This window comes from Bradyrhizobium sp. YR681 (genome assembly GCF_000282615.1).
GTDB lineage: Bacteria > Pseudomonadota > Alphaproteobacteria > Rhizobiales > Xanthobacteraceae > Bradyrhizobium.
In genome coordinates this window covers 1-57671 of sequence record NZ_AKIY01000178.1, presented here as the reverse complement: position 1 = coordinate 57671, position 57671 = coordinate 1, and the positions used below count along the sequence as shown (strand labels likewise).

General features: G+C 60.7%; 48 protein-coding genes, 1 tRNA gene and 2 pseudogenes (1 of these 51 running past the window's edge). 27 read left to right on the top strand and 24 right to left on the bottom strand.

Annotation, left to right across the window (positions count from 1 at the left end):
- Positions 1–388: the 3' portion of a helix-turn-helix transcriptional regulator gene (locus tag PMI42_RS13605; protein WP_008134946.1), read on the top strand. It extends 755 nt beyond the left edge of the window; only the last 388 of its 1143 coding nucleotides appear in the window; the start codon falls outside the window, past its left edge; it ends in the stop codon at positions 386–388.
- Between the two features lie 79 nt (positions 389–467).
- Here the strand turns inward: PMI42_RS13605 and PMI42_RS13600 are convergent, their stop codons facing one another.
- The 5 genes from PMI42_RS13600 to PMI42_RS39140 all read right to left on the bottom strand — a co-directional run bounded on the left by PMI42_RS13600 (position 468) and on the right by PMI42_RS39140 (position 7812).
- On the bottom strand, positions 468–3170 hold the full coding sequence (locus tag PMI42_RS13600) for a hypothetical protein (protein WP_008134945.1): 2703 nt from the start codon (positions 3168–3170) through the stop codon (positions 468–470).
- Positions 3171–3323: 153 nt separating this feature from the next.
- On the bottom strand, positions 3324–4643 hold the full coding sequence (locus PMI42_RS13595; protein WP_008134942.1) for an aminotransferase class V-fold PLP-dependent enzyme: 1320 nt from the start codon (positions 4641–4643) through the stop codon (positions 3324–3326).
- Between the two features lie 171 nt (positions 4644–4814).
- Positions 4815–5804 (bottom strand): Bug family tripartite tricarboxylate transporter substrate binding protein, encoded by a 990-nt coding sequence (locus PMI42_RS13590; protein ID WP_008134941.1) that lies wholly within the window; start codon positions 5802–5804, stop codon positions 4815–4817.
- Positions 5801–7207 carry a 3-carboxy-cis,cis-muconate cycloisomerase gene (gene pcaB, locus PMI42_RS13585; RefSeq protein ID WP_008134940.1) on the bottom strand — a complete coding sequence of 469 codons (1407 nt, stop codon included), beginning with the start codon at positions 7205–7207 and terminating at the stop codon, positions 5801–5803. Before pcaB ends, PMI42_RS13590 begins: the two co-directional genes overlap by 4 nt.
- 329 nt (positions 7208–7536) lie before the next feature.
- Positions 7537–7812, bottom strand: a complete 276-nt coding sequence (locus PMI42_RS39140) for a hypothetical protein (protein ID WP_193376337.1) — start codon at positions 7810–7812, stop codon at positions 7537–7539.
- 750 nt (positions 7813–8562) lie between these two features.
- Between PMI42_RS39140 and PMI42_RS13575 the strand changes: the two genes are divergently transcribed.
- The 5 genes from PMI42_RS13575 to PMI42_RS13560 all read left to right on the top strand — a co-directional run bounded on the left by PMI42_RS13575 (position 8563) and on the right by PMI42_RS13560 (position 14346).
- Positions 8563–9477 carry a HamA C-terminal domain-containing protein gene (locus tag PMI42_RS13575; protein WP_008134938.1) on the top strand — a complete coding sequence of 305 codons (915 nt, stop codon included), beginning with the start codon at positions 8563–8565 and terminating at the stop codon, positions 9475–9477.
- Entirely contained in the window at positions 9474–12080 is a 2607-nt protein-coding gene (locus tag PMI42_RS13570; protein ID WP_008134937.1) for a DEAD/DEAH box helicase, read from the top strand. Before PMI42_RS13575 ends, PMI42_RS13570 begins: the two co-directional genes overlap by 4 nt.
- A gap of 19 nt (positions 12081–12099) precedes the next feature.
- Positions 12100–12393: a DCL family protein gene (locus PMI42_RS13565; protein WP_008134936.1), complete on the top strand. Its 294-nt coding sequence runs from the start codon at positions 12100–12102 to the stop codon at positions 12391–12393.
- 252 nt (positions 12394–12645) lie between these two features.
- Complete coding sequence (locus PMI42_RS40595) at positions 12646–12831, top strand: DUF1612 domain-containing protein (protein ID WP_249762020.1); 186 nt, start codon at positions 12646–12648, stop codon at positions 12829–12831.
- 294 nt (positions 12832–13125) lie between these two features.
- Entirely contained in the window at positions 13126–14346 is a 1221-nt protein-coding gene (locus tag PMI42_RS13560) for an abortive infection family protein (protein ID WP_008134935.1), read from the top strand.
- A gap of 42 nt (positions 14347–14388) precedes the next feature.
- On the opposite strand, the gene PMI42_RS13555 is transcribed toward PMI42_RS13560, so the two are convergent.
- The 7 genes from PMI42_RS13555 to PMI42_RS13530 all read right to left on the bottom strand — a co-directional run bounded on the left by PMI42_RS13555 (position 14389) and on the right by PMI42_RS13530 (position 22450).
- Complete coding sequence (locus PMI42_RS13555; RefSeq protein ID WP_240535238.1) at positions 14389–15468, bottom strand: DUF3800 domain-containing protein; 1080 nt, start codon at positions 15466–15468, stop codon at positions 14389–14391.
- A 97-nt stretch (positions 15469–15565) separates the two neighbouring features.
- On the bottom strand, positions 15566–16033 hold the full coding sequence (locus PMI42_RS13550) for a hypothetical protein (RefSeq protein WP_008134933.1): 468 nt from the start codon (positions 16031–16033) through the stop codon (positions 15566–15568).
- A gap of 121 nt (positions 16034–16154) precedes the next feature.
- Positions 16155–17747 (bottom strand): phosphotransferase, encoded by a 1593-nt coding sequence (locus tag PMI42_RS13545; RefSeq protein WP_008134931.1) that lies wholly within the window; start codon positions 17745–17747, stop codon positions 16155–16157.
- On the bottom strand, positions 17744–19909 hold the full coding sequence (locus PMI42_RS13540) for a hypothetical protein (RefSeq protein WP_035965581.1): 2166 nt from the start codon (positions 19907–19909) through the stop codon (positions 17744–17746). The genes PMI42_RS13545 and PMI42_RS13540 overlap by 4 nt, the downstream gene beginning before the upstream one ends.
- 541 nt (positions 19910–20450) lie before the next feature.
- A complete protein-coding gene (locus PMI42_RS39135) occupies positions 20451–20777 on the bottom strand; it encodes a hypothetical protein (RefSeq protein ID WP_157195748.1) in 327 nt (108 codons plus the stop codon).
- Between the two features lie 25 nt (positions 20778–20802).
- Positions 20803–21294, bottom strand: coding sequence for a hypothetical protein (locus PMI42_RS13535; RefSeq protein WP_008134927.1), 492 nt, complete (start codon positions 21292–21294; stop codon positions 20803–20805).
- A gap of 28 nt (positions 21295–21322) precedes the next feature.
- Positions 21323–22450, bottom strand: coding sequence for a nucleotidyltransferase family protein (locus PMI42_RS13530; protein WP_008134926.1), 1128 nt, complete (start codon positions 22448–22450; stop codon positions 21323–21325).
- 82 nt (positions 22451–22532) lie between these two features.
- On the opposite strand from PMI42_RS13530, the gene PMI42_RS13525 reads away from it, so the two are divergent.
- The gene (locus PMI42_RS13525; RefSeq protein WP_008134924.1) at positions 22533–23141 is read left to right on the top strand and encodes a flavoprotein; all 609 of its coding nucleotides are present in this window, start codon (positions 22533–22535) and stop codon (positions 23139–23141) included.
- A gap of 35 nt (positions 23142–23176) precedes the next feature.
- Here PMI42_RS13525 and PMI42_RS13520 read toward each other — a convergent pair whose 3' ends face one another.
- Genes PMI42_RS13520 through PMI42_RS13510 form a run of 3 tightly spaced genes read right to left on the bottom strand, consistent with a single transcriptional unit; the run spans position 23177 to position 25524 of the window.
- On the bottom strand, positions 23177–24247 hold the full coding sequence (locus tag PMI42_RS13520; protein WP_008134922.1) for a phosphotransferase family protein: 1071 nt from the start codon (positions 24245–24247) through the stop codon (positions 23177–23179).
- A complete protein-coding gene (locus PMI42_RS13515; RefSeq protein ID WP_008134920.1) occupies positions 24240–24680 on the bottom strand; it encodes an HIT family protein in 441 nt (146 codons plus the stop codon). Before PMI42_RS13515 ends, PMI42_RS13520 begins: the two co-directional genes overlap by 8 nt.
- 31 nt (positions 24681–24711) lie before the next feature.
- Positions 24712–25524 (bottom strand): iron-containing redox enzyme family protein, encoded by an 813-nt coding sequence (locus PMI42_RS13510; protein WP_008134919.1) that lies wholly within the window; start codon positions 25522–25524, stop codon positions 24712–24714.
- Positions 25525–25706: 182 nt separating this feature from the next.
- On the opposite strand from PMI42_RS13510, the gene PMI42_RS13505 reads away from it, so the two are divergent.
- Genes PMI42_RS13505 through PMI42_RS13485 form a run of 5 tightly spaced genes read left to right on the top strand, consistent with a single transcriptional unit; the run spans position 25707 to position 30758 of the window.
- Entirely contained in the window at positions 25707–26657 is a 951-nt protein-coding gene (locus PMI42_RS13505; protein WP_157195747.1) for a U32 family peptidase, read from the top strand.
- 2 nt (positions 26658–26659) lie between these two features.
- The gene (locus PMI42_RS13500) at positions 26660–27460 is read left to right on the top strand and encodes a hypothetical protein (RefSeq protein ID WP_008134915.1); all 801 of its coding nucleotides are present in this window, start codon (positions 26660–26662) and stop codon (positions 27458–27460) included.
- Complete coding sequence (locus tag PMI42_RS13495; protein WP_008134914.1) at positions 27457–28452, top strand: NAD(P)-dependent oxidoreductase; 996 nt, start codon at positions 27457–27459, stop codon at positions 28450–28452. Before PMI42_RS13500 ends, PMI42_RS13495 begins: the two co-directional genes overlap by 4 nt.
- Before the next feature lie 32 nt (positions 28453–28484).
- Positions 28485–29639 (top strand): pyridoxal phosphate-dependent aminotransferase, encoded by a 1155-nt coding sequence (locus tag PMI42_RS13490; protein WP_008134911.1) that lies wholly within the window; start codon positions 28485–28487, stop codon positions 29637–29639.
- 6 nt (positions 29640–29645) lie between these two features.
- Positions 29646–30758 carry a nucleoside-diphosphate kinase gene (locus PMI42_RS13485; RefSeq protein WP_008134910.1) on the top strand — a complete coding sequence of 371 codons (1113 nt, stop codon included), beginning with the start codon at positions 29646–29648 and terminating at the stop codon, positions 30756–30758.
- Here the strand turns inward: PMI42_RS13485 and eno are convergent.
- Together eno and PMI42_RS39130 are read right to left on the bottom strand one after the other, a co-directional pair.
- Positions 30755–32068 carry a phosphopyruvate hydratase gene (gene eno / locus PMI42_RS13480; protein ID WP_035965575.1) on the bottom strand — a complete coding sequence of 438 codons (1314 nt, stop codon included), beginning with the start codon at positions 32066–32068 and terminating at the stop codon, positions 30755–30757. The genes PMI42_RS13485 and eno overlap by 4 nt on opposite strands.
- A gap of 37 nt (positions 32069–32105) precedes the next feature.
- Complete coding sequence (locus PMI42_RS39130; RefSeq protein WP_008134905.1) at positions 32106–33056, bottom strand: NHL repeat-containing protein; 951 nt, start codon at positions 33054–33056, stop codon at positions 32106–32108.
- 218 nt (positions 33057–33274) lie between these two features.
- Here PMI42_RS39130 and PMI42_RS13475 point away from each other — a divergent pair, with 218 nt between their 5' ends.
- Genes PMI42_RS13475 through PMI42_RS13460 form a run of 4 tightly spaced genes read left to right on the top strand, consistent with a single transcriptional unit; the run spans position 33275 to position 36132 of the window.
- The gene (locus PMI42_RS13475) at positions 33275–33601 is read left to right on the top strand and encodes a hypothetical protein (RefSeq protein WP_157195746.1); all 327 of its coding nucleotides are present in this window, start codon (positions 33275–33277) and stop codon (positions 33599–33601) included.
- A gap of 9 nt (positions 33602–33610) precedes the next feature.
- Positions 33611–34084, top strand: a complete 474-nt coding sequence (locus PMI42_RS13470; protein WP_035965573.1) for an NlpC/P60 family protein — start codon at positions 33611–33613, stop codon at positions 34082–34084.
- Complete coding sequence (locus PMI42_RS40760; protein WP_008134901.1) at positions 34085–34951, top strand: radical SAM protein; 867 nt, start codon at positions 34085–34087, stop codon at positions 34949–34951.
- A gap of 8 nt (positions 34952–34959) precedes the next feature.
- Positions 34960–36132, top strand: coding sequence for an aminotransferase class III-fold pyridoxal phosphate-dependent enzyme (locus tag PMI42_RS13460; protein ID WP_157195745.1), 1173 nt, complete (start codon positions 34960–34962; stop codon positions 36130–36132).
- Positions 36133–36165: 33 nt separating this feature from the next.
- Here the strand turns inward: PMI42_RS13460 and PMI42_RS13455 are convergent, their stop codons facing one another.
- The 4 genes from PMI42_RS13455 to PMI42_RS13440 form a co-directional block, all read right to left on the bottom strand.
- Positions 36166–36930, bottom strand: coding sequence for a glycosyltransferase family 2 protein (locus PMI42_RS13455; protein WP_035965572.1), 765 nt, complete (start codon positions 36928–36930; stop codon positions 36166–36168).
- A gap of 1466 nt (positions 36931–38396) precedes the next feature.
- A complete protein-coding gene (locus PMI42_RS13450) occupies positions 38397–39593 on the bottom strand; it encodes a hypothetical protein (RefSeq protein ID WP_008134896.1) in 1197 nt (398 codons plus the stop codon).
- 355 nt (positions 39594–39948) lie between these two features.
- Positions 39949–40263, bottom strand: a complete 315-nt coding sequence (locus PMI42_RS13445; RefSeq protein ID WP_008134894.1) for a DUF736 domain-containing protein — start codon at positions 40261–40263, stop codon at positions 39949–39951.
- Positions 40264–40962: 699 nt separating this feature from the next.
- Positions 40963–42978 (bottom strand): ParB/RepB/Spo0J family partition protein, encoded by a 2016-nt coding sequence (locus PMI42_RS13440; RefSeq protein WP_008134893.1) that lies wholly within the window; start codon positions 42976–42978, stop codon positions 40963–40965.
- Positions 42979–44239: 1261 nt separating this feature from the next.
- Between PMI42_RS13440 and PMI42_RS13435 the strand changes: the two genes are divergently transcribed.
- The 11 genes and pseudogenes from PMI42_RS13435 to PMI42_RS40750 all read left to right on the top strand — a co-directional run.
- Complete coding sequence (locus tag PMI42_RS13435) at positions 44240–45721, top strand: DUF3987 domain-containing protein (RefSeq protein ID WP_008134892.1); 1482 nt, start codon at positions 44240–44242, stop codon at positions 45719–45721.
- 320 nt (positions 45722–46041) lie between these two features.
- Positions 46042–46470: a hypothetical protein gene (locus PMI42_RS13430; protein WP_035965570.1), complete on the top strand. Its 429-nt coding sequence runs from the start codon at positions 46042–46044 to the stop codon at positions 46468–46470.
- Positions 46467–48008: a hypothetical protein gene (locus tag PMI42_RS13425; RefSeq protein ID WP_008134891.1), complete on the top strand. Its 1542-nt coding sequence runs from the start codon at positions 46467–46469 to the stop codon at positions 48006–48008. Before PMI42_RS13430 ends, PMI42_RS13425 begins: the two co-directional genes overlap by 4 nt.
- A 322-nt stretch (positions 48009–48330) precedes the next feature.
- A complete protein-coding gene (locus tag PMI42_RS13420) occupies positions 48331–49227 on the top strand; it encodes a hypothetical protein (RefSeq protein WP_008134888.1) in 897 nt (298 codons plus the stop codon).
- Complete coding sequence (locus PMI42_RS39125) at positions 49220–49894, top strand: hypothetical protein (RefSeq protein ID WP_008134887.1); 675 nt, start codon at positions 49220–49222, stop codon at positions 49892–49894. The genes PMI42_RS13420 and PMI42_RS39125 overlap by 8 nt, the downstream gene beginning before the upstream one ends.
- 8 nt (positions 49895–49902) lie before the next feature.
- Positions 49903–51612 (top strand): type IV secretion system DNA-binding domain-containing protein, encoded by a 1710-nt coding sequence (locus PMI42_RS13410; RefSeq protein ID WP_008134885.1) that lies wholly within the window; start codon positions 49903–49905, stop codon positions 51610–51612.
- Between the two features lie 109 nt (positions 51613–51721).
- Positions 51722–54049, top strand: a complete 2328-nt coding sequence (mobF, locus tag PMI42_RS13405; protein ID WP_008134883.1) for a MobF family relaxase — start codon at positions 51722–51724, stop codon at positions 54047–54049.
- Positions 54028–54369 (top strand): annotated as a pseudogene (locus PMI42_RS40755) (hypothetical protein); the annotation flags it as partial. The gene mobF and the pseudogene PMI42_RS40755, both read left to right, overlap by 22 nt.
- Entirely contained in the window at positions 54359–54571 is a 213-nt protein-coding gene (locus PMI42_RS13395) for a hypothetical protein (protein ID WP_008134880.1), read from the top strand. The pseudogene PMI42_RS40755 and the gene PMI42_RS13395, both read left to right, overlap by 11 nt.
- Positions 54568–54993 carry a hypothetical protein gene (locus tag PMI42_RS13390; RefSeq protein WP_008134878.1) on the top strand — a complete coding sequence of 142 codons (426 nt, stop codon included), beginning with the start codon at positions 54568–54570 and terminating at the stop codon, positions 54991–54993. Before PMI42_RS13395 ends, PMI42_RS13390 begins: the two co-directional genes overlap by 4 nt.
- A gap of 159 nt (positions 54994–55152) precedes the next feature.
- Positions 55153–56139 (top strand): annotated as a pseudogene (locus PMI42_RS40750) (recombinase family protein); the annotation flags it as partial.
- 561 nt (positions 56140–56700) lie between these two features.
- Here the strand turns inward: PMI42_RS40750 and PMI42_RS13380 are convergent.
- The 3 genes from PMI42_RS13380 to PMI42_RS13370 form a co-directional block, all read right to left on the bottom strand.
- A tRNA-Phe gene (locus PMI42_RS13380) sits at positions 56701–56776 on the bottom strand.
- Positions 56777–56959: 183 nt separating this feature from the next.
- Positions 56960–57142 (bottom strand): DNA gyrase inhibitor YacG, encoded by a 183-nt coding sequence (gene yacG / locus PMI42_RS13375; RefSeq protein WP_008134877.1) that lies wholly within the window; start codon positions 57140–57142, stop codon positions 56960–56962.
- 144 nt (positions 57143–57286) lie between these two features.
- Positions 57287–57671 (bottom strand): Maf family protein (locus tag PMI42_RS13370; protein WP_008134876.1); only part of this gene is annotated, 385 nt, incomplete at its 5' end.

The window sequence follows — 57671 nt, the reverse complement described above, 5'->3', positions numbered from 1 at the left end:
CGAGGCGACGCTCGGCCAGAAAGGCATCGGCATCCCGATCCCCCGCCCGAGCGGCGATCCCTTTGTCATCCATGTTCTGCCGCTGCGACGCAGCCACATGCGATCCGGCCTGATCCAGCGCGCCGCCGCCGCTCTGTTCGTGGCGTCAGCCTCCGGACCGCCGCGATTGCCGCACGATGCGCTCAACCAGCTCTACGATCTGACGCCGGCCGAGATCCGCATCTTCGAGCTCATCTGCGAGGGGCAGACGCGGACCACGATCTCGGAACTGCTCGGCGTCTCCGTCAGCACCGTAAAAACCCATCTGGTTCATGTCTTTGAAAAGACCGGCTGCCGGCGCCAGGTCGATCTGGTGAGGCTGGCAAAGTCGCTGACGTTCCCGGTGTGAGCGGCGCTTGATGAGCCGATAGCTCTGCGGTTCGCGTCCGCGCCATGCGCCGCCTCTGCTCGCAGCGACTGAGCCGTGGCTAGCTGAATCTCCCCTTCGGATCCGTGTACTGATACGTGTAGGTGCCGTTGTTCAAATCGTCATAGGTCTGAACTTCCAGCACCACATAGACGATCTTCCAGGCGCCCGAGCCGGGATCGAGATTGGTCGGGAGCGACACGTTGGGGTTCACCGTCGCAGCGTTCGTGTTGCCGTATTTGAGCAGCTCCTGCACCCAGTAGCCCGGGCTCAGGCCGGACGCATCGCCCGGCCGTGGATCGGGCAGCAGGAACAGCACGAAGCGGTAGGACGCGATCACGCTGCTTTCCCAGGCCGGATTGATCGCCGCCTTCGCGCTGTCCGGTAGCGTGCCCCAGTTCGGCGGCCCCCATGGCGGGCTCGTGCCGAACGGCTGCAGCGAAACGCCCCATTGCTGGGTCGTCGTGTCGGTCGTGGTGTTCGAATAGCCGCCCGTCCCCCCGATCATGATGGTGCCCGAGGTCTCGACGCCGCCGAGCAGCGGCAACCCTTCCTTGTCGTCCCAGTAGCAACCGGCCGCGAGCGAGGCCTCGACATTCCAGGAGCCGCTGTTCATGGAGCTCTTCAGCGCCGTGAAGCCACCGCCGGTGACCCCGCTGAGCGACCAGGAGAAAGCGAGATATTTCTGCGACGGCCCACCCGAATTCTCCCCGAAGTCGAACGCGGCCGGCCAGATCACGGTGTCGAAATAGTCGGGGATCGCATTGCCCGTCAGCGCCGCCATCGTGGCGTTGATGCCGCAGGGCGTGCCGTCCGCGCGCGTCCCGTCAATCGTGTAGGTCATGAGATCTCCGGGCGTGACCAGGAACGGCACGTACGGGGACTGGTTGGACTGACCGACATAGGCGCTGATCGCCGCGAAGATCGGCGCCTGCGGGGCCGAGATCGCGGCGTTCTGCGTGCCGTCGCTGATCATGTTGCCGTTCGCGTCGAAGAATTTCAAATTGGTGATCGAGATCGAGGGCGGCGCGGCGAACACCGAACCGTACTGGACGATGCCCAGCCCGATTATCGACGTGTGATCGACGCTCGCGTCGCTGCTCTGCTGCCACGGCAGCGTGAATGTGGCCGAGGTCGAGCTCGACCAATTCCTCGTATAGCCGCCGGACACCGACGCGCTCCAGGCGATGCCCGCTTCACCGCCGTCGCCGAGCGATTCGTCTCCGGCCGAAATGCCGATCTTGCCGTTGGCGGTGAAGCTCGCGCCCACGTTCCAGCTCTGCTGGCCCTGGACCGCGATGCCCTCCGACGTTCCGTAGATCACCGAGCCGAGATCGTTGACGGTGCTTTCGAACTGCCAGCCGATGATGTTCGCATCGGGGAGCGGGATCGGTCCGTCGATGATGCCGGTGACGGCGACGGCAGGCCCGTCATTCGCGGTGCTCAGCGACATGTTGGCATAGTTCGAGATCACTTCGGCGGTGCCGAACTGCTGCAGCTGCGCCACCGTGGTCTCGCCATAGAACAGCAATTGCAGCAGCGGATAGGAGGTGGTCGTCATCTCCCCGGTGCCGTCCGAGTTCTGGGTCGGCTCGGTCTGCGATGCATTGCCGGTGTCGACGATGAACATCATGCTTGGTGGCGTGCTGGTGTCGGCCGAGGAGGCCGGCAGCATGGTCTGGCCCGCATAGGCGAGCGGCCCGTAGGTCGCGAACGTCTCGAGCAGCAGCGCCTTGCTCTCGTTCTTCACGTTGGTGACCGACGATCCGCAGGCGATGATGCGGCCTGCGGGATCGGGCAGGATCGTGAGCTGGGATTTGGTGGCGGCCGGGCTCGACCAGGCGAGCGTGGGCTGCCCGGCGGCCGGCGAGCCGGTGGCGTCGAGCGGGCATGTCACCGCGACCTGAAACTGCTGCTGGTCGTCCCCTTTCGCGTCGGCCGTAGTGACGGTCATGAACATCACGAGATCCAGCGACAGATCGTTGCTGCTGACGCCGGCGCCGCTGACCTGCGGTGTGACCGCGATGCTGATCAGGCTGTCGAGACTCACCCCCGAACGTCCGGCGACCGGAGGGAGCATCGCGCCGACCTCGGCTGCGGTCAGCCCCAACTGGCTGACCATGCGTCCGGGCCAGGTTCCAAACACGCCCGCGTTGGTGGAAAGGGTCTTGTCCGGCTGCTGGTCGGCCACGTAGTACAGCGAGACCGTCGCCCAATCGGTGAGCTTGCCGGGCTGGTCCGGGATCGGCTGCATCCAGCCCACCAGGAACGCTTGCGATCCCAGCGAGACCGCGGTGACGCATGAGCCTTCCGGCAGGTTGATGCTGAGGCCGTTCTCGTCGCAGAGCACGAACGTGCTGAGCCAGTTCGCGGTCGGCGCGCTGGAGCTTCCTGGCGGCGGCGGCGTGACGTCGTTGAGCGACGTCACCAGGACGCCGGAGCTGGAATCCTCCCACAATTTCGATTGATTCCAGAACAGATAAAGCGCCGGGATCTCGCCGGACTGGATGGCAAGCGCGCACCCACCCGTGGTCTGCGGCGCAAAGCCGTTCTTCAGCGTGAGCCGGCTGTTCGACCATGATTCCTTGTTGCCAAGGCCGGAGGCCGTGAAGCCCGCGCCGGTGTTGTACAGCGATTGCTGCATGTTGGAATTGCCGTCGGCGCCGACGACGAAGATGTTCGCTCCGAACAGCGCGACCGCATTGCCCTGCGGCCGCGCGCCGAGGCCAAGCTGAATTTCCGGATTTTGTGCAGGCGTAGCCATTCACGACCTCCTCGACGGCAGCCCATCCTGCCGCGGAGGAGATTACAGTCTAAGGTTGCGACAATTGAAAGTCGCATTCCGGTGAGCCGCGCTGCGGCGGCCATGCCGATTGCGAGCGTGTGCGATCTGGCTGATCGCACGCCCCGCGCCGATTCAGCCCGCCTTTGTGCCCGTGATGGCGCTGAGCGCCTCGACCAGCCGGTCGAGATCGGCCTCATCGGTGTAGAGCGCCGGCGTCACGCGGATGCATTGGCCCTTGGCGACGCCGGCCCGGCGAACCGTCAGGACCTTGTAGGTGTCCCTCAGTTTCACCAGGGTGGCGTCGTTGTCGGCCTTGCTGGTCTTGCCGGCAAGGCGGAAGGACGTGATCGCACCATAGAGGCCGGGTTCATCCGGCGTCAGGATCTCGAGATCCCTGAAGCCCCTGCTGCGGCTGACCCAGTAGTCGCGCAGATAGCGCAGGCGCGCCTGCTTCGCCGCAGCACCGATCTGTTGATGCAGTTCGACCGCCGCGGGCACCGTCAGCACCGTCGCGAAATTGACCGTGCCGGTGTGAACCCGCGAGCGGATGTCGGTCTCTGCAAAATCCTCGTCGCCCAAATCGCGATCGATGTCGGCGAGGCGGTCTTTCCTGATGTAGAGGAAGCCCACGCCGACCGGCGCGCCGATCCATTTGTGCAAATTGAAGCCGATGAAATCGACCTCGAGCTCACCCACCTTGAAATCCATCTGCCCCCAGGAATGAGCGGCGTCGAGGATGACATCGATACCCTTGGCCTTGGCCATGCGGGCAATCTCGGTGACGGGCATGACGAGGCCGGTGCGATGGCTGACATGGGTGAGGAGGAGAAGCCTGGTCTTCGGATTGGCCTCGAGCGCGCGGGCGTAGGCGTCGAGCACGGCCTGGCGGGTGGCCGGCTCCGGCACGTCGAACTTGACCACGTCGACGCCGCGGCGCGCCTTGAGCGCGTTCATCGCGTACTGCATCGAATCGTAGTCGAGATCGGCGTAGAGCACGCTGTCGCCGGGCTTCAGCCTGTTGTAGCCGCTGATCAGCAGCTGCAGCGCTTCAGTCGCGCCGCGGGTGAGCGCGATTTCCTGCGGCGCAGCTCCAACCGCCTCGGCCACCTTGGCCCGCACAGCCTCGAAATCCGCACCTGCGCGCTGCCGCGCGTAATAGGTGTTCTGATAGTTGACCATGTCGGACAGGCGGATGAACTCGCGCCTGACAGGCTCGGCCATGATGCCCCAGAAGCCGTTCTCCAGATTGACGACATCGGGCGTCACGGCATAGAGCCCCTTCACAGCCGTCCAATAGGCCTTGTCGGTGGCGATCGCGGCCACAGGTCCGGTCGGCTGTGCCGGCAAGCCCTCGGCCGCAAAAGCCGGCGCCGCCAGCGGCGCGACGGCGGCGGCAGCTAAGCCCTTCAGGATCGACCGGCGGTCGGAAGAAATCGTCTTGATCAGATGCATGTCCGTCCTCTGCGATGCGCGGCGAAAGGAGCAGCGATCGATGGAACACCAATGACAGGGCGATGACAATCTGATGATGGCGGGCAATGCCCGGGCAGGGAACGCGATCGAGTGCTTGCCGTTGGCAGGCGCTGAGGCAAGCGACCTGACGAAGATCGGGATCGGCCGCGCCTATTGATCGAGCCGGATCTGCGCGGTTTTGACGATGTCCTGCCAGCGCGCGATCTCTTCGGTCATCCGCTGCCTGAGCGGTGCGGGGCCGCGCTGATCCGGCGGCGGCAAAATCAAGCCTGCCTTCTCAAGCCTTCCGCGCACGCCGTCGTCGTCGAGCGCCGCGCGAAGCGCATCGGTGAACCGGTCGCGAATGGCGTCCGGCACGCCTTTCGGCAGGTAGAATGCGAACCAGCTCGACGCGACGAACCTTGCGAGCCCCGCTTCCGTCGCCGTCGGCGTATCCGGCAATTGCGGAACGCGGCCGGGCGCCGACACGGCCAGAAACCGCAAATGGTTGTCGGCCAGGAAGGGAAGAACGTCGCCCAGCAATGCGCAGCTGAAATCGCTGCGGCCTGCGATCAGGTCGGTCATCGCCAGCGCCGATCCGCGATAGGGGACCCCGACCGGCTTGAACCCGACCACGTCGGTGAACAGCAGGCAGCTGATGTGGCTGATCGAACCGATGCCGGCATGGGCCAAAGTGAGGTCCGGGCCGCGCGCCTTGGCGATCGCGATGAACGACGCCATGCTGTCCGCACCGAGGTCCTGACGGGCGACGACGAGGATCGGCGTTTCCGCGACCAGGCCGATCGGCGTGAAGTCGACCAGCGGATCGTAGCGAAGGTTCGGATACAGCGCGACCGATGCCGCATGCGTGCCGACGTGACCGCTGACCAGCGTATAGCCGTCGGGCGCGCTTTTGGCGACGCGCGTCGAGCCGGTCGTGCCGCCCGCCCCGGCGACATTCTCGACAATGATCGGCTGCCCGAATTGCCGTGACATGTGCTCGGATACGATCCGGCTCATCACGTCATTCGGACCGCCCGCGGCGAACGGGACCACCAGCGTGATCGGCCGTGACGGAAACGGGGCGTCGGCCTTCGCCGCGCACAGCATGGTCAGCACCGCAGCTGCGGCAACGAGTGGGCGAATGCGTTGTGGCCTCATGGGGTCGCGCTCCGTTTTGCCTCTGGCAATGGGCGGCGCGGCCGATCGGTGGATGCCGCGAGGACGCGGTCGACCTCGCGACCGGACAGGCCGACGTAGCGGGCCGGATCCGCGGCTTCTTCGATCTCGTGCGGCGCGAGGTGGACCGTCACGGCCGGATCGCGCGCAAGGCTCTGGGCCAGGGTGAGGCCCGACGCGATGGCGTGCGTGCAGGCCGCGCCCACCATCTCGTGCGCATGATGGCGCCCGACATGCGGCGCGAGCGCCATCATGACCGCTTCGGCCGCGATCAGTCCCTGCGTCCGGCCGAGATTGGCCTGCATCGCATCGGGTCTGACGACGAGCCCGGTGCAGAGCCGGATGGCGTTGTCCATGGCCCGGGCGATCAGCATGAAGGCTTCCGGCAGCAGCAGCCATTCGGCCTGCCACGGTCCCGTCGCCCGTTCATGATCATGGACCGAAGCATCGAGCATGGCGCTTGCGAGACGGCGCAGCGCCGATCCGGTGCTGAGAAGCTGCTCGCAGATGATCGGATTTCGCTTGTGCGGCATGGTGCTCGAGCCGCCATGGCCCTGGCCGCCCGGCTCCAGCACTTCACCGACCTCGGTCTGCGCCATCAGCACGACATCGGTTGCGATCTTGCTCAGGCTGGTGGAGATCAGTCCGAGCAAACAAACCGTCTCGGCCAGGGCGTCGCGTGCGGCGTGCCATGCAACAAGCGGCTCGGCGAGCCCGAGTTCGCGGGCGAGCGCAGCGCGGATGCGGTCGCCGTCGTCGCCGAGCGAGGCGAACGTGCCGACGGCGCCGCCGAACTGAACCTGGAGCACTCTTGGCCTGAGTTCGGCGAGACGTTCCCTGTGGCGCAGCAGGCCCGACAGCCAGACGGACACCTTGAAGCCGAAGGTGATCGGAATGGCATGTTGAAGCTTGGTCCTGCCGACCATCGGTGTGTCGCGATGGGTTCGCGCCAGCTCCGTGATCACCGATATCAGGCTCTCCAGATCGCGCTCGACGAGTTCGAGCGCGTCGCGAATCTGCAGCACGAGCGCGGTGTCCATGATGTCCTGGCTCGTGGCGCCCCAATGGACGAATTCGCCATGGGGCGTGCCCGTGAGCCGGATCAGCTGCTCGACCAGATTCACCACCGGCAGTCCGGCGCGCAGCGTGCCCGCGGCCAGCTCGTCGAGATCGAGCCGTTCGGCACGGGCCGCGGACGCGATGGCCGCCGCGGCCTCGGCCGGAATCACACCGAGTTGCGCTTGAACCCTGGCCAGCGCAGCCTCGACCAGCAGCATCGAGGCCAGCGAATTGCTCTCGGCGAAAATGGCGCGCATCGGCGCGGTGCTGAAAATGTCGGCAAGGTGGCGGCTGCTGAAGACCGTCGCGGGCTCGAAACTCAGCATGTCGATGCCGCAACCATCGATCGCCGCGCGGTCGTGCCGCTTCCGGCCGCAAGCGTCCCGCCGTCGCGGCCGCGTTCTGATAATCCGGAGAGCAGTCGCCGCTTAAAAATTAGCCGCATCGGTTGGTATCCGCCTCTCCGGCGTCACGCTCCATTGCGCAACCGTATGGCCGGTATCGATCAAGCCTAGGTCAGCTCTCCGTCTTTCAAAAATGCAATGTTGAGATAAGTGCGTTCTGAATCGAAGAACGCGACCGTCGAGGGCCCTTGGACGGCTTCCGTCGCAACACTCTTGGCGGCTTGGATATGCGGCGACGCTGTGCCCGCTATCTACGGCCAGATGATCGGCATGAACTTCAGTTCTCTTTGGACCAGCTCCGCCTGCAATCGCTGCGCCCGCTCCTTGGCTGCGTTGCCGACCAACCGATACCTGCCGCCCATCGCTCGATCGGCTTCGACCTGATGGCGAATACTTTCATACAGCCGGAGCACGCTCTGATCGCTCAGATGCTCAAAGCTCTTGCCGGGGGGAAGCAGAGCGGAATGAGACGCATTGCTCGCTCGGATATCCGAAAGTGGCCCGTCGATCGATTTCTTCTCGTCCATGACACCTTGGTCGGTTGCGCACGGCAACACGGGCCTCCGCCCCGAGTTCCTAGCGACGTCGCCAGCGTGCCACTCGGCCATGGGTCTCGTCCGTACAGTATTGACCACAACTGCCCTGAGGCGTGCGGCAGCGAGGAACGGCCATCCAGCTGAGCGATTGGGACAGTGGTCTGTGGCGCGATACGCGTTTCGCGGCATCCACCCGGAACGGCCCATCGTCGAACGCGCGTTCGGCGGTGGGTCGGTTTTCGCGTTCAGGACGAGGAGCAGCGAATAGCTGGCTGCTCGTCTTGCCGCGAGGGCCGAGGAATTGCGCGGTGCTTTGGCGCGATCTGCTGGAAAGGACCGTCGTACGGCTGGAATGGTGCGCCATTCAGAATAAAATTACGAACTCCTATATTATTGACATATCAATATAATTTCCAGCCTATTGACCCGTGAAGGCTTCTCACCGTCCCGGGATGCATCACGCAGCTAGTTGTTTGAATTACCGTGGAGCTGGAAGGCGGCCGGTTCGGTCCGGGCTAAGCCCTTCCAATCCTGAGGTTTTTTGTGCACTCGTATAAATTGCCCCTTCACGACCGAACCAACCAATGCGATATCGGACGGGTCTATTGCCGTAAGCTCGATGGGACCACAGCGTCCTGTGCCGCCTAACCTCGCTTAAACTTTGAGGCCGCGACAACGAACACCACGGAACGAGGAGAGGAGGCGTTTCTGTCAAGCATCACCGCAGCCGATCTGGCAGCTGTGCTCTCCGGCGACCCCGAAGCTCTGGATGTTCATCTGTCGCTCGTTGACCGAGACGTCGTCATCGACGGATACCAGGTCAAAATTCACTGTCACTGCCTCACTGTCGACGGCAACGGGCGGGTACAGCCGCATCGTCTCGCGGAATTCATGCGCAATGCAGTTGCCGATTACGCGATCCCGCGTTCGCAACTCGCCAAGGCAAAGGCACGCGACACCAAATTCAATAGCACCGAGGCCGTCACGGCGCTCGTCGAACAGGCCCGCCGTTCGTTCACAGACCTTGCTAAGACTGGCGAAGGCGGTGAGATGCTGCTCTTCTTGCTGGCGGAGCGGTTTCTCAAACTGCCTCAGGTCCTATGCAAGATGGATCTGAAAACTGACTCGCGCATGCACTATCACGGTGCCGACGGTGTCTATGCCAGCGTCACCCCTGAAGGGATGCTGAAGCTTTATTGGGGCGAATCTAAAATCTACAAAGATGCGGCCACCGCCATCAAAGACTGTCTGGCGTCGGTTGCGCCTTTCCTGATCGAGCCGGAGCACGAAGACGCTGGACGGGAGCGCGACCTCATTCTCTTGAGCGACAAGGCTGATTTGAGCGATCCGGCGTTGACCGAGGCGCTCAAACGCTACTTCGATAAGATGTCGCCAATGTCCAAACGCGTTAAATATTGCGCTGTCGCCCTCGTGGGCTTTGATGCTGCCTTCTATCCTGGCGGCAGAGCTCAAGCTATTGCGGACGAAATGAAAGAAGCGGCGCGGATCGAACTCAAGAAATGGAGCTCAACGATCGGAACGCGCCTGAAGAAAGAAAAACTGGAGCAGGTTGAAGTCGAGCTATTTTGCCTTCCACTGCCGTCCGCCGAAGACTTCCGGGCCGCGTTCCTAAAGGCGATGGGGCAGACCGTATGAGCCTGAACGATTTGCAAGGCTGGCTCGTTGCTGAAGGTCTGCGCGAGGCCCTCGATCAGTTGACCCTACATACTGTCGTGGCTGAACTGGACAATATTGTACCGCCCACCGACAAGGCAGCCTCATTCGACTGGCCTCGGCTTTTGTTGGCAGGAAGCATACTCGCGCAGTCGGATCAGCGGACCTATCAAGACGCAGCGCTTCGTATCGCCACTGCGGCAATCACGCTCTCCGACAATGAGGCCATCAAAGATTCCGGCGCGGTTCTCTTAGGAAAGTTATCAAATTTTCGTGCAGTTTCGCTCGCGACCGAACGCGGGTTGCTCACTGCCGACGTTGAGGGACGGCTCGGGATGGCGTTGCGTATCGAAGCGCAGCACCGCCAGATGGATCAGTCGATTCTAGTCCAATCCAGTGGGCGATGGATTCAGGTCAATGACTTCCAACAGCGTTTCTGGAGCCAGGCTGACAATTACCAATGGCTTTCGGCATCCGCTCCGACAGCATCCGGTAAGACGTTCTTGGTCTTACAATGGCTGATCGACCAAATCCGATCGACCGAGATGCATGTCGCTGTCTATTTGGCGCCGACAAGGGCGCTCGTTGCTGAGATCGAAGCAAATCTGGTCTCACTGCTCGGAGCCCGCAGCGGCATAGAAGTCTCGTCGCTTCCGATACGGGAAAAGCACGACAAAGCCCACGAAGGCGGTTCACGCGCTATCTTTGTATTGACGCAGGAGCGCATGCACCTGCTGGCTAACGCCATTGGCGGCGCCTTCAAGGTCGACCTGCTCGTTGTCGACGAGGCACATAAGATCGGGGACAATCAACGCGGCGTCATCCTTCAGGATGCCATAGAGCGCGCCAGTCGTTCCAATCGCACGCTTAAGCTCGTCTTCATCAGTCCTGCCACCCAAAACCCGCAGGAGCTTCTTGCAGACGCTCCGGAAGGAGCTCACACCGCGTCGTTTGAAAGTGACGTTCCAACCGTGCTTCAAAATCTCATCGTGGCCGAGCAGGTGCCGCGTAAGCCAAAACTATGGAAATTGTCGGCACGCCAACACGCGTCCTTGTTGCCGCTTGGTGTGGTCCAGCTCGGCAGCAGCCCGGGCTCGCTAAAGAAAAGGCTGGCATTCATCGCCGCTGCAGCTGGAGAGCGCGGCGGGACACTTGTCTACGCAAATCGCGCCTCCGATTCCGAAGACATCGCCGATCTCATCAGTCAGCTGATACCGGAAGTGCCATCTGACCCTGAATTGCTTGAGCTTGCAGATTTGGCACGCAAAGGCGTTCACCCACGCTACAGGCTCGCGCCGCTGGTCGAGCGCGGCGTAGCCTTTCACTACGGCAATATGCCGTCACTCATCCGCTCGGAGGTTGAGCGGCTGTTCCGCTCAGGCAAGATTCGATTCCTTGTCTGCACCTCGACGCTCATCGAAGGCGTCAATCTGTCTTGCCGAACCATTGTGCTGCGCGGCCCAAGAAAGGGCGTCGGACATCCGATGGAAGCGCACGATTTCTGGAACCTTGCCGGCCGTGCTGGCCGATGGGGTGATGAATTCCAGGGAAACATCATCTGCATTGATCCTCAGGACGCACAGGCTTGGCCTGATGGCGTTCCCGAGCGGGCTCGGTTCCCCATCAAGCGCGAAAGCGACGCCGTGATCGAGCAAGGAGAGAGCCTTGCGGATTATCTGGACCGCCGAGCAACAACTGATTTAGCCGAGTTCGAGGATCCCAACCAATTCGAGCAGGTCGCCTCATATCTGCTCGCTACATTTTTACGGCAGGGATCAATCGCACAATCCAGCCTCGCCAAGCGCCACAATCCGGCGATCATCGAGCGGCTTGAAGCGAGCCTTGCCAATATCGCCGCGCAGATCGCGGTAGGTGCAGATATTGCGGCCCGACATCCGGGCGTTAGCGCCTTGGGCATGCAGCGCCTCCTCGAGGCATTCCGCAATTACAAAGGTGATGTCGAAAATCTATTGCCGGCCGCCGTCGATAGCCAGGATAGCTATGATCGCTTCGTGACGATCATGCGTCGGATCAACCAGTATTTGTTTCCGGCGTTCACGCCAGACGGGATCATTCCACTTCACGCTCTGATCGTCGTGCAATGGCTAAAGGGCTTCTCTCTGTCTCGAATGATCGAGCGGAATATCGACTACCACCGTAGGAACGGCCGATCATTCAAGCTGCCGGTTCTGATCCGCAGCACGATGGAGATGGTCGAACAAATCGCGCGGTTTCGGGCGCCGAAGTATTTGTCCGCCTATGTCGACGTACTCAATATGCATCTAGCTGCAATAGGACGGGAAGACCTGATCGATGGTGATGTCGATATAGGAACGCAGCTCGAATTCGGCGTTTCTTCACGGACCTTACTGTCGCTGATCGAGCTCGGATTGTCGCGCGTGAGTGCGGTCGCGCTATACGAAAAGATCGCGCGAGATGACCTCAACAAGGAAGATTGCATTGCTTGGGTAAGAGAACGCGACGCGCAGTTTGAGGGCATGGACATTCCGGCCATCATCGTTCGCGAGATTCGCGCCAAACTGCTGCCTGAGGCCAGCGCAGGGGCCGCCGCGTCAACATCCTGATATTGATTCGGAGACGTTTATGGTCAAAAAGCCGGTTACAATTGGCCCTCTTCACTTCAGCAAGAAGGGGGATGCCGCCGCGTTTTTGAAGGCGATGCTTCATAAGTATGATGTTGGAGACAAAGTCAGCACGGGAGATGCCGAGGTCCTTCTTGCCGCACTGGCGCTCCACCCGAATGCCACTGCAAAGATGGGGCTTGGCATCACTCATTTCAGCGTCAGGAGTGCGAACTTCGGCTCAAAATGCTTCTGGGTCAATCGCGTCGATGGAAGCAGCGAAAAGTTTTCATACAAGGCCTGTATCCGCGGTTAAGCGATAAAGACCCTCCGCTGGAGACGATCCACGACCTGCCCAGTACTTTACGGCCCGTCCCTATGCGACCGGCAGTTTGGATCTTCATCGCAGTAGTTCGCGGCTTTGCTCTGATTGGTGGGAAAATGGTGCGCCATTCAGAATAAAATTAAGAACTCTTATATCATTGAAATTACTATATAATACGGCCGTCGGTCCCCGCAGCCGCAATCGCTGCCGAAACCTGGGCTAAGGATCGAACCTTTGCGACGCATGCCGTTGCTCGGTCGGCTGCTTGGTGCGGCCGTGCTGCGCGAGCGCCGCAAGACGCGTCGCTACCTCCCGTGTCTGCACGCCGGCCTTAAAACGATCCCCCGCGAGAGGCGCCGGCTGCACGATCACGCGACCCAACGGCCGTATAGCTCGAATCGATCACGGCAGCGGCCGAAGCCGGCTTAGAAGACCATGACCGCTGGTTGACTGCGCGCCCTCCTCGAGCGCAAGCTCAACGGGCGCCGCTCAACGTCTCGGTTGCCGGCCCTGCTCGATTACGTGCTGACGCGTCCGATTGTATCGGCGACAATGAGCGCCGAGACACTGGAGATCACCCCACGCCGCAAAAGGAACTCGTCAGCAAGCGCGGATTGCGTGAGGCGACTGGATGGGGATGATACCGAGGCTGGGGAATTTTTTAAGACCGCCGATTCGAAACGAAAAATGCCCCGCCCTATGCCCGCATCCTTGCCGCCCGCAATGATCAAGGAACTCCGACAACTGTTGGCGTCCGCGATCGCTGACGCCAAGGCCTATGACGTTCCCGCGCTGTGCCGCCGCCTCAACCTCGCCGATGGCGACGATCAGGAGGCGTTCGCCAGCAAGTTCAAATACGCCACAAAGCGTCTGATGGAGGTCTCGGCCGAACACGTGGTCGCAAGCGCACGCCAACTTGTCGCCGACGAGAGCCACTATCATCTTAGCGAACAACTGGCCAAGATTGATGAAATCGGGCAGCCAGCGGTCACGATGCTGACCCGGCGCCGGCTAATCGCGCTCTTCGACGGTCGTCCCCTAGCGCGAGAGATTGACGACATTGAGCTGATCCGCAGCATATGGCCGATCGCGTCGCTGCGCGCGCCGCACCCGAGCACCGAGACCTCTCTTGAGGACTATCTGCATCGGCACATCATCCGGAACGATGATCTGCCCCAGCGCGACGTGCTAGAGACGCTGGGCCTGCTGACCTGCTCTCGGGCGCAGCTGTTCAAATTCCTCGCCGCGGTCACGGCGCCAGATGCGTTTTCAGGAACCGAGCAGGTTGAGCTGGCCGAGAAGATCGATGGGTTTTTGCGGCACGATGGCTACACGTTGGCCTTGGCGGGACGGATTTCCGGAAGCCCCTTTTATGCGGTACGCCCGGTGCCAAAGGGCTCCCCCGCGGATGAGAGTATTTCGGCAACGCTGGAGATGTTCGATCCGACGCAAGTTCATGCGCGATGGAGCATGGCCTTGGATCGACGCACTTCGGAGCCGGCCGGCGCGATCACACTGGCTCGCACGCTGCTGGAGGATGTGAGCAAATGGATCCTCAATCAGGCAGGAGAAACCTGGCAGGAGGCCGACGATCTGCCCGTACTCTATCGCAAGCTGTCAAAGATTTTGAAGCTTGCGCCCGACGATCATACTGAGCAGGTGTTCAAACAGATCCTGGGAAGCTGCCAGTCGGTGGTCGAGTCCCTCGGAGCGCTCCGGAATAAATTGGGCGATGCGCACAGCCCTGGGCCGAAGCGCGCGCGCCCGCAAGCCCGCCACGCCGAGCTGGCCGTCAATCTGGCCGGTGCCATGGCAACCTTCCTTGTTGCGACTTGGGAGGCGCGCCAGGCTACTGCACCTGGAAAGTCGGCCGCGCAACCGCTGCAGGGCGTCAGCCTCGTGGATGAACCCCGCTCGACTAAAAAGAACGACACGCGTTCTTGAACGCGGTGCCTCGGCAAGGTCGGACCGACTCATGAAGGGCGCTTACACCTTGCTTGGCCCTGCGAAGTTTGCAGAGAAATAGTCGATCAACTCGGACGCCTGGGTCCCTTGCCGAAAACGGCGTTGTTCCTCGAAGTCGAGTGATGGAACCATATGAATAAATTGGTTGTCGGCGTAGAGCGACATCAGAGCATCTGGGTCCAAACCGCCGGATTTCAGCCCGGTCATAGTGTTTGCCGCCTCAATCGCGGCGCCGATCATAACGTCGGCCAGTTGGACCGCAGGACTTGTCTTGGAGTCGATCTGGGTAACTTCCGTGAGCTTCAGCGGGAATTTTAGGAACGCAATCTCCGTCTGGCGAAACTCGACATTCTGCTCATGATCGATGAAGCGCTGAAGGAGCTCGTGGTAAGTCAGCAGATTTTTCGATTGATCGTGTTCAACCCGGTACGCACCCTCGGCCATCACTTCCATTCGATTGATGAGCGACTGCAAGACAACAAGGGCAGCGTCGGTGTTCACGCCAGGCGTCGCAATTGCCGCCAGACACTCTGGCGCGGCATATTTAGCAAGGGGTCCTAAGGCCTCCGGCAGCTCTTGCCATCGGGTCGCGCGCACGGCATCGACCAGGGCCATCAAAGCTTCTGGTGTCTTCGCCTTGGCGGCGTGCTGGAACGCTGCCAGCATGGCGTCGAACGCAGCTTCTCCGAAGATTGTTGGCCCCGCCATCGTGAGCAGTGATGCCATCGCATAGTTCTGCCCATCCTTATAAAAATCGACACCGCGCTCGTAGTAGAAGGGCTCAACGGCATAATCCACGAACATAAGCACCAATAGAAAGCGCTTATCGCAGACGTAAGTCGCCGCTTTAAAATGCGACAGTACATCCCGTTGCAGAGCGAGCAGCGGCTGGTGATTGGCCGGTCGACGCGAGAGCGTGCGGTACTTGAGTTCTGACGCCTGCAGCCTCGGAAGGTGCTGCTTTATCAGCCGAGCGGCGTCATCGTCGCTGATCGCAATGGCAGATGCGCCCTGGAAGCGCTGATCGAGGTTGAGAAGATCGAACCCCGTGTATCCGCTTTCGTCGATGCGAAAGCACTCAATATCCGAGCTTGTTGACACTGTTCTGCGTCTTTCGTTGTCGCGCCGCTCAATCCTCTCGCAGATCCGCGACGCCAGGATCGCGCACGAAACGCCAGCGCGGGATGACAGAGGGGACTCAGATTGCCTTCTCGGCTTTCAACAGGTCGCGCACCCGCTCGCCGAGCGGCGTTACCACGTAAACTGTTCCGCGATATGAGCCGTCGGGAAAATACGTTTTCTTCGGGGCTGCTAGGCGGTGCACTGCCTGATCATGAAAGAAGACCGATTTCAGCGCTTTCGAGATCGCACCTATGGCATTGCGGAGCGCGGGATCGGGCTCACCGCGTTGGTCGCCGAACGTGTCATGTCCGCCGAGCAGCTTGCGCAAAGCCTCTTTGCGAAACGGTTGGCTCGGCTTCGGACGAACAGCGGCGGCGACAGACTGCGCGAGCTCGGTGAGCTCGTCGGTTTGGACAACCGGCAAGGAAACCGGGTCGAAGAGTTTGATGTTCTCCGGCGCAACGAAAGGGGCCAAAGCGTCAAGAACCCCTCTGATGCTCTGATCGGTATTTCGGCCAAAAGCATTGCCATCCGAAATCCTCATTGGTCTTTCCTAATGAGAAAACTAACGAGGATGGCGCCCTTTTCAAGACCTCAAGCGAGAAATCACCCGGTCCTTTGCAGATGCAGAAACAAAGGCGATTAGAGGGGCCGGCATGAAGTGGCTAGCCTTCCGCACAACGCGCCGAAGCGAGCGTAGCCGCCGCAAGAACTTTCCTTTGGTCAGGACGCCAGCCTGCAGAGACCCCCAGAAGCTTCAGCGAATGCAATCCGACCGCGACAAAGTAATTTAGGGCCAAGGGCCTGCTAAACCGTGCGACTGCTGCCTTTCGCAGCCCCCGGATCGGCTCGACATATTCCGGTGCCCCGGCAATGACCTGATCGGGGTCTCGGAACAGTTTCATCTCGACTTCGACGAGATCCATCAGCTTGAAGTCCGGAAACGCTGTTTTTCTAAATTCAAGTCGGATCGATGATTCGAGTGATACGAAGTCTTTGTAACAGTGGTCGAGACCAGAGTACTCAAAGTCGATCATCGCAAGGTTTCGACCAGAACCATCAATGAAGATATTATTCGCGTTCAGATCGCCATGACCGAAGCACAATTCAATCTCTCCGGCCCCCTTTTTAGCAAGGGTGCGGCGTAGTGATCCGCACTCGAATGTGCCGAAGCGGATTGCGTCCGTTGATACGGTGCTCGACACACCTTCCTCGGCGCCCACCTCCGTAAGAACGCCGCGCAATCCCGCCAACCTCCTATCATCCTTCGAAAGCTTGTATTCTTCGGAGTTTGAGAAGTAGTCGTCGAGTCTTTGCGGCTTAGCTTTCTTCAGCGTGTACCAACCGGTGGTGTTCGACGAAAAGATCCTTTGAACCGCCGTTGTAACGGCAGTCCCGTCGCCCTCCTTGAGCTTATCGGTAAGGGTCACCACGCCATCAGCGCGCCCAAAGGCAAACGCGTAGCAGGCCCCCGCCCATTCTCCCGCCTCCCCATAACCGATCAGATCAACACGCATATCGTGCGACAATTGCAGGCGCACGAAAGAATTGTAACGTGTCGCCTCGTTCGAAACATTCGCCTTGCGGCTGAACTTGAGGACGAACGGGATATTTTCGTAGCGCGTGGACCCAAAGAACTCCAAGCGGAATACACTTGACCCCGAGAACCCGCCGGTCAGTTTATGAAGACGGACCTCGATGACTTCGTCGTCGAGCTCGTCATTCAGGAAACCTGCAATGCACTGCTCGATGATCGAGGCGAGCTCTGGCTCGACATCCGCAAACTCAGGTCGCACGGAGGGCGTGGTGAAGCTTAGATTCTTGAATGGCAGGCGTTGTACCCGCGATGCCAGTGTCCTTCCGAGGTAGTGTTGGTATTCAATATTGGAAAGATGCGTCTTTGTGATGAGCATATCTGGGTTCGGTATGCGTACCCCGAGTTGGTCAATACTGAAGGTCGCCAGGCTGTAAAGTGCGAACACGGTGTCGGTGTGATCGGGCTTCAGACGGCTGATCTGTTCTATGCCCAGATTATCCCTTGCCTTGCCTGGACCTCCCCCGGGCACTTCGAAGACATTGTCAAAGACGGCGATATGAGGCCGCTTCTTCAGATGAGAGGCGATATCATCAAAGTTTTCCTCGACTTGAATGTCGATTTCGACACCCGCGGCAGCGAAAGCAGCCTTCCAAACCGCAACAAAGCGGTTCTTGCGATCGCGGTCGTCCTCAACAAGCAAAACTCGAAAGTGACGCTTCATACTGCACCTTCGCTGTCGTTCAGGGGAATGGAGAATGCCACGCCGAAGAGCGAGTTGCCGAATCCGTCATCAACCATGGGAGCGGCTGACGCACTGCCGCCGACCATCCGCAATTGAGCGGCCAACAAGAACAGACCGAAATGATAGGTTGCCGACCGGCTGTCTTTGATCGGTGAGATGCAGACCTGGGAAAGGCGGACAGCCTGCTGCAACGCGGCTTTCGGCCTGTAAAGGATCTTCATCGTCGCGATTTTGGATGGCTCATCATAGTCTGTCTCGACACTCACATCTTCGATCAGAAGAGGTGAATGACCGGCATTGGAGCCCAAGGTGTCGAGAATTTCCAGGACGAGCCCGTAGGAACGCGGCGATGCATTATGTTCGCTTCCTTGCTGACTGACCTTCTCGCACAGAGCCCTCATGAGTGGGGAGGTGGTCACGGTTGACATCGCGCTTACCATCGCATCCGCCAGTTCATCGATATTATCGACGTTCCGGAAGCGGTTTTCGCTGTCTTGAACAATCGAGTAGGAGGACAGGAGAGAACGGAGCTGGTCCGCCCGCTGTTCATCCGTCTCCTGTATCTCTCTGATAATCGCTTCAATCCGATGACGGGCTGCATGCACGTAGGACATTCGCGATAGCCACGAACGGTCATTGGCCAGCTCGATCCTGCGGATGACTTCTCCACATGTGATCGACACGCGCTCGAAATATTGTCCCTCAGTGACCAGTCTCTTCGCGCGCGACGAGGCAAACTCGATCACGGCGCTTTTGGTGCTGCCCACCCAGATCGGCCTCGCATGAGTGGCATCGCTGAATTTGCCGATATCGTTCGTGAGGAGGGGCTGCTCGCCCGTCTCGGCCGAATACTGATCCCGATGCTCCTGCCATATCGGCTGATCCGTGACGTACGATTTGACGCATAACGAGACGTCGTTCGTCTGAGGTATCGTAAGGTGGCGATAACTCGATGGAAAGCCTACCGAGGCGATCTCGACGAACTCCTTATTGAAGGGGTCGAAGCGCCAGACCGCTATTTTTTCGGCTTGGCTCGCTTGGATCACTTCACGAAGGAACGGCTCCAGAATGTTGCGGATTTCGCGTTCAAGGGCCTCACGGGTCTCGACTGGCGATGTTCCGAGGCGCTCCTCCGCATCCTGCGACGCCCTCATGACTTTGAATAGCGGATCTTCTCGTTCAGCAGATGCCTGCTCACGCAAGCTCGTTGAAATGAGTTTCGTCGCATTATGAACCGCATCGAGACTAAGCCGATCGCCACCCTTTATGAAGATCAGAACCGCTTGCCGAGCAACCTGAAAAGCCGTGTCCTGACTGCCGCGATCCAAGAACAGGTGCTCTTCGGTCAGGGTGTTGATGCAATAATAGGTCTTTGGCTTATTGATATAACCGTAGTTGATGGACTTCCGTGCGATGGAACCGAAGAGATCCTTTAGGAAGTCCTTGTTTTTCGAAATGCTTTTCAGCGCCTTGGACGAGCCGCGGTCGATATCGATGATATCTTCGATCTTTTGGACGTCCTCCAGTTTCAAAAACGGGTTTTTTTGAAGCCCGAGCAAGATGTCTATACCTAGGCGCTGCCGGATTTCCCCGAAATGGTGATCGTAATCAATGATCTCGCGGCCCGTCTTGCTCCTTACAAACTCGCGTACGAACCGTCTGGAAACACTTTCGATGAAGTGCTCCCGGGACCCGCTCACGTGGTAGAATACCAAAAAGGTGCGTCGCACCTGCTCCACGAAAAACCGGCTGATTTCTGGGTGCGGAACCCAGTGCACGACCGCGCTCTCGGAGAGAACTTCTTCCGTATATTCCTCCGCGACCTCTAAAGCTCGTTTCTGAAGATCGGTTCTGTGACCGAATCTGCAAACCTTTCCATCGCAGATCTCGAACGCAAGATAAGGAAAGAGCAGATAAGGCGTCTCGGCGGCATGTGGATCGGAGAAATGGCGCGGCTGCCGCATATAGAATAACAATTTTCCGTCCTGCGGGATTGCTCGGGCGATTTCTGAAATCACCTCGTCGACGATGTACATCTTGTTTGAACTGAGCAGTTCATCTTGGAGATGCAAAATTGATTGCAGGCTATCTTCCACGTCAAACTCGCTTTGATGCGCAACCAGTGCGCGAATATCCGTCAATCTAGGGGGGTCTTGAGGCCAAGGTAAAGGCCAATCGTGATGGCCATCGCAGGTTTCCAAGCGTCTGAATGTTGCTGTTATTTTGAGACCCGGTCGGATCGCAATCTGATCTGTGATCGCGTGTCTACTTCGTGGAGCGGCCCCGCAGGGTCGCGTTCGGATGGACCATGGCTCCTTCGGAAATGATCGCATCCGCGAGCCCGCAGCAGCATTCGATTGCCATTGCTGACGGCGTTTCCGACTTGAGATACGAAATGGGTTTGCGCCGCCGCATCTGTGGGCGGTCACGGGGACCGGGACGGAAAGTGCGTCAACCGCAAGATCCCGCGCCCGGTGATCAAATATCTCGTGGTGGTGGCTCTGGTTGACCAACTGCTCCAACCGGATCGAGGCAGGTCCATTCTACTGGCCCTCAAAGCCCATCGGGATGGCCGATAGGCGATAGCGACCCTTCCATTGGAGACGATCACGACCTGCGCAGTACTTTGCGGTCTGTCCCTATTCGATCGGCAGTTTAGATATTCACCGCCGTAGTTCGCGGTTATGCTCTGATTGGTGGGAAGTTGGTGCGCCATTCAGGACAAATTGCAAACTTGTATGTCATTGAAATATCGCTGTAATTATCCCAGTCAGGTGCTGACCTGTCGGTAGCGTTGCTCCTGGTCAGCTCGGTAGCTACAAGCCGAAGGCCAATGCGGACGAGCAGGTGGTCCGGCTCTCGCAGCAGCGGAAGGACGGAGATTTCACGATACGCAGGCTCGTTGCCGGGCTTGCCCGCAACAGAGGAGGGCGAGCCGAGAAGCACGCCCGTCACTTCACTACGCGGCCGCACATCGACATAGGCATAGCTGCTGGGCTTCGGGCCCATCAAATAAACCGTAGTCCAGATCGTCTCAGCAGACTGATACCTGAGCGCCGTTGGCCGCCAGCAGGCCCAGGATACCTTGGTCGTTGGCCTTGACCGTCAGTTCGCGCTGGTCGCCGTGCAATGGACCGGCCCGCTTCGCGAGCTCAAGCGAGGCGCCGGGCTGAAGCTTGGAGGCAACTGCCTTCAATGTCTCTTCGGACATGCCGGAAACGCGATATAGCCGCGCGCCATCCTCGTGCAGCTTGGCCACCTGCCGATCCGTCAGCGGCATATGACGGGGATAGAGCGACTGATCGGTCGGCCGCCCCCCAGGATCGGCCATCGAGCCAAGCCATTGCACCCGCTCAACTTGAAGGCCCTTTGCTTCCTTCAACTTCGCGTAGGCCACATCGTCAACCAAAGCGACTAGATCGTCGGCGCCCTCCACAACCTTGGCGCCGGCAGACTTTACGATTTCCTTTACATCCTCCGTTACGGCGTGTGCGACTTGAACAAGAAACTTTGCCGAAGTTGCCATGGTGCTCTCCATTGGGCATGAACCGAGTTCAACAAAAGTCTGCTTCCGGTCTAAAAGTAAAGCTCACACGGCGGCTGGACAGGAAGGGGAGGAAATCACCGACGTCGAGCGGCGTTCCATGCGTCACATCGCCGAGTTCGTTGGCCGTTTGGTCGCAGGCACATCCGCCGAGCGGAATGTCGCAACAATAAATCTCTTTTGCCGCAGCAAGAACGTAGCGCAACGGCGCGCACAGTCCTCTCTGATGCCAGCGATCAATCAAGCCGCGCCAAGGAAACTCCCCTTGGTTGCATTCTATAAATCGTACAACATCTGCAACAATTTTCAAGCCGGACCGCGCGCCGAGCAAAATAATATCGGTGTAGGTCTTGTAGGCCAAGTAAGCGAGTTGCACCTCGGGCACGAGATCACGGCCGTTCGGCAGAAAAGCCAGGCCAAGATCACGCGTTTCCAAAGGGAAACGGCCGTCCGCCTCCAGCCCGAAATGAATTTCGACGGGCAAAGGAACCTGCAGGCCCTCACCCACATGAGCGACGCGGTTGCTTGAAAGTCGTCCGCGCAACGAAGAATCCAGAAGATCGACCTGAACCATACGCGTAAGCTTGGGCAGCTCGTAAGCGGTCGGATCGTCGAGGGTCGGATGTTCGTGTCCCGGCTCAAATAGAGCAGTGCGCTTGTTGAACCTGCCTTGCTTGAACCCCAAATCCATGAGCGCGGCATAAGCGCGCAATGCATCACAGCGTTCGACCAAGACGTCGACATCATTGAATGGGCGGTCGGACATCCGCTCGTAATAGCGCGCGCAAGAGACGCCCTTCAGATACGTTGGTTTGATTTCTAGCAGGCCGAAAAGATGATCAAGCTTAGTCATCTCGCCCAGGATCACATCCTGAACCAAGTTAATCGCGAGGAGTTCGTCCTCGATTCGCGCCCTAGCCGATTGTGGCAAATGCGGTCTAAGCGCAAGTCGTTCGAGCGCTCTATCCAGCAGTCCGATCTGATTCCGCTGATGCGATACCGCCACCAGCGCATCCGCATCGGACTGTACAGCGCGCAACAAGGCCTCTGCAAACCAGCCAGGATACCGCTTCCACGAGCCCGCAAGGCCGATACCAATCACGTCCACGTCGAGCAGAGGCAGAAGAAGCGCGGCCATGATGGTCCTAAGTTCTTTTGACAAACAGCAATTGGCAAAGCGGCCCAGCGCGATTTATGATTTGCGGCAGGAGACGCATGTCATGACCGATCTTTCGCCTCACGCCCGTGCCAGACTCTGCAAGAACTTGGTGCTTGGCATAACGGGCGCCGTGGCGGCCAGTTGGATGCCGCCGAGACTGCAGACCCTTCGCGCCTTGGTTGCTGATGAAGTGAACGTCGTTATGACGCGGGGAGCTCTGCGTTTCCTGACGCCACTGGCGGTTTCTGCGATAAGCGGCCAGCCCGCGTTGACGGACGAGGATATGTGGAACGACAAGCGCGTGCCGCACATCACTCTCTCGCGATCGGCTGATCTGGTCTTGGTCATGCCCGCGTCCGCGCGAATTCTTGCGAGCTGCGCGCGCGCCGCGTGTGACGATTTCCTTTCGACCCTGATCTGCGCAACGCCGGACTCGACGCCGGTGGTCTTTGTGCCGAGCATGAACGAAACGATGTGGCGCAATCGCCTGGTGACGAGCAACGTCGCACTGCTGCGCGACGCGGGATATCACGTTATCGATCCGATCGAGGGGATTGAAGTCGCGACCGGTCATGAGGTTTATGGCGGCATGATCGACATGCCAACTCTGTACCACACGCTGGCAGCTATCCTCAGTCAAAGGCGCGAGGAAAGCTTCCAGGACAGTTGATGCATGCAGGTTCCTCACGAATCCAACCTTCCTCCTCAAATGCAAGGCCGCTCCAAAGCCACCTCACGACGTTCCGCATGGCGAACATAGCTGTGCCACTGCTCCAGCAGCTCCACGGTGCACGCAGGCGGGCTCTGGAACATGGTCAAAGCAAACCGCCGGCCGAATTCTTTGTCTTTCGCCGCCTGCAGATACGGGACAGGGACTTTGCCATCGATCCGCCCGAGCATGAACAGCAGAAGATACTTCACCACCCGGCGATCAATGCTCGAGCTCGACGCGAAATTCACCCCGGCCAGATAGCTCTCAATAAACCCGACCGCGAGATCGTGAAAGCTGTCGGCACAATCCGGGCGAATAATGCTCTTCAAGCAAAGCTGCGCCAGGAAAAATGCCGGATCGAACGCCGCCTCACCAACGCAGGCGCACTCGGCGTCCAGCAGAATCGGTCCGCCGGTACCAACCAGGACGTTCTTCGGACTGATGTCTCCGTGAATGACGACTGCATCTGCGCGCAGCAAACTGTCCGCCAGTTCGGCAATCTCCTTGCGGAGGGCCGGATGAACAGCGGCGACCGCGTCGAAATAGGGGTCAATCCTCGTGCCGGTAAGAATGTCACGTGCGTGAAAATAGTTTCGAAGGTCAGTACGGCCGGCAAAGACATTATGGGTCGAGGCGACCCCGGCGCCGAGCCGACTGCCTGCCTGCACGTCGCAGCGGCCGGTCAGTAGTTCCTCGCGCCAGTTGGCGAAAAGCGCTTCGTCGAGATATTCCATGAAAAGCACTCGATCGTCGGCGACATAGCCGATCGCACGCGGCGCGAAGCCGGGCAGATGCTCGGCCATCAGACCGAGCCAACGCGCTTCCATCAGACCACGTCGCGGGTCAGCCAGCCACTCCATCGCGACGCGAAGCCGGGGCAGCGCACGCTTGGCAACGATGCACCGTCCCGACCTTAGTGTGCAACGCCATACGTCCGAGGACACGCCGCCGGACAGGCAGTCCAATGCCTCGATTGCTGCGTCGGGCGCTCCGTCTATCGTGGCCCATGCCTTCTGTACAAAAGCCAACTGGCGGACATCAGGTGCGTTGGACGCACTATTCATTGCCAGCTCCGGCTCGCAGAGCAGCCAACATTCCTGAAAGCTGGCTTGCCTCTCCCTGTTTCGCGGTCAGGTCGGGAAACCCCGGCCAACCGCCGTCCGCAAAGATCAGACCGTATGCCGTCCGGCTGCCAGCGTAGCGAGGGATGAAATGGAAATGAAGATGTGAATCGATCATCATCAATGCGAGACAATTGAACTTGTCAGGGGCAAGGATCGTTCGTGTCACCCGTTCGGCGAGGGCAACAATCTCGCCGAACAACAACGCATCTTCCGCAGTCATTGCGCCTAGGGAGGTCAGGGGACGCCGCGAGGCAATTAAAGCGGCACCCAGCGTGCATTGAGCCGGCCTCGCCGACCAGCGCCAGGCCTTATTTTCCGCGATCGTCAAAGCCGCGGTGGAATACTTCACTTCAAACGCTTCTTGTTCGGACATGTATTCCCGCTCCCTGCCCCAACGAAGACCTCTAAGCAAGTGCGCAGCCGCACTCCGCCGCCGTCTGGTAGGTGCCGCTAAACGGTTCCGCCGCCCTTGCAATGACTAGCCCGTGCAACTCGACAAAGAACATCATGAACAGGTGATAGACGGCTCGAAGATGCGTTATAATCCTGTCGACGTCGGCTTCAGTCTTGATGAAGGTGCTAAGTACCTCCCACACGAAGCCGACGTGGCCATCGGCATCATCATGATCCACATGCGCGCGCGAGCCCTTGACCGCTCCCGCACCTACGGAACGCTCGATGTTATCCAGCCATTTTTCCTGCGTGCGCGAGGCGGTGTACTCGATGAAATAGCTACTGCTGAGGGACGCCAGCGGCACGCCTTCATGCTCCAGGCCGTAGTAGAAATAACCTTGCAGCAGCTTGGTGGCCAGCAAGGGCTCGGTTTCGTAGACCTCCTTACGGCTCATCCCAACTCGTTCGAGATCTGCCAGAAATAGGCCGTCATGAAGCATTTCGTCTTCAGTGTAATGACACCACCGCTTGGCTAAAGGCGGATTCGTCCTGGCGAAATAATGGATGGTCAATCCGTCGATCACCCGTTTCAAGCGAAGCCGGAGTATGATCTCGATCGTGAAGCGTTTGTAATACTCGCGATTGACCTTCTCTGCCGTTCCTAGGTGCTGCGCGTAGGGAATTTTAGCGTAGAACTCCTCGATCATCGCGTCGAGGATGGCATCGATCCTCGGACGCGCTGCATCGGCGAGTTCATTGCGTGGGAAAGGATCGCGTTCGCCAGGATAGATGCCATACGGTAGAGGTTTGGAGAAACCACTCATACGCTGCTCCTTCCACAAGCTTCTGATCTGCCGTCGGCATTAAAATGAGGCCACAGAGCGCAAACTTCCGTGGAGCATTCTCGGTGCAAAGCCGTGTAGACAGTTCAGCGTTGACAAGCGCTCACTTAAAATGAGAGTGTTATATTATCGCAACCTTTAATTTATTTCAACCATTGATCGAAATGAGTGCCGTTATCAGAAGCGCAACACGTGGACGCGCCGCACTTGCCGAACTCGGTTATTCGGCTGGAGATGATGAGCCTCTGCGTGCCTCCGACGCATCATTTCGCAACGGAGGCAAATACGGAGTGGAGATACCCGCAATCAATACCTTCCGACAATTGGAAGCCACAGTTGGGGCACTGCGTGATCAAGAGGTGTACTGCACGCGCTTCGACGAGACACACGGGTCGATTCTCTTGTCGAGCAGCGAAATCAGCGACATGCTCGCGCTGTGCCGCGAGAACGGATATGGCCTGCTGATCGGACTGGGTCCGCGGCCCGAATATGATGTCAAGGCGACATTCTACCGTACCCAATTCGGCATTGAGCAAGGCCGTCAGCTCAACAATAGCGACGCTTTTGCCCAATGTGTCGATGAGGCATTTCGGCTGTGCGAGCTCGGATGTCGCGGTATCACAGTCTATGATGTCGGCGTGCTCAAGGTCTTGGGACAATTGCGCGCACGCCGCAAATTGCCACCCGATCTGGTGTTGAAGACGTCCTCGCACTGCATGGCGACCAATCCTGCGCTCGCCTCATTGTTTGCCGAATGCGGGGCAGACGCCATCACGACCGCGCATGACCTTGGCTTGCCTGTGCTACAGGCGATGCGCAAGGCCGCCCCTGGTACGGTGCTCGATATCCCGACTGACGTTTACAAGTCCAAGGGCGGGTTCATCCGCTGGTTCGAACTTGCTGAAATGGTGCAGATTTCGGCCCCCATGTTTTTTAAGATGGGGGCAAGCGTTCAAGACCACCCATACGACAGCGTTAAGCCCGAGGCCGCGGCGGAACGGGTGCGCCGCGTTAGGGTGGGCCTCGAATATCTGAAGGTGCACGGGCCCGGAGCAATCGCCCCAATAGAAGCAGCTGACCGGCTGGTCTGCCTTCCGGTCGCGCCGGGGGGCTGACAATGGGTATCGCGGTTTCCGTGCTGGCAACGCATGAGGCACGTTTCAAGACGGAAATCTTCACCCGTTCATCGCCGCCGCTGAGTACCGAAAGTCAGGCCGGCATCGTCGCTGATCTCGTCGCCGCCATGCCCACCTACGGAGTGGCCGACTATTTCCGGACAAAGCCGGCGCTCCTCGGCGCGCAAGAAGTGACGGTTCTCGCGCGCGAAACCGCCAACGGCCGGTGCATCGGCATTGCCGTCGCCGACTGGTGCACCGGACAGTCAACGCGCTTCTTGCACATTAAGACCGTTCTGATTGGAGAGACCTGGCATCGCGGTCCCGCTTTGGCCGCGATGTGGCGGGCGCTGTTCATGGGCCTACTAGCAAACGGATCACCATTCCCGCCGGTCATCGTCATCAAGACGTACAACCCAAAGTCCTTCTCCGCAATGCGAGCATTCGCAGGCGTCATCGATACGGTGATCTATCCGGCACTTGAAGGGGAATCATTTCCCGAGGTCTTGATGCCGGCAGTGCGGGACATCGCGGCCGAATTGGCACCTGGCCGCCGCCTGGACGAGCGGAGCGGCGTGATCGAAGGCGCCGCAGAAGGCGTTGCGGGCTTCTACCGGACGCTCCCCCTGTGCGGAAAGAAGAAAGTCGACCGGCACTTCCAAGCCCATCTCACGCCTGATGACCGTCTGCTCGGCTGCCTGTTCGCACTTTCGCCCCGCGCCGGGCAACGCATCCTCAAGGCCTTTGGCGTGCCGCGCAAGATGGTCGATACACGCCGCGAACCGTCGGGACTCGGCCAATGAGTGTCGCTCTGGTTGTGGGTTCCATGGCAATCGGCTGGATCGACAAGTTGACCGAAGCGACGTCAGGGGCCTGGCGCTTTCTACCGTTCGACCCTGCTCAGCCAAACCCCGCGGTCGTAGACTTCGAGGCGCTGATCACGCCGTCCTATCGGTCGGGCTGGCCCGCCCCTCCGACGCTGCGGTTGATCCAGGTGCCTCTCGTCGGCATCGATCAGATCGATCTGGGCGCCGTTCCATCGACAGTCATGATCTGCAATGTTACCGGTCATGACGTGGCTGTGGCTGAGTACGTCATCATGACCATGCTGGCAGCTGCACGGAATCTGCTCCACATCGTTGCCGACTTCGGGATGGGGTCGTGGGGAATGGGCAGCCGGGCCGGCGGGCCACTGCGGCGCGAGCTTTCGGGTGCCACGCTCGGGATCATCGGTTGCGGCGGCATTGGCCGTGCCATTGCTAAGAGAGCATCCGCGCTGGGAATGAGGGTCGTTGGGTGTAATCGCACGCTGGGACCGCCTCCTCCCGGCGTCGCTGAACTGCGCCCTTTGGCCGATATTGCCGAAATTGTCGCTGAGGCTGACTACATCGTCGTGGCAATTGCGTTGACTGACGAGACCCGGGGATTGATCGGTGCGCGCGTGCTCGGCCGGGCGCAGCGATCAGCGGTCCTGATCAATGTTGCGCGTGGCGAGTGCGTCGATGAGGCAGCTTTGTTCGATGCATGCCGCGAGCAGCGCCTCGGCGGGGCAGTACTCGACGTCTGGTATCGCTACCCAACTCCCAGCGATCCGGCACCACCCCCCTCCCGGTTCGCTTTTCACAGCTTGCCCAACGTGGTGATGACGCCGCACATCTCGGCCTGGACCACGGGAACCGTTGACCGGCGTATCCAGCAGATTGCCGACAATCTGATCCGGCTGCGGCGCGCCGAACCCTTGTTATTCTGCATTCGGTCGGGCGGTATGCCGGCTGGCGCAGAGGCGGGCGGTTAAACACCCTGCAGGTCGGTGAAAGAGAGGTTGCGATGCTGAGTATTTCTCGCCGCAGTGCGATTGCCCCGTTCGTCGTGATGGACGTGATGGAGAAGGCCGAGCAAATCGAACGAGCCGGACGACGGGTCTATCACCTTGAGGTGGGGCAACCCTCGACGAGTGCTCCAACCCGGGCCTTGGCGGCTGCTGAGGCGGCGATGCGGGCGCAGCCCTTGGGCTATACCGTCGCGGTCGGGCAGATGGAGCTGCGCAAAGGAATTGCCGACCTCTATAGGAGGCGCTACGGTCTTGACCTTCCGCCAGACCGCATCATTGCGACAGCCGGCTCATCGGGCGGCTTCGTCCTCGCGTTCCTGGCAGCCTTTGACGTGGGCAGCCGAGTCGCCGTCGCCGAGCCCGGCTACCCCTGCTATCGCAACATTCTGGCCTCTCTCGGCATCGAGGTCGTGTCGATCGCGGTGGGAGCGGATACTCATTATCAATTGACCTCCGAGCTGCTGGAGTCTCATGGCGGGGACGTTGACGGGGTGATCGTTGCAAGCCCCTCCAATCCGACCGGCAGCATGCTGGACCGCACTGCGATGAGCAATCTGGTCCATTGGTGCGCGACGCGCGGCATACGGCTGATCTCCGACGAGATTTATCACGGCATCACATTCGGGCAGCATGCCACCACCGCAGCGAGCTTCAACGACCAGGTGATCGTCGTTAACAGCTTCTCCAAATACTTTTCGATGACCGGTTGGCGCATTGGATGGCTCGTCCTGCCGCCCGATCTCGTGCGCGCGGTGGAGAAACTGGCGCAGAACTTGTTTATCGCGCCTACAACGATATCCCAGATCGCCGCGACGGCCGCTCTCGGCGCCGAGGACGAGCTGTGTGGTCATCTGGAGCGCTACGCCCTTGGCCGTGCGGCCGTGATGTCGGGGTTAGCCAGCGCGGGAATCACCGAGATTGCTCCACCGGACGGGGCCTTCTACGTCTATGCACGCTGTCCCGACCTGACTGGCGGCAGCGCTGCGTTCTGTTCGAGGCTCCTTGAAGAGACCGGCGTTGCCATCACCCCCGGCGTCGACTTTGATGCCCAACGCGGCCGCGAGATGATCCGCTTTTCATACGCCGGCTCGACCAAGGATATCGAGGCTGGCATGGAGCGCTTTGTCGATTACGTTTGCCGGACAAGCTGAACCAGGATGGCCAAAAAACTGCCTGCGTTGCGAACCGAAAGCATTGGGGCGACGCCACAGACACCGCGGGTATCCGCCGCGAGTGGCGAGGCAGACGGCTGGCTGGTCGATGCCCCAACCGGCAGGACCCTGACCAGCGAGCGCAGTTGGCTGGACTGGAGACTGATGACGACGGTTCCGGACAAAATCAAATACTATGGCTCCGAGAGCTACTTTCGCGAATCGCTGGCCGATGCGAGATTTATTTTAGGAGCAGACGCCATCCGCCTGCTGCAATCCGTCACGGCATTGGTGTTCAAACCTGACGCAATCGTCGGACGGCGCATTCCACTCGCGCTTGCTTTCCTCCGTCGTCACCATTTCACTCCGCTGCTCGGCACGTCATTCCGCTATGGCCGTCTGCATCTGCGAGAAGACTGGCGCTTTCAGCTAAACCAGCTCACGCTCGACCGCATGCGCCTGAACACCCTACTCGCTGGCATGAGTCCGTCCTTCATGCTTTTCCTGCGCGACGATACGCCCGCGTCTGAGCGGCGACTACCGGCTTCTGTGCGTCTCCAAATGCTCAAGGGTCCGTCAAGGCCCGAGCAACAGACGGCCGAGCACCTTCGCTTCGTCATGAAGTCCTGGAGCCGGCTCTTGAAATTCATTCATGCGCCTGACGAACCGGCCGACCTCGTTCGCGAGATGGGCATTTTGTTTGCGGAGGACGAGCGCCGGGCGCTGTATGCGGCGATCGTCCAAGCCGTTGATCGGCCGAATGTTGCGGGAGTGGAAGGCGCGATCCAGGCGCTGCACGATACCTTTCCGGCACACGAGCTCGCCAAGGACATCTCGATCGCTCGCCTCGCAGCTGACCTGAGAGTAAAGTCGGCCGACAATCCGGCGCTTGATTGTATCTACCGAAGGTTCGAGCGTACCAGAGCTGCCTGCGCACAAGGCCGATTCCTGGCATGGATGCCATTCGAGCGGGAACTCGCGGCGGCCGGGATGCCGATCACATGGGACCACCTGGTATTTGCGGCAGCGACAATCCATCACAGCTTCGACGATGAGGTGGCACTGGTGCCGAGCGACGGCACGGAAGGCTGGCTCTGTGGACGGGGACTCCTTATCTAAACGCCTCGCCGCAGACCGCTCCGGATGCCGTGCTCGCCGAAGAAAGGAAGACGAGCCAGTCTGGCTGTCCCACCGAGTTGCTCCTCGATACGCAGGAGCTCGTTCCACTTCGCCATGCGCTCCGAGCGCGCAAACGAGCCAACCTTCAATTGGCCCGCATTCCATCCGACCGCCAGATGTGCAACCGTCAAATCCTCGCTGTCCCCGGAACGACCAGATACAATCATGCCGAATCCCGCGACGAGACCAGCGTCCAACGCTTCGCGGGCCTCCGTGATTGTGCCGGCCTGACTGGGCTTGATCAATGCGGAATTGACCGAGCAGTCAGCGGCTGCCTTGCGTATACGTTGCGCGTTCGTGACCAGGAAATCGTCGCCTATGATCTGGCAGCGTCGGCCGTTCCTAGCCGTAAAATCGACGAATCCCTCCGTGTCATCCTCACCAAGCGGGTCTTCAATTGAACAGATCGGATAAGCATCGAGCCAGCCGGTCAGCAGTTCAATCATACCAGCGGTATCAAGGCGGCTGCCATCGAGGGCCAGCGTATATCGGCCGCTCTTTCCGAATGCTGAAGCCGCCACGTCAATCGAAATCGCGATATCCTTGCCAGGCCTGAGGCCCGCCCTCGCGATCGCTTCCATAAGCGCGTCTAGCGTCTCCTCGTTCGAGCGGAAGCAGGGCCAGTAGCCACCCTGGTCAGCAATCCCCTGCAACAGCCCGCGTCGCTGCATCAGCTCGCCTGCAGCTCGATAGACTTCCGACGTCCAGTCGAGAGCCTCCGCGAAGGTGGCCGCGCCCAGGCAGACCACCATGCATTCCTGAATGTCGACGCGCCAGCCCGCATGCGCCCCGCCGCCGAAGATCTGAATCTCAGGTAGTGGGATTTGAACTGCGGTCTCGCCGCTGCAATAGCGCCAGAGCGGCAGGTCACTCGCGGCCGCAGCTGCGTGAAGCACCGCCATCGATGTCGCAATCATCGCATTGGCGCCGAAGCGGCTCTTGTTCGGCGTCCCGTCGCAAGCAATCATCGCCCGATCGATGCCTTCTTGGTCGGTCGCATCACGCGAGAACAACAGGGAAGCAATCTCGGTTCGAACGGCTTCGATCGCCCCCCGGACGTCGTGGCCTCCGAAACGCGATCCGCCATCGCGCCGGTCAATCGCTTCACCTGACCCGGTGGACACCCCCGCAGGCGCGATCGCCCTACCCCGCAGGCCAGAACGCAGCGTGACCTCCACCTCCACGGTGGGCCGGCCGCGGGAATCCCACACCCTGCGAGGATGAACAGACGCGATACGCGGGTCTTTCACATAAACTCCTCGTCGTCAGCGAAACTCATCGGCCGCTTCAAATCGATGCCGTGTCAGCGGCTCTAACCATGCTCGCTGCAAGAGACACAGCTCCCTTCGAAGGAGCAGGATAGCGACTATCTTTCAAGAGAAAGTTCGACATCCACCCTATGGAGTGACCATTTGGCGCTGTGGACGTCGAGAGAAACCAAAGCACCCCATCCGGTCCAATGCTGAGGTCTTTGACAGAGCTCTGTTGGGGTGAGTACAGGCAGTTTCGACAATTCGCGACGGCGTTGCATTCGCGGAAGTTGCCAGCTCCGTTCGGATGAAACCGCCAGATATCGCCTCGAGAGTTGGCGCTCCAGGCGGTCCCGTCGGGGGCACCCGAAATTCGGATCGCGCTGGCGGGCGGTGGCAGCATAAACCAGGCATCGGAGCCTTTGCTCCGACGCCAAACAGCAAAGCCGCCGTAGCGACTCTTCCCGTCGATAGCCCAAAGAGTGCCATCGAGGCCTTCGCTGATTTGCGTGGCGTCGAAAGGCATCCATGAGGGCTGATTCTGTTGATCAGCGGCAAGCTCAAGCCTGCGTTTCTGAAGCATCCAACACCCATCCGCCGATGCGCCGGCGATCTGGTAAGGCGCATGGCTCTTGGCCCAGCAGCTCCACTCGTAAAGATCCGAAGACAAACTCCAAACGGCGTACGTTTGCTGCTCTGCACAGCGTGCCGTCACCCAAACTCTGCCGGATGCGGACACAACGATCTGCAGGGCGCGCCATTTCGCTGGCAGCGGAGCAAATACGATTCCACCGCAGGCATCAAGGCAGAACACCCTCCCCAAATCATCTGTCGCCCATAGCAGAGATCTGCGCCCGTTCGGAATTGCGGAAAGCTTGGCATGCTGTCGATCATGGCCATCCATCGCGGCGATCTGCGTGGACTCGACTTGACGACCATCGACGGTGGCGTGCGAGACGTTTCCTTTCCGAGCGGCCCAATGACTCATTTCAATATCTTTCCGGGGAGCGCGCGACCTTCGGCTATGCAATCATAAATTGATCGATTAAGCTAATCGAATTGAGCATTCGGCCACAGGGCACCGGCAGGGGGGTGGCTCGCTCGTAATAAGGGGAGGGCAGGAACATGGCGTCGATTAGAATTCGCGGCCTTTGGAGACTCTCGTTAGCGGCACACCAAACAAAGCCCGAGCTGAAGGCCGCGAGTATGGGCGAGGCACAGCTCGATATCCGCAAGGCCGACCGGGCAGGATTGAGCGGAGAAGTCCGGTTTGGCAGAAAGAAGATACCGGTGAAGGGGCGCGTGAAGCCGGGCAGCCCGGCGGTCGTCACACTCCTGGAGACTAAGGCCGATGGCGAAGCCGTTGCCGATGGATTGGAGGCAATCCTTTACATCCCGCCCTGGTGGCCAACCGTGGATTATGAATACGACTTAGTCTTCGGCACCATGGTCGTCGGCAACGGCTCAAGCTACGGCAAAAAGGAACTTAAGTCCAAGTTGATAGCGATCACAGGCGTGCAGCCGTTTGCGTAAGGTCCGAAGATGCGGGGTCTTTCGCGCCGGGAGTTCGCGTTTCAGCGCGCCCTGACCAGGCTGGTGGGCGCGCCGTATCGATTTGGCGGGCGGAGCCGCGCGGGCATCGATTGTTCCAGCCTCATCGTCCGAGGCATCCGAGAAACACTCCGGGTCAATGTAGCTAAGTTACCGTGGATGACGGCTGATCAACTTGGCAAGGGATATCGGGGGATAACCCAGGCAACGCACGATCCGGATTCAGGCTGTCGATGCACGCTGGCTTTTTTCGACTGGGACGAAGATTCGATCTATGAGCACGCTGCAATTAGATTGCTCGACAATAGTTGGATGTGGGCTTCTTCATCCGTCGGCAAAGTTGTCCGGATCGATCCGTCTTCCGAAGTTATTTGGCGACGCCAATGGCGGGAGATCGAAGGCGCGCTAGACGGAAAGAGAAGTGCGCTTCGGGTCGTCGACTGGTCCGCTGTGCAGGCCTTCTAAATGCAAGCGGCGCCAGCCAAAATATGGGTATGGATGGACGTTTCCGGCGCCTGCAATCTTGCGTGCCGGGACTGCTACACAAAGCAAGCGCATGAGAATGCCGTGATGTCGCTGGCCGAGTTTCGAAAGGTGTTGGAACGGCTTTCGTCAGACTCCATTTCGATCGCGAAGCTGCATCTGAATTGGCGCGGTGAACCACTAACCAATAAGCGTCTTACGGAATTACTGAAGGCACGCCTGAGCGCGCTCCCACTCGTGCCGCTTGAGCTTCATACCAACGGCGCCTTGCTTAACGCTTCGATATGCGAAGGGATTGTCGAGCATAGCCGGCCGGACGATTTGTTCTACGTGTCCATCGATGGGGGCAACGCGACTGCGCACGAAGCCAATCGGGGTCCCGGAACCTGGGAGCCCGCATTGCGCGGGCTCAAGATGCTGTTGGATGCAAGAGACACGGCCGGGAGCACGACGCCTCAGATCGGCGTCTACGAGATCTATTACGGTGGTCGCTCGCCCTACGATCCCAGGCTTGTTTCCCTTGCTCGTCGCTGTGACGAATGGACTAGAGTCGCTCCCATCGGAGCCCGAGGTGAGGAGTCAGTGTTTGATGAAGGCGAGATTCCGAATGGTCCCTGCTTTTGGGCTGGCAATTCGCTTGCCATCACTGTCACAGGGAACGTCCATGTTTGCCTTCTCTCTTTCCGCTCGGAGGGTATCCTTGGCAATATCTTCAGGGATGACCTTGGTCTAATCTTGGAGAACGCTCGCCGATTCCGTAGCTCCCTCGCCACTTGCGGGCGCAGGGAGATTTCTCACTGCAGAAACTGTAAGAAGGCAGCAGGCGAAGCGGGAGGGCATCAAGTCTAATGTTCCCAATGACAGATGCGACTGAGCTGCCTTTCCGCCTCAAATCCGCGCGCGGGGGCCATATTTGGGATGATGATGGCAATAAGTACATCGACCTAACCTCCGGGTGGAATGTCGTCAACGCAGGATGGAATTGCGCGGAGATTCGCGACGAATGGTCTCGTTGCCTCTCCACAATGACTTTTCGTCCCTCTTGGTGTACTGACGATTACTTCGAGCGGCTTAAAGATATGTTCGGCGCCTTTGTGCCGGGCTATGTGGTGATCCCTGGTTGCTCGGGTGGGGACGGAATCGACAATGCGCTCAAAGTAGCGCGGCTGGTAACCGGCCGTCCGGGGGTCATTTCGTTCGCAGCGAGCTATCATGGCAGCAACACCGGCGCTGCCCTGGCCGGGGGCATTGCAGCGTCGCATCTCGATCCTCTAGATTTGGAACGCCACCGGGTGCTGATGCCCGCTCCCGGCAGCAGTCGGCTGACTGATATCGAGGACCTGATCCGCAAAGCTGAAGACGCCGGCGCGATTGTCTTCGAGACGGTGCTGACGAATGGTGGGTGTTACGTGGTCCCCGCGGAATTTCTATCCCTTATCAGTCGGCTCGCCGAGGAGCTTGGGATTCTCCTGATTTGCGATGAGGTTGGCACCGGCATAAACCGGACAGGGAGCCTCCTGTCTTGCCAACGTCGGGCGATCAAACCCGACATCGTTGTTTGCGGAAAGGCGCTCACAAACGGCCTCTACCCGCTCTCCCTGTGTCTTGTTTCCGCGGACCTCACTAGATTCCTCGAACCCGAGGCATTTGCCTCCACCTTCGCCGGCGCGCCAGCCGGCTCAGCCGCTGCGTTAGCGACGCTCCGCTACCATACGGACCGAGAACTGGGAGCTCTAGCTAAGCAAGCCGCAGCAGAACTCGAAAAGCGCCTTCTCGACAACATTTCCGGCCTCGGTTTCGCAACTGGCCTGCATGGTGAGGGCCTCGAACTTGCCCTGCATTTGAACTGGGCGCACGGTCGCGACGCGGGCATCACACCGTCGCACCTGCTACGTCGCCTGAGAAAGCGCGGGCTCTTTGCAACGCTTTCTCCCGGAGACTGCCACTTGATGCTCACGCCGCCCCTAAATTCAGAGCTAGCCAATCTCCTCACCGCAGCAGATCTGATTGCGGAAGTGATAGCGGTCTAACAGAACACGATCACGAACTCTAACCAGTCGGGGTCATTCGATGACGATCTTGGTGCCCTCCGCCAGGGGACAAAGATCCCAAATATGCCCCGGCTTATCCAGAAGCTCGGAATAGGAAGACTGCCACTGCCGATTTGGATCAGCTTCGCGATATTTGGCGTACCTCGCCCTTCGCATCGTGGCCGTGAGGCTGCCAAAATGCGCGATCCTCAGGCGCGTCCGTTTCCACGCGCATCGGTCTATTTGGACAGGCACCGGCTCGAAATGAAGGGTTCGTCTGGGGAGTGTGTAACCCTGACGATAGGCGAACATGCGATAGCCCCACAGCTTGTTTTTGTCGTAATGATTTTCGTCGCCGATCATCCGCAGCACTTCAAAGCCGTATGCAAGAGCCGGATTAGCCTCCGTATCGAGGAAGCGCCTTAACAAGGGTATGTCGGTCGCCGGAATGATCTCGTCGGCATCGATCCAGATGACCCATTGCGGCGAGAAATCCTCACACGCATCGAGCAATCGCTGACGGTTCGTGGAATCGTTCCAGCCGCGATAGCTTGGGCGAGGCTGATTGATGAGCAAAGCCTTCACCATTCCTTCGGCCGCCAACACCGAACGAGTGTCGTCAGTGCTACCGTCGTCAAGTGCAATCACGCCGGAACAGAAGGTTCTCACACTATCGAAATACCTTCGCAAAATGTGCCCGCCATTTCTCACAGGAAGAAGGCACATCAACTTTGAGATTGGTTCCGTTGAAACGTCGACGCCCATGTTGATCGCCTGGATCAGTTCGAACAGTAGCACGAAGTTGAGGCCAGAGGCACACTCAAAACCGGCGGATCGTTCCCTTGCATACAGAGCATTTCTTGGTGGAATACACGAACAACAGTCGGATTGCCCCCGACGACATTTCTTAGAATCGATTTCGCAAATGACACGATGAGCTATCGATTATTGAGCTCTCCAAGCACTCGAAAAGTTGGGCCATATCTGATTTCGATGCCACTCCCTAAAGCCGTAACAGTGAGCCTTAACGGTTTGACTTCCAAAACAGGAAAGCGGTCATCAATCCAACGGGACGCCTGTCGGTCAGGAATCAAGGGCCTGTTTGGACCGATCAAGCAGCCCCGCCCTAGTTTACAGGGGGAGCTCCTAGAGTTTGCATTTCGAGTAGGCAGTCCCGGCATATTCTCAGAGAGCACGGTTCCTTGCCATCCGCGCTCTCTCCGCCAGAATCCGATAGGTCTGCTGTTTTGGAGCACTCCCCCGCGTGGGTCGTTCACGTCGACCGAGCGGCGTCTGATGGCAATAATTCCGAAGATGCACAGGTGTGGTAGCAACTTTTCGCAACCTTGCGTTTTGTTGCATTTTGTTGCGCTCCAACGAACAGCGGACTCTCTGCTGCCGGTGTTGGTTCGCTGGCTGGGCGTGGTCACAAGCAAGACAACGTGTGTTTCGTGATCGTGGATCTGGATCAGGTTCCATCCGCCAGTAGCGGAGCTCTGTGGGGCGCATCCGGGGCGCCGGATTCATTGCGAAAAAGCCGGCGCGACTTGGCAGTTGACTTGCGAAGCCTCCATTGTTTGCGGCATGTGCGATAGCGATCGTAACCCGAAGGGCCGAGACACCCATAGGGTGGCTCGGTGAGGAGCGAAGCGACGAGTAGAGCGCGGGCCGAAGGCATCGCCCGTATGCCATCAGCACGCAACTACTCCGCCGCGAACTCTTGCCCGCGGAAGTGAGCGAGGGTCGCTTTAGTAGCGAACCCGAAAGTCTTAACATCATGATCGTCTTCAACGTTTCGAATGCAAGCCGAATGTCCGTCACAGGACGCAAGCGAACCTGGAGCTGACGGCTGGCGACAACGATCCGGCCTTATGGCCGAGCCACCGCAAGCGGCCAAGACACGGTTTAAGCGCGGTGTTGTGCTGCGCGAGGACGGTCGGATCTTCGGTGGAGACGACCTGACGATCGGCTCACGATCGAGCAAGTGAGTCATCGTCAAACTTCCGAGTCAACCGCTTACCAAGTCGGATTCGCGTACAGTCGCAACAAGTTGCTAACTTTCGCGATTGGGACGACCGGCTCTACAAGAGTTCGAGACATGAAAGGTGTCAAACCGTGGAGTTCGCGAGCGGGGCCGTTAGGCCCGGCGAGCCCGTGACGCGGACGCGCGTCATCGCCGCCGATCCGGCTTGCCGGATCGGCGGCGCGAATTCTTTCGGCTCGTGAAGCCGCGTAACTTAACTCCAGTTACGCGGCCAATGTTCTTAGACTACACGCTCCATCAGACGCCTTGCTTTTCCTTCCAACTCGAGGCGAGCATCTTGGTGCGGCTTTACGCGGGCGAATGCGGTAATCCCCTGCACGAAATCGAAGATGCTATCGGGCTTGCGGTTGTCTTCGCCAAGGACGGTTTCGATGATTTTCGAGGTCTCGGTCTTGGAGAATCCGTTCTTGCGCAGGAATGCTTCGCGGTCCTCGTCCGTGCGAGCGACGATCCGTTCGCGAGCCGCCTTGATGCCGGCGACGAAGGGGGCAGGCGAGGAATTGGCAAAGCGCGTCAACGCGGGCGCGGCCTCCTGTGCGAAGCGCTGCGCGGCGAACTTCGAATGACGGATGGTAATCTGCTCAAAGTTCTCTACGCCCCAGAGATTGCGGTTCATGCAGACCGCGCGCAGATAAAAGCTGGCGATGCCAAGGGTCTTGCTGCCGACTTCACTGTTCCAGCAATAAAATCCCCGGAAATACAAGTCCGGCGATCCATCCGGCAACTTCCCGGCTTCGATGGGATTGGTATCGTCTACCAGAAACAGGAACACATCGCGGTCACTGGCATAGAGCGTCGTCGTGTCTTTGGTCACGTCCACGAAGGGATTGTGTGTCATGGTGGCCCAATCCAGAACGCCCGGCACTTTCCAGCGCGTATCGCCCGTGCCGTTGCCGGCGATCTTCATGACGGCGTCCACAAGCTCATGATCCCAGATGCGCCCGTATTCGGGGCCAGTCACCGCGCGGAGCTCGACGCGCCCGTTATCGGCCTCCAATATCTTCACCAGCTCTGCGCGATGCGAGATCAGGCCGTGCTGCAAGTTGATGGCCGATAGCGCTGCGGGAAGCTGCCGCAGATAGGACGAAGGCGCGCCGATCAGCGTGCACAACTGGCCAAAGCTCCAATGCGTCGGCGCGACGGGCCCGTCACGCCCCGGCACAAGCAATGCCAATCGCTCCGCATCATCCCGGTTTGCCTCCACCCGGATCGCCCGGCTTTCGACGGTGCGCGCCTGCGCGCGTTCAGCCCGGCCACGGACGGCCTCATACAGATCCGACAGGTTCAAATAGCGCTCGTCATCCGGTCGGGCAAACCATTCCGACGACACGCGCCCGATCCGTTGGCCGCGCGACACATCCACTCGAAAGCCGCTCGGTGCTGGCCGTTCGCTTTGCTGCAAAGTCATCATGTTCATCTCGCTACTCCTATGGGCTGAGGTTGAAGCGCAGCGCTGCGCTGCAACCCTGCCCGTCGGCGAGACCTGGGGTAGCAAGGGCAAGGGCGGCCGGATGCGGAGGGGGATCACCCGCCCGAAGGGGCGCCGCGTGCGGCGCATCTGCACGCGCCGCGATGAAAGTCGCGATCCAAGGCGCGGAAGATCGGGGATACCGTTCCGGCCGGCACGGCGTGCCGTGCTTCACCCTTGCCGGCGCGAGGGCGGAGCCCTTAGCAGTCCACTTCCAAGAGAGATTGCGCTTCCTTGATATGCATCAGCGGCAGAATCAAAAAAGGCCCCGCCTCGAAGAGGCGGGGCCGACGATGCCCTGGCATCAGTCGCCGCTACGGCGAGACCAGATCAGAGCGAATTCGTCACCATCATCGATCTTGACAAGCGATGCGTAGATCGCACCAGGCAGCGAGGGATCATCGATCTTGCAACTGAGGTAGCTGCGGTCGCTATCGCGTGCGACCTTTTTCCATGCCGCCCCACACTCGACCCCGCCCGCGACGATGCGGTAGTCGGGTGCCTTGTCGTTGCCGGTCTCGGAGTTGGTAACCAGCTTTGCTTTCAGGCTGAGCGTGAGGGTCTTGATGGATCCGACATAGCCGGTTTCCGATGTAGTAAAGGTGCCAATCTGAGGCATGATAGTCTCTGTTTGTTACTCGGGCCGCGACCATCGCCGCCTCGATGACGGTCGTTAGCCCGGGGAGCGATCGGCCCGCAGCCATCGGGCCCGCAGCGCATGCGAAGGACTGCGTCAGCCTGCTTTTTTGTCTTCGCGCGAGGAATGCCGCCACTTCGCGGCAGGGGAAAAAAGCAGGCGTAGCAGTTGCGGGAAGGCGATCGAGGCGTAGCCGGCCCCCGGGCTTGATCCGCTCATTCGAGGAGGCGCAGGACGCGAGCCGTCAAGAGGCAAACGAAGACAATCATGACGCGTGGCAGTGCTTTTCATGAGGATTTGATCGGCTTTGGTGGAAGCGCGCAAGACGCACGAAGCTCAGCCGCGAGGCTGGCAATCCGAGGCAGAGGGTGGCGCAATTTCGCGGTTTGGTGGTGATCGAAGGGCCGTGGGCATTGGCCGCTGTCGCGATGGTCGAGATATCCTCAGTTCATGCATGATCGACATTTCGCTTCCGCGGATAGTCCAATCGTCGAACGTGCTGGTGATATGAGTTACCCGGCGAACTGCGCGACTGACCTCGATGAGGCTTGTGCAGCCTGTGGTGGGCCGTTGGCCTCCTGAGCGGGATCATTGCATCCATGAAACCGCCGCGCGCCGGTACGGCGCGCGGCAAAATTTCTGACGCTTGGCCGGGGCCGCATCGGCGGCCCCGGCGTTGGTCTATTCGGCGGCATCCTGCACGATTTCGCTGTCTGGCGGAACGTTTGTTACGCCTCTGACGTCAGGCGACGGTTTTGCCGTTCTGAGCAGGATGGGTAGCCAGCCGGTCGTTGCCAGCAACTGCTCGGCTGCTTCCGCCATGTCGGGCTTCTTCATATCCACCATACGTTCGGCCGCCTCACCACTCACGCCTTCGCTGACTGCCTCCAGAATGCGCGCCTTGGTGATGCGGCCAAGATAGCTGCGTACGGTCGGCCGCCAGTATCCGGTCATGTCGAGGGAGACGGCTTCCGCCAGTTGGTCGGCCGTTACCAACGCGCGGGGCCGCCGCTCCGATGGGAGTATGACCGCGTTGACGGTCAGCGCGACACAATGCGCAAACAGGCCCATGCGACTGTCGTGATCAAGCTCGGCCACGAAGGTCCACAGTTCCGTGACGTCACGCGGCATCTGCCGTGCCCAATTGGCGTGACGATCCGCCCAAGCCTTGCCGGGGGGAGTATCCTCGATGCCCTCTGCATGCGCTGCGAGATCGGTCTTGACCGGCCGGATGCCGACGACATGCGCATCCGCACCGAGATAAAAGATTTGGGCCGCGAGCGCATGCATGACCGCTACGATGGCGACTTCGGGCTGTTCGCTCAGATTGAGGCGCAGCCCCAAGGTACGATGTGCGGTGATGTCACGGACGAGAGCGTCGGACAAAGGCCGGTCGTCGGCCTCCTCGCTGGCGACCTCTGCTCCCGCTGCGTTATCCTGCATGGATTGGCCGTCTGCATCATGGCTCCCGTTCCTCGACCGATCGCGGCTCTCCTGCTCAGCTTCGGACTGCGGTTTTTCATCGCCCGAGCGGACGAAGCCGCGTTCGATTCTTATGGTGCCGTCGTGATTGAGGATCACAAAGGCTCCACTGCGCGCGATGTCGTCAGGATCGTAGGCCTGCCGCTTCGCCTCCAGCCGTTCGATTTCAGCTTCAAGCTCGCCGAACTGCGCGTCTACGTCGTCGGACAGTTCATCGACAGTTTGATACTGTTCGGTCAGTTGGTCGATTTGGCTCTGGGCCACCTTCAGAGCGCGCTCGTCTTTTGCCGAGAGTTCGACGGAATGCGGATAAATCCGCCGCATGCCGTGGGCGTGCGGGAAATCAAGCTGGGCTTCGGTCCATTTCCAGCCCTCGGCCTCCCGCAACCGGTCGGCCTCGCTGCCGAGCTTTGCCGTGACCAAGCCGTTGAGCAAGGCAACATCTTCCAGATAACCGCCGCGATCCTCGGTGAAGAGATCACGCAGGACCGTGCCGCCCGCTTCCGTATAGGCCTCGATCCCGACGAAGCGGGCGCGGCGGTCGGTGGCGGGGACGTGAGTTTCGGTGAGCAGGCGGCGGATCGTGCTGGCGTCCCGATTGTAGGATAGCCGCTCGTAGACGGCTTCCTGCCGGACATGATCATCAGTGATGGCAAAGGCCGCCAGTTGGTCAAGGCACAATTCACCATCGCGATAAGCCTGCATCAACTTCGGCGAGATCGCACCCAACCGCAGGCGTTGGTGCACCACGTTCGGCGTTACGCCGAAACGGGCGGCGATTTCTTCGGCACCAAACCCGCGTTCGTCTGCCAGCTTCTTGAAGGCCTCGAACTGATCGGCCGGGTGCATGTCCTCCCGGGTGACGTTTTCGTCAAGGCTGATTTCGAAGGCGTCGTTCACGGTATCAACGATGCAGCGGATCGGCTCGGTCTTCTTGATCTCCTTCCGCTTCATCCGCAAGAGCTGCGCCAGCCGCCGCCCCTCGCCGATCGTCACGAAATAAAATCCGGTTGCGACACCTTCCGCATCAAACTCAGGTTCGACGACAAGATTTTGTAGAATGCCCTTGGCGGCGATGCTCGACGCATAGCCCTCGATTGCCGCTTCGCTGTGTGGCGTCTTGCGTGCGTTCCTCGGGGATTTCTTGAGCTTGCTCAGCGGGATGAAAATTTCACTACCGCTCGCGATGATGGTTTTGACTGGCTTGGCCGACATAATGATCTCCGTTTTGCACAGGGGTGCAGAGCGCGCATTCCGCGCCTGCACCCTGCCCGTCGGCGAGACCTGGGTAGCAAGTGCCAGGGCGAACCGGGCGGTGGGGGATCGCCCGCCCCTTAGGGCCGCTCTCTGGAAGCGGGTCTGCACAAGCGAATGGGCAGGCCCGCGATGGTTCGTCGTCTGCGGACAGCGCGGAAGACCGGGGAGACCGCCCGGGTCGGCGCCGGCGTGAGCCGGCGCTTCACCCTGGCGCGCGTGAGGGGCGGAGCCCATTAGTCAGTTCGAAACGAGACAGTCGTCTTGATGGAAATGAAGTCATCGTCCGACAGGACCAGCAAGAGAGGCAGCCGCAAGAGCGTCAGCATAGCGCCGCCCCTTGGCGGGACGCGGGACCGACTGCAGTGCCGAGACCGGTTAAGAAGGCACCCGCAGGAGGGTCAGCATAGCGCCGACGCGGAACGCGGCGGGACCCGGGACCGAGTGCCTCCGGCGAGGGACACCATATGCAACCTGAGACATCTGCCGCAGATGGCAAACCAAGTCGCGTGCAACGGTGGGGGCAACACCATTGTGGAACGCAGATCGCACCAGCCCGATGACAATCGACCTGCATCGAGCAGTGCTCGGCGATGACTTCTGTCATTTCGTCATTGCGTCGGATCACGTTCGGCCCGGCAAAGAGGCCGGTGGGAATTGGCGCAACCAGGGCGGGTCCTGCGCGTTCGCGAATTTCTCGGGCAACGAGGAGCCTTTGCGGATCGCAACCGCATGGTTCGACGAAATGACAAAATGCCAAAATTCGTCAGCCGGTATCCCGACCTCCAATATCCCTTTGAACCCTGCACGACCGGGCGGTCTCGCAATCCGCGTGCGAGATAGCGCCAGTTCTGACGAAGAGCCCGCATGCTCCCGGCTGACACAAGGCCGGATTTGTCGGACGAGGATGAGCACAATCACATGGCGACCGGGTGATCGGTTCGGCCTTCGATGCTGTTCGTAGGTATTTTTGTCATTTCGTCATTCTGTCAGGCCCCGGCTCTCTGGGTGGCCTCGTGCCCTTACCGCATCCCGAGTATTGTCATTTTGTCATTTCGTCGGGCTGTCACCCTGACAGCCCTATTTGGAAGTCCAGGCGCGATCGTGCCGCTGGAGCGCGGGACATTGGATCTTGTGGGGGGTCACGGGACTCATCGGGTTTAAGTCGCCTGTAGATCAGATGCCGCCCACACGACGTGGGCCTCAAACGGAAGGCATCATCATGGCGAAGAAGCGTACCACGACCAAGGCGGAGGCCGATACTCCGCCGAACGGAGATGCGATCGGCACGAACTGGTCCGTGGCCGATCTGACGTTTATGCAGCCGCAGTCGACGCCGGCTCCGGTGTTCCCGCTGCAGCACCTCACCCCGGCCATCGAGGCGCTGGTCCACGGTTTCACGGATACGCAGCATCTGAGCGCCGCCTACGTGGGCCCCACCGTGCTCGCCACCGTCTCCGGCGCGATTGGCAATCGCTGGCGGATCGGACTGACGTCGGCGAAGACCGAGCCGCTCGCCTTGTTCGCGGCGATGGTCGGCCGGCCCGGCTCCGGCCGCAGCACCGTGATCGAGATCGCCCAGGACGCGCTTCAGCATGCCGAAACTGCGATCATGGGCGATGGCGCGAACACGCAGCACTCCTCGGCAGGCTCGCAGGAGATCGCGGCGCATCAGGCGCGGCAGACCTCAAGCGCGATGAAGCGCATCTTGCGCAGCGGCGCCGTCCCGGCGGATCTGGATGAGGACGCCGCCGCTTCCGGGCCTCCGCTGGTCCTGTGCGATGCGACGGGCGCGGGCTTCATCGACGAGCTGCAGCACGACGCGCGCGGCCGCACGCTGCTGTCGGCCGAATTCCGCGGCGTGCTCAAGGGGCTGATGGCCGGCCAGGGGCATCGCGGCCGCACGATCCTGCTGCAGGCTTTCGACGGGCCGCGCTACCCGGTCAAGTTGAAGACCGGGTTCATCGTGGTGCCGGCGCTGCTGCTGACCGTTCTGGCCGCGCTCCACCCGCAGTCGATCGGTCACATCACGCAAGGGGATGGGCTGTGTGCCCGCTTCCTGTGGAGCTATCCCGATGTGACGCCCATCCACGAGCTGCCCAGCGAGGCTGGCCCCGTGGATCTCCTGCGCAAGCTGGCGGTCGACCTGGTCCGCTCGGGCGGCAGCGACTCGACTGGCCAGTATTTCGACACGATCGCGATGTCGGACGAGGCGCGCACGGTGCTCGACCGCGCCAGCCGCACCTTCACCGCTGGCATCGACGATCTCGGCGATCGCCTGCATGATGTCTACGTCCGTGCCGCCCAGCAGGCACGGCGTATCAGCGCGGTGTTCGCGGTCACTGAGGCGGTCAGCAAGGGCCAGCAGCCGATTGCGGTCTCCGGCGAGGATGCGGAGCGCGCTGTCGGCTTGATGGCCGAATTCTTCCTGCCGATGGCCGAGCGCACGCTCACGGTGACGCGAGAGAAGGAAGAGGCCCCCACCACCCAGCTCGCCCGGCACCTGCGCCGGCTGGGCAAGGCGACGATCAACTCCCGCGAGGACATCCTGCGTGGGCGCGGATCGCCGCTGCGCGATGCCGGTGCGATCCAGGATGCATTGCGCGAGCTGCAGCTGCGCGGCCTCCTCCAGCCGGCGGAGCGGGGCGGCCTGGGCCGGCCCGCACAGAATTGGCTCGTGCACCCGGCCTTGCTGACGGCGTAGCCGAGAAGCGGCGATGGGGAGCACCCATCGCCGCTTCCCGCCTCGGCTAAGATCATTCGACGACGCGATCCAATCCAGCCAGCACGAAGGACGCAGAGAACTATCGGTCTTCGCGGCATGCATGCCGAATCTGATCCGTTCATTTCGAAAGACGAAGCAGCACGGCGCCCACGTCCATCTGGCAGAGAGATTGTCGCGTTGCCTCCTAGCGGCATCGATCAGCTGCACAGGCGATGACAATTGCTCTCACACGCAGCTTTGACGGTGTCACACGGGCGCACCGACCTTGCGATTACAATCCCTAGCAACACATCTTCCACATGGATATTGGCAAGCATATTCAGGCGATCGTCGAAAAACTCGGAGCCGGTGCGGAGCGCATCCCGCTGCGGCGAGCGGTGCGGTCTTGCTTGACGGATTTCGACGCCTTGCGCGGCCGCGGCCTGACCTGGGGGCAGATCGCCACGCGCCTGACCCAAGCCGGCGCTCGCGACAAATCTGGTCGGGCCATCGCCGCGCACAACCTGCGGACCGAGTACGCTCGACTTGCCGCCGAGCCAGACGCTCATGAGGTGAACGGACGCGTGACGACGCACCGCCTCCTCGAACTCGAGCACGAGCCCGGCCGCACACCAATCATTAAGAGCGCTGGTGTCACAGTTCCCGCACGATCGCCGGCTTCGTCATCGAGCCGGCTCGCTGAAATTCTGAAGACGCGCCCGCGTCCGCTTGACCTGGATGATCAATGAAGCTGGCAAAGCCTGCCTCCGCTACCAGAGCAAGGCAACGCGATCGCGTCTCGGCCGAGCTCCTGGGGCTTGCACTAAACTTCTACCGAGGCGAGCAGGCCGTCGAACCGCTATTGTCGGCCATGGATTTCGTGGCGGCATGCGACACCTTTGCCGCGGATGTACCGTACTGGCTCGACGATCTGCCAGAACATTCCGAAAAACAGAGGGGTAAGGGACGTGTTCAGCGCTATCCGTCAAAGCGGCGAAAGGACCTGATCGCAGAGCTTCATCAGTTCGCTGATTTCTTGAATGCAAATGTCGATCGACCCGCAGGGCCGGTCCTCAGGATCGGGCCGCTGAAAGGCCGCCGCAACCTCAGCAAGTACGCTTGCGAGGAGTTACTCAGCGATCGAATCCGACCGCTCCGGGTTCCAGATAAAAACCTGGACGCCAATTGGAATCCGCGCGAGCTCCTTCCAACGGACATTGATCTCATCAAGCGCGCCTTCACCGCCGCTGAAGGCACGACAGTCAAGTCTTACCGGCTCATCCTGCCTGAACCGCGAAACCTATTGGCGGGCGTCATTCAGGAGCTTTCGCACAGGTCACAAGATTGCACGCAAAGCCTCCCGATCCGGGATTTCGTTGAGATTCTCGGGCCTGAGGCCAATCTGAACCTGGGCCGCCGGGCTCGCATTGTTGCTTTCCAGCTTCAAAGTGCGACCGAGATGTGGGGAAGCAAGGAGAAGGATTCCCAACGCAACCGAACCGTGACCGATTTTGACAAGAGGCCACCGGTCTATCAATGGATCGCTGAGGCTCTCGAAATCGGCGCCAAAACCATGAGAGAGCCGACAGGTGTGCGGGTGCGACTCCTGGCCGGCGACAAGAGCAGCGACTCATTCGAAGACAGGTTTGCGGGATTCATCCGCGCCGCGATGAAGCTTATGCCAGAATTCGCGCTGAGATGTGGTGTCGGGAACTTCGACCCTTTGGTCGGAACCGACGGCACATGGACCGTCAAGCGCAAGCGAGCGGACGGCACAGGCGCTCGTGTTGCGAGGCGCGATGTTGCTCTTGAAGTCGCATATGACTTCGCAACGAGAATCGTGAGGCATCGCGAGCAGATCGTCATTCTCGGTGACTACGTCGAGACCCTCAGTCGATGGAACCTTCGCTTGGCCGCGTTAGCGCGGTCCAACCCGAAGCTGGTCGAGGATCGAGATTACTTCCAGAAATTTGCAAGGAATGCAGCGGCGGTCTGGCGCAAGGATTGCGAAGACGAGTATCGCAGAGGCATATTTTATTCGTCCGACGCAAAGTACCGCGGAAATAACCAGCTGGCAGCGATGTTGGACATCGACATTCTGCGCTCGCGCTATCCTCTCGGAAAAGGCGCGTCGCAATATGCCGATGTAGACAGCACGAGACTGCTGAAATTGCTCAGCCCTCTTCATTCGAACGAGGAGATTCATGCCCGGCTGGGCAGGATCTTCAAGCTTCTCGATCGGATGGACGGCGCTCGAAGCGAGCGAAAACCTCGACGCGACATATGATCGAACAGTACTTTGCTGATCCAGCCGACCGCTGGATCGAAACCTGAAAACGCTTTCGACGCACTTGCTCGTGTCGAATGCGTTACAACTTGGCGCGCGTTCGGCAGAGCCTCTCATGTTTGCGGTCCAAATCGACTGATCACAAATCCCTTCGCAAGGGCCGAGGGCTCGCCAGCCTTGCAAGGATTCGTGGTCTGTGCCGCGCGACCAGACGCGCTCTCCCACTCAAAGCGCAGCCCTTCGAATGTGGGGGGTCACGGGACCCATCGGTACGCCAAGCCTGATTCTTTCGCAGTTCCTTCAACCAGGAAAGAGGACTGCTATGAACGATCAGGATCGCAAGGAAAAGCGCCTGCAGCGCAAGGCTGTAAGGCTCGTCAAGGACGCGCGTAAGGCCGAAGAGCGGGCCAGGACCGGTCCCATCATTCACCTCGTCATCGGCCCCAAGGGTGGAATCGGAAAGTCGACTCTGGTGCGGCTGCTGATCGACAAGCATCGCCTGACGGGCGGCGGCGTCCGCATCGTCCAGGTGGATCGCACCGCTCTCCTGCCCAGGCTCTACGCCGATCTGGTGTCGGTCGTTCATCTGCCCGGCACAGAGGAGATGCGGAGCGATCCGCTGGCCGCGATGACCGCGATGGAACCGCTGTCGGCCGCGATCGACGCCTCGCTCGCAGACGGAGTGCCGGTCGTCGTCGATGTCGGCGGCGGGCCGTCGGCCGCAGCGACGGTCGAGTACATCGGCAAGGCCCGGCTGGATGCGCACCTGCGCAACAATGGCGTGCAGGTCGTGGTCTGGCTGGTGTTTGTGGCCGATTTCGCGGCGATGGGCCAGAGCGCCGCCCTCGGCAAGGCGCTCGCGATCGCATGCCCCTCGGCAGAGATCGTCGCCGTCCTGAACGAGCGCAGCGGCCGATTCAAGTTCTTTCCGGGCTCTTCCTCCGACGACGTCTGGCGCGAAGCGGTGGCGCCCTTCCTGGAAGGCCGCCGTATCCTGCAGATGCCGGCGGCCGCGGCCGGCGCGCTCGTGCCGTTCGAACAGCTCGGCATGACGTTCCTCGACATCATCCACGCCGATGACACCGACATCGCCCAGCGGCTCAACGTGTCGCGCGCGATTGCCGCGGTCCTGCAGGGCGACGTCGCGAGCTGGCTCGAGATCATGTGGGGTGGCATCGAGGCGCTGGCGACCGCTGATCAGGGAGGCCACGATGCCTGATCAGGTTAACGACCAGCAACAGCAGCCCCGTCCCGAAGAGGATTTCGATGCCTGGCTGCGCCGCCTGCGCGAGTTGCGCGTGCGCGGGGAAGCCGGGCGCCGCGCAATCGTCGAGCGGTTGGCCACGATGCCCTTCCATCAGCTCCGGCGTGTGCCCGGCTGGGTGATCGCGCGGCTCGGCCCGCGCGGGATGGCCCTCTTGGCCGAACGCTCGCGGATCATCCGTGTTCAGGGGGGCGGCTCGCCCGTCCCCCAAGAACCCGCTCGCCCGGTCCGCACCGCGCGCAATATGTCCGAAGAGAGCGTGTCGTGGTTGACCCGACTCCGCCAGCGCCAGCCCTTGTGGTGGGAATGCGCGCGCGAGACGTCTATCGCTGCGGTGATCGGCGGCCTCCTCATCGTGTCGGCCCCGCTCGTCCAGCGTGTCCTGCCCGAGCTGACGGCTCAGCCGTCGACGCCGCGCGTCTGCAGCAGGCTCGACGCCTGGACCGGCGATTGCACCTACGTCATCGGTTCGACGGGCCTGAGCCTGTCGGTGGCCGCCGACAAGCTCCGTTTGCCGCTCGCGGTTCTGGCCGCGGCAAACCCTTCGTTCGACTCCAGCATCCTCTTGCCCCAAGGCGCGCGCCTCTACGTCCCGCGCCGCTCTGGCATCAACCTCAGGTGACCTGCATCATGATGAAGCCTCATCCGACCGAACCGTTCCCCTCGCTCGCCAGCGCGCGCCTCTTTGGCGGCATGACGTTCCTCGCTGTGCTGCTGTCGATGAGCATCGCCTTCTGCACGCTGATCCCGCCCCTCATGTGGTGGCATCCATCCGATGCGGCAGTTACCGTGCACCTCTCCGACCTCTGGTCGTTCATCCAGCAGGCCAAGATGCCTCATCTGGAGACGAGCGGGATCGGCGAGCTCGCGACGTATCCGTTGCGCCTCGTGGCCGCCCTCATCGACGCCATGCCGCCGGGCGATCTCGTCATGCCCTTCGTTCTCCGGCTTGCAGTGGCCTGCGCAATCGGAGTTGCCGCGGCGCGAACGGTATTTCGACGCGTGCGTGACGCCAGCCCAAAACGTATCGCAGCGCTTCACGTCAATGGGCCACGGCCGCTGTGGAGTCCGTCAGGCGCCGGCTATCTGAACGCGACCTTCCACCCGCTGCGTCGGCAAACCGGCGCGGGCGTCTTCCTGGCTCCGGGAACGCGCTTGCCTATCGTCACTGAGAAGGAGGGTATCCTGCTGATGGGGCCACCCGGGTCGGGCAAGTCCGTGATTGCGGAGGGTCTGATGAATCAGGCCCTGGGGCGTCGCGATCGGGTACTGGCCCTCGACGTGAAGGGGCAGCTAGCCGCCCGGTTTGCGCGATACCGGCCGCTCGTCTTCGACCTCGCGGGAGCAAATTCGGTGGTGTGGGCGATCGGCCGAGACCTGCTGGATGATGCCGACGCCGATGAATTCGCGGCAAGCCTGATCCCGGATTCCCGGGATCCGGTCTGGGCTGAGGGATCGCGACTGATCCTCAGCGCGATCATCCAGCTCCTGCAATCCGAGCGCGGCCAACGGTGGGGCTGGCGTGATCTGCACGACATGCTGTCAAAGCCGCCGGGCGAACTGGAGCCCATGATCCGCAAAATCGCTCCTGATGTCGCCGGCATGATCATGACGCGCGGCGAGGAGCCGGCGAATTTTATCTTATCCCTCCAATTCAACCTGATTGCCCATGTTGGCGCCACCGCCCGCCGCTTCGCCAAGTTGGAGCAGGATGGGGCACGGCCTCGATCGTTGCGTGCCTGGGCCGTTGCCGGACAGTGGCGCCGGCCGATCATCCTGCGCTACGACCTCCAGCGGCGCGACCGCTCAGCAGCTTTCGTCAAGCTCGTGCTGCGCATCTTGGCTGGGACCATTTTGGGAGGCGACGTCCAAGACGAGCATGACTGGCGCATCTGGCTATTCCTGGACGAGGTCACGCGGATCGGTATCGACAAGAGCCCAGCCATCACGGATCTGGCGGCGCTGGGGCGATCGCGCGGTGTGCGGACGATTGTCACAGCCCAAAGCCCGGCGCAGCTCAGGGAATCGGAAGCGTTCCGGGAAAACTTCGGGCTGCAGATCATCTGCGGTCTGGCGCCCGGGGGAAGCGCTCAGCGCGTCGCCAAGGAGTGGGTCGCGCAGCGGACGGTTCGCGATGCCGCCGTCCCCGCGCACGCCGACCAGCGTCAGCAGGAGTGGACCATTCCGCCGATTACGGTCTCCGAATATCAGTCCGATCTCGGCCTGAAATTTGACCTGTGGGGACGTCCCTTCATCCGGGCCGTCGTGCTCGGCCTCGCTGACATTCCCATCGTCGATTGGCCCTTGCATCGCTGGCTCCCGCGCAAAACGCGGGCCTGAATAGTCAATCGAGAGCCGCCTCCGGGCGGCTCTCATTTTTTGAGCTTGCGGATTTTGTGGGGGGTCACGGGACCGATCGGTGCGCGATCTCCGGAATGCTTCCTCCATCATGGTTGCATCGCTCCAAATCGGCACCGCCTCGACGTACTACGCCCGGGATTATTATCACGGCGGCGAACGGCAGATCGCGGCAACATGGTTCGCGCGTGGCTCGCAGTTTGGCCTGACGCACGGTGGGGCCGTCGATATCGAGCGTTTTGCTCAGCTCCACGCGGGCCTCGACCAGGAGGGGCGCTGGCTGCTGACGACGGGCAGCCGCAAGGTTGAAGGCGTCGACTTCACCTTTTCGCCGTCCAAAAGCGTGAGCCTCGTCTATGCGCTCACGACGAATCTGGAGCTTCGCCAGGCCGTCCTCGACGCCCACCTGACCGGCGTCCACCGCGCGTTGGAGATTCTGGAGGACGAAGCGACTTACGCGCGCCGAGGCCGCGACGGGCTCCACCGCCAGCACGTCAGACTGACGGGCGCGCTGTTTACCCACGATACGGCGCGGCCGGCGCCCCACCTGGATGGATCGGTCTTTTCGGACCCCCAGCTCCACACCCATTCCGTCGTGTTCAACCTGGCCATGCGGGACGATGCCTCCATTGGGTGCATCGACACGCGTCTGGGACAGATCAAGACCTGCCTGGGATCGATCCATGCAGCCCATACCGCCTACGAACTGCGCAAGCTCGGCTTCGTCATTCGGGAGATCGGAAAGCACGGCACCTTCGAGGTGGGTTTTGATCCCGAAATCCGAAAATTCTTCTCCAGCCGCAGGAATCAGATCGAAGACGAGCTCGCCGAGAGCGGCCAGGATTCCGCCGCCGCACCTGCAATAGCTGCGGCAGCCACGCTGTCGACGCGTCGCAGCAAGCAGCGCGATGATGGCACCGATCGCTTCGAACTCTGGCAGGGCAAGGCCGCCGACCTAGGGCTCGTCCCCGGGCTCTGCGTCGAGAATCTGCGGATGGCCCCGAACCTCGACCGCGGCGGCCGGGATGAGACGTTCGAAGCCGCGTTTGCGAAAATTCCCGAGCAGCTCACGGAGCATGAGGCGACGTTTTCGCGGATCGATGTGATCCGAGCTGTCGCGACCGCCCACGTTGGGACCGCGACCGATCCCGCGCATCTTATGCAACGCGTCGATAACCTCATCGCGAGCGGCCGGATCGTCGAAATCAGAAAGGATCAACTCAAGGAGCCTGTCTATTCGACCCCGGAAATGGTCCGCCTGGAACGTGAGACGATTGATCTCGCAAAGCAGCTTGCGAATCGGCGCTGGTCTGGCCCTGATCTTGTCGCGCTGAACGAGAAGGCGGTCGCGGTCGGCCTGTCGAGCGAACAGATTGCCGCCGTCAACACGCTGGCTGAAGGGCGCGCCCTGACGCTTCTCCAAGGCAAAGCCGGCTCGGCAAAGACGTATTCACTTAAACCGCTGGTCGGCCAGTTGAAGGAGGACGGATATCGCGTGATTGCGGCAGCCGCCTCCTGGCGCACCGCCGAGATGCTCGCGCAGGAATTGCAGGTCGAAGCGCGTGCCATAGATTCCTGGTTGGCCATTGCACGAACCGGCGGCCGCTTTCTCGACCCAAAGACCGTGCTCATAGTCGATGAAGTCGGGCTGCTTGGAGCAAGGGCGACTCACGCCATCCTCAGGGAAGCCCTGAGCGACGCGGCGACTTGCGAGCGGACACCGGTCGGTCCGATTACCGGACAAGTGAAGCTGGTGCTCTGCGGCGACCCGAGCCAGCTCAAGCCGATCGCGGCGTCGGCCGGCCTTGAGCTCGTCCGCCTCGCAACCGAAGCGGCGGTACTGCAGAAGATCGTCCGGCAGCGTGATCCGAAGATGCGCCGCGCGGTGGAGCACCTTGCACACCGCCGGGTCGACAAGGCCTTCAAGATTCTGGAGAGGGAAGACTGCATCGTCGAGACCGAGGGTCACAAATCGACCATCTCGACTGCCGTGGACAGATGGTTTGGCGCCCGGCAGGAGCGGCCCGGCAAGGATCATCTGCTGATCGCCCGCTCCAACGCCACCGTGCGTGGCCTCAATGCCGAAATTCGCAAGCGGCTTCGCGCTACCGGCGATATCCAGGGGCGGGACGTATCGGTCACGGCGTCGTCAGCATCGGGCGATCCCTATGTCTTGCGCCTCGCTGTCGGAGACCGGATCAGGTTCGGTCGCCGGGCCGAATTGGCCGGCCATCGGATCATCAACGGCACCTGTGGCAAGATTGAGCATCTTGAGCAGGACGGCCGCGACCACGCCAACATCACCGCGCGCATCGGTCGTCACCGCGTCTCCTCTCGACGAGGGCGGTCGCCGACGAGCACGGCCACGCACGTCTCGCTCACGACTACGCAACGACGGTCTACCAATCACAGGGGCTGACTGCCGAGACCTGCACGGCTGTGATCGATGCCCATTACGTGCGGAATTCGCTCTATGTGGCCGCCAGCAGGGCCCGTGGACCCTTGTCGCTCGTCGTTAATGTCGCCGAGGTCAATTCGCATGTCAGAGCCGCGCGGTCGCGAGAGACTAGGCAGAACGACGTTACTGCCGAGGAGCGCCGAGCCCTCCTGCTGAAATTGCTCTCTCGCGAGAGCATCAAGACGAGCACGATCGAGCCGTCCGAACTGGCGGATGCCGCCGCAGTCGTCGCTCGCGATCGCCAGCATCGCAAGAAGCGTGAGCTCGGCCATGAGCTCTAATCGCTCTCCAGCGAAGCCGCGGCCCTCCGATCCGGAATTCTGGACCGTGGAGAACGAATTGCCCGATCCGATCCCGGTCTCGAAGGCCGAGCTGGACGCAATCGAGCGATATTTCGGCGACCTGCTCGACGCGGTCTTCGATCCCAAACCCCACACGATGCCGGCGGTGACCACGACACATCGAAAAGGAGAGAAGCGATGACCACCCATCCGTTCTACGAGCCCCGCATCTTGAAAATGGACTTGGAGAAATACGCCGACATCGCCGTCGACGGCGGTGTCTGGCTGGTTGGCGAGGTCCTGGCGCAGGGCCCCTCGACCAACGGTGAATTCACGCCCGATACCCGCTACGTCTACAAGCCCCGGTATCGGGAGGCGGCGATCATCGAGCTTCGTGCAATCAACGAGGAGCTGCGCCACCAGATCTTCATCCAGGGCTTTCTCCGGCTGCCGGATAATGGCGTGCAGGCAACGTTCCAGGGCCTGTGTGTGACGCACACCGAGATGCTGCACGAGGCGTTCCGCATCGAATGGACGCGTCGCCACGGCAAGATGATCGATGTGAGCAAGATGCGCAGCGCCGCTGCGATTGAATTGCTTCACAAGCTCGCACCGCCCCGCTAGACTCGATCCATGACTTGAGGCAGGGGCAATATTCTCGTGGCACGCAAACATCTTCACGCATTGGAAACGCCCTCGACGAACGGAGTCAAGGCGACGCGAAACGTGCTCATCTATGTGCGCGTATCGACTGATGCTCAGGCCCAGAATGCCCTCAGCCTGATGGATCAGGAGAACCAACTGGTCGCTCGCTGCAAGCGCGACGGCGAGAACGTCGTCGGCATTTTCCGCGACGAGGGTGAGACGGCCACGAATATGAAGCGGCCGGCGTTCGAACAGATGATCGCGCGCGCGACCGACGGCACGCGATCGGTCGACGCCATTCTCGTCTATTCGTTTTCGCGCGCGTTCAGAAACCAGTTCGAGCAGGAGCTCACCGTCCGCGCTCTGCGCAAGCACAAAGTTGAACTGATTTCATTCGCCGAGCCATTGACCAATGATGCGAGCGGAGATCTGTTCAGGAAGTTCATCGGTATCGTCAACGAATTCCAGTCCGCGGAAACGTCACGCGCGACAACGCGCACCATGAAAGAGAACGCGCGCCGTGGATTCTCCAACGGTGGCATCATTCCATTCGGATACAAGTCCGTCGATGCCGAGATCATCGGAAACAAGCAGAAGAAAAAGCTCGCGATCGAACCGGTCGAGGCCGAGATCGTCGTTCGCGCCTTCGATCTCGCCCGGAACGGCGATGGAAACTCCGGCCCGCTCGGCACGAAAAAGATCGCGATCTGGTTGAACGAGCGCGGCTTCCGTTCGAGGAACGGCTCGTTGTTCGGCACCGGAACCATCCACGAGATTCTCACGCGCGACGCCTATACAGGGGTTCGCCGTTTCAATGAGTTCAACCGCAAGGGCGATGGCGAACGCAAGGACGTCGCCGAAATCGTCGAATATGATGTGCCGACGATCATCGATCGTGCCTTGTTCGACGAAGTCCAGGCCCTTCTGGTTGCGCGGCAGCCGCGAGCCAAAGGGCCGCGTCTGACCTCGGCGCCCTCCTTGCTCGGTGGCCTGGTGCGCTGCGACTGTGAAGTATCTTGCGCGTTGACGACCGCGACGGGCACCTCCAGGACCGGAAAGATCTACGCCTACTACAAGTGCATCCAGGCCACCAAGCAGGGGCGCCACAAGCAGGGCGACGGGACGAGCTGCGTCAACCGAAAGGTCCCCCGTCCGGTCATCGAGAAGCTGGTTGTTGAGGCTTTGACCGATCAGTTGCTACAGCCGGACCGGGTGACTTCGATCCTGCTCGCCCTGAAAGCCCGCCGCGACGAACGGCAGGCTTCCGCCGACCGCCGGATCGTCGATCTCGCCCGCCAGGCTTCCGAGGCCGAAGAGCGGTTGGGGCGCCTCTACGCGGCGATCGAGGCGGGTACCGTTGACGGCACTGACCCGACCCTCAAAGAGCGCGTTGCGGCTCTGAAAGCCTCCCGCGACAGAGCGGTTGAAGCGCTGGATTATGCGAAGAAGTCGAGCGGAGCGCCCATCGAGATTGACCCCGTCGCTGTCGATCGGTTCACCCGCCTAATGCGCGAACAGCTCACTTCCGGCGATGTCGCCGCGCGGAAAGCCTATCTTTCGAGCATGGTGGACGCGATCATCGTGTCCGAAGACAAGATCCAGATCGTCGGTTCAAACGACAACATCCGGTCCACCTTTGGACCGGACGGGCAACCGACGCCTCGGGTTCGTAAATCTGTTCAGGAATGGTGCCCAGGGGCGGGATCGAACCACCGACACTGCGATTTTCAGTCGCATGCTCTACCAACTGAGCTACCTGGGCGTGCTCCAAGAGAGGCCAAAGCCCATTGAGCGGGCGGTTTATAGTGGGCTGAGAGCGGCCTGTCCACCCGGCTTTGCCAAGTGGCTTCGCCGGGCGCGGCCCGGCTGTGCACAAGGTGGGGCGGGCATGCCGCGGCGCGTGCGGGGCGCGGCGGACGCTCCGGCAAATTATTGATATTGCTTATTATTCTTCGCCTTCCGCCTCGTCGTCCCGGCCGGGGATGACGTAGGAGCCCTTCAGCCATCGGTTCAGGTCGACGTCGCGGCAGCGCGACGAGCAGAACGGACGGGTGCCCTCGGACTGCGGCTTGCCGCAGATCGCGCAGGTTTTGAGAGGGCCGGCGGGAGTTTTGACGGAGTTATCCATGATGGCGGCAGCTTACACGAGGTGAGGGAGTTCAAGAGCCTGTCGGCAAACCGGTTCCTGCGGCATCGGCGCATGCAGCCCCGCCGGGGTCGGAGGTCCCATTCTACTGTGCATGGGGTTGTTTTCGAGATTTTTATCGGCGCGCTAGATGGCGGTGGCGTTGAGCCAGCCGAAGCGGATCGGAAAGCCTTCGCCGCCGAGCAGCGTGGTGGTCTCGTAGAGCGGCAGGCCGACCACGTTGGTGTAGGACCCCACCATCTTCACCACGAAGGAGCCGGCGATGCCCTGCACGGCGTAGCCGCCGGCTTTGCCGCGCCATTCGCCGGAGCCGATATAGGCCTGGATGTCGTCCTCCGAGAGGCGCTTGAAGCGGACGCGGGTCTCGACCAGACGCTGCCGGAAGGCCTCGCGCGGCGTGACCAGACAGATCGCGGTGTAGACGCGGTGGTTGCGGCCCGACAGCAGCCGCAGGCACTGCGCGGCCTCGTCCACCAGGTTGGCCTTGGGCAGGATGCGGCGGCCGACCGCC

Excerpts from the sequence above, each read along its gene's own strand:
- PMI42_RS13525 (WP_008134924.1), top strand. The coding sequence starts at position 22,533 with ATGACCGATCTTTCGCCTCACGCCCGTGCCAGACTCTGCAAGAACTTG.
- PMI42_RS13600 (WP_008134945.1), bottom strand. The coding sequence starts at position 3,170 with ATGGCTACGCCTGCACAAAATCCGGAAATTCAGCTTGGCCTCGGCGCG.
- yacG (WP_008134877.1), bottom strand. The coding sequence starts at position 57,142 with ATGGATAACTCCGTCAAAACTCCCGCCGGCCCTCTCAAAACCTGCGCG.
- PMI42_RS13390 (WP_008134878.1), top strand. The coding sequence starts at position 54,568 with ATGACCACCCATCCGTTCTACGAGCCCCGCATCTTGAAAATGGACTTG.
- PMI42_RS39135 (WP_157195748.1), bottom strand. The coding sequence starts at position 20,777 with ATGGGCCCGAAGCCCAGCAGCTATGCCTATGTCGATGTGCGGCCGCGT.
- PMI42_RS13445 (WP_008134894.1), bottom strand. The coding sequence starts at position 40,263 with ATGCCTCAGATTGGCACCTTTACTACATCGGAAACCGGCTATGTCGGA.
- PMI42_RS39130 (WP_008134905.1), bottom strand. The coding sequence starts at position 33,056 with ATGAGTCATTGGGCCGCTCGGAAAGGAAACGTCTCGCACGCCACCGTC.
- PMI42_RS13595 (WP_008134942.1), bottom strand. The coding sequence starts at position 4,643 with ATGCATCTGATCAAGACGATTTCTTCCGACCGCCGGTCGATCCTGAAG.
- PMI42_RS13470 (WP_035965573.1), top strand. The coding sequence starts at position 33,611 with ATGCGGGGTCTTTCGCGCCGGGAGTTCGCGTTTCAGCGCGCCCTGACC.
- PMI42_RS13550 (WP_008134933.1), bottom strand. The coding sequence starts at position 16,033 with ATGAGGATTTCGGATGGCAATGCTTTTGGCCGAAATACCGATCAGAGC.
- PMI42_RS13565 (WP_008134936.1), top strand. The coding sequence starts at position 12,100 with ATGGTCAAAAAGCCGGTTACAATTGGCCCTCTTCACTTCAGCAAGAAG.
- PMI42_RS13535 (WP_008134927.1), bottom strand. The coding sequence starts at position 21,294 with ATGGCAACTTCGGCAAAGTTTCTTGTTCAAGTCGCACACGCCGTAACG.
- PMI42_RS39125 (WP_008134887.1), top strand. The coding sequence starts at position 49,220 with ATGCCTGATCAGGTTAACGACCAGCAACAGCAGCCCCGTCCCGAAGAG.
- PMI42_RS13435 (WP_008134892.1), top strand. The coding sequence starts at position 44,240 with ATGGCGAAGAAGCGTACCACGACCAAGGCGGAGGCCGATACTCCGCCG.
- PMI42_RS13560 (WP_008134935.1), top strand. The coding sequence starts at position 13,126 with ATGATCAAGGAACTCCGACAACTGTTGGCGTCCGCGATCGCTGACGCC.
- PMI42_RS13410 (WP_008134885.1), top strand. The coding sequence starts at position 49,903 with ATGATGAAGCCTCATCCGACCGAACCGTTCCCCTCGCTCGCCAGCGCG.
- PMI42_RS13395 (WP_008134880.1), top strand. The coding sequence starts at position 54,359 with ATGAGCTCTAATCGCTCTCCAGCGAAGCCGCGGCCCTCCGATCCGGAA.
- PMI42_RS13510 (WP_008134919.1), bottom strand. The coding sequence starts at position 25,524 with ATGAGTGGTTTCTCCAAACCTCTACCGTATGGCATCTATCCTGGCGAA.
- pcaB (WP_008134940.1), bottom strand. The coding sequence starts at position 7,207 with ATGCTGAGTTTCGAGCCCGCGACGGTCTTCAGCAGCCGCCACCTTGCC.
- PMI42_RS13425 (WP_008134891.1), top strand. The coding sequence starts at position 46,467 with ATGAAGCTGGCAAAGCCTGCCTCCGCTACCAGAGCAAGGCAACGCGAT.
- PMI42_RS13485 (WP_008134910.1), top strand. The coding sequence starts at position 29,646 with ATGGCCAAAAAACTGCCTGCGTTGCGAACCGAAAGCATTGGGGCGACG.
- PMI42_RS13505 (WP_157195747.1), top strand. The coding sequence starts at position 25,707 with ATGAGTGCCGTTATCAGAAGCGCAACACGTGGACGCGCCGCACTTGCC.
- PMI42_RS13495 (WP_008134914.1), top strand. The coding sequence starts at position 27,457 with ATGAGTGTCGCTCTGGTTGTGGGTTCCATGGCAATCGGCTGGATCGAC.
- PMI42_RS13490 (WP_008134911.1), top strand. The coding sequence starts at position 28,485 with ATGCTGAGTATTTCTCGCCGCAGTGCGATTGCCCCGTTCGTCGTGATG.
- PMI42_RS13450 (WP_008134896.1), bottom strand. The coding sequence starts at position 39,593 with ATGAACATGATGACTTTGCAGCAAAGCGAACGGCCAGCACCGAGCGGC.
- PMI42_RS13475 (WP_157195746.1), top strand. The coding sequence starts at position 33,275 with ATGGGCGAGGCACAGCTCGATATCCGCAAGGCCGACCGGGCAGGATTG.
- PMI42_RS13460 (WP_157195745.1), top strand. The coding sequence starts at position 34,960 with ATGACAGATGCGACTGAGCTGCCTTTCCGCCTCAAATCCGCGCGCGGG.
- PMI42_RS13545 (WP_008134931.1), bottom strand. The coding sequence starts at position 17,747 with ATGAAGCGTCACTTTCGAGTTTTGCTTGTTGAGGACGACCGCGATCGC.
- PMI42_RS13520 (WP_008134922.1), bottom strand. The coding sequence starts at position 24,247 with ATGAATAGTGCGTCCAACGCACCTGATGTCCGCCAGTTGGCTTTTGTA.
- PMI42_RS13430 (WP_035965570.1), top strand. The coding sequence starts at position 46,042 with ATGGATATTGGCAAGCATATTCAGGCGATCGTCGAAAAACTCGGAGCC.
- PMI42_RS13440 (WP_008134893.1), bottom strand. The coding sequence starts at position 42,978 with ATGTCGGCCAAGCCAGTCAAAACCATCATCGCGAGCGGTAGTGAAATT.
- PMI42_RS13420 (WP_008134888.1), top strand. The coding sequence starts at position 48,331 with ATGAACGATCAGGATCGCAAGGAAAAGCGCCTGCAGCGCAAGGCTGTA.
- PMI42_RS13590 (WP_008134941.1), bottom strand. The coding sequence starts at position 5,804 with ATGAGGCCACAACGCATTCGCCCACTCGTTGCCGCAGCTGCGGTGCTG.
- PMI42_RS13515 (WP_008134920.1), bottom strand. The coding sequence starts at position 24,680 with ATGTCCGAACAAGAAGCGTTTGAAGTGAAGTATTCCACCGCGGCTTTG.
- PMI42_RS13500 (WP_008134915.1), top strand. The coding sequence starts at position 26,660 with ATGGGTATCGCGGTTTCCGTGCTGGCAACGCATGAGGCACGTTTCAAG.
- PMI42_RS40595 (WP_249762020.1), top strand. The coding sequence starts at position 12,646 with ATGCCGTTGCTCGGTCGGCTGCTTGGTGCGGCCGTGCTGCGCGAGCGC.
- PMI42_RS40760 (WP_008134901.1), top strand. The coding sequence starts at position 34,085 with ATGCAAGCGGCGCCAGCCAAAATATGGGTATGGATGGACGTTTCCGGC.
- PMI42_RS13530 (WP_008134926.1), bottom strand. The coding sequence starts at position 22,450 with ATGGCCGCGCTTCTTCTGCCTCTGCTCGACGTGGACGTGATTGGTATC.
- PMI42_RS39140 (WP_193376337.1), bottom strand. The coding sequence starts at position 7,812 with ATGGACGAGAAGAAATCGATCGACGGGCCACTTTCGGATATCCGAGCG.
- mobF (WP_008134883.1), top strand. The coding sequence starts at position 51,722 with ATGGTTGCATCGCTCCAAATCGGCACCGCCTCGACGTACTACGCCCGG.
- PMI42_RS13570 (WP_008134937.1), top strand. The coding sequence starts at position 9,474 with ATGAGCCTGAACGATTTGCAAGGCTGGCTCGTTGCTGAAGGTCTGCGC.